Annotated in this window: 51 protein-coding genes and 2 pseudogenes (1 of these 53 cut by a window edge); 26 read left to right on the top strand and 27 right to left on the bottom strand. The window is 73.1% G+C overall.

Annotated elements, in window-relative coordinates:
- The 4 genes from ACSNOH_RS06820 to ACSNOH_RS06805 all read right to left on the bottom strand — a co-directional run.
- A protein-coding gene (locus ACSNOH_RS06820) for a TIGR03842 family LLM class F420-dependent oxidoreductase (protein WP_436720282.1) crosses the window boundary here: on the bottom strand, positions 1-607 show its 5' portion. Its footprint begins 392 nt before the window's first position; 607 of the gene's 999 nt are visible here — the first part of the coding sequence; the start codon lies at positions 605-607; its stop codon lies off the left edge, out of view.
- Positions 608-697: 90 nt separating this feature from the next.
- Complete coding sequence (gene hydA, locus ACSNOH_RS06815; RefSeq protein ID WP_436720281.1) at positions 698-2,098, bottom strand: dihydropyrimidinase; 1,401 nt, start codon at positions 2,096-2,098, stop codon at positions 698-700.
- Complete coding sequence (locus tag ACSNOH_RS06810) at positions 2,095-3,435, bottom strand: aspartate aminotransferase family protein (protein ID WP_436720280.1); 1,341 nt, start codon at positions 3,433-3,435, stop codon at positions 2,095-2,097. Before ACSNOH_RS06810 ends, hydA begins: the two co-directional genes overlap by 4 nt.
- A complete protein-coding gene (locus tag ACSNOH_RS06805; RefSeq protein WP_436720295.1) occupies positions 3,432-4,274 on the bottom strand; it encodes a nitrilase-related carbon-nitrogen hydrolase in 843 nt (280 codons plus the stop codon). The genes ACSNOH_RS06810 and ACSNOH_RS06805 overlap by 4 nt, the downstream gene beginning before the upstream one ends.
- A gap of 209 nt (positions 4,275-4,483) precedes the next feature.
- Here ACSNOH_RS06805 and ACSNOH_RS06800 point away from each other — a divergent pair, with 209 nt between their 5' ends.
- The 3 genes from ACSNOH_RS06800 to ACSNOH_RS06790 all read left to right on the top strand — a co-directional run bounded on the left by ACSNOH_RS06800 (position 4,484) and on the right by ACSNOH_RS06790 (position 6,882).
- Positions 4,484-4,939, top strand: a complete 456-nt coding sequence (locus ACSNOH_RS06800; protein ID WP_436720279.1) for a MarR family winged helix-turn-helix transcriptional regulator — start codon at positions 4,484-4,486, stop codon at positions 4,937-4,939.
- Positions 4,936-6,249, top strand: a complete 1,314-nt coding sequence (locus ACSNOH_RS06795; RefSeq protein ID WP_436720278.1) for an MFS transporter — start codon at positions 4,936-4,938, stop codon at positions 6,247-6,249. The genes ACSNOH_RS06800 and ACSNOH_RS06795 overlap by 4 nt, the downstream gene beginning before the upstream one ends.
- Before the next feature lie 81 nt (positions 6,250-6,330).
- On the top strand, positions 6,331-6,882 hold the full coding sequence (locus tag ACSNOH_RS06790) for an isochorismatase family protein (protein ID WP_436720277.1): 552 nt from the start codon (positions 6,331-6,333) through the stop codon (positions 6,880-6,882).
- Between the two features lie 67 nt (positions 6,883-6,949).
- Here the strand turns inward: ACSNOH_RS06790 and ACSNOH_RS06785 are convergent, their stop codons facing one another.
- The 3 genes from ACSNOH_RS06785 to ACSNOH_RS06775 form a co-directional block, all read right to left on the bottom strand.
- Positions 6,950-8,038, bottom strand: a complete 1,089-nt coding sequence (locus ACSNOH_RS06785) for a hypothetical protein (protein WP_436720276.1) — start codon at positions 8,036-8,038, stop codon at positions 6,950-6,952.
- A gap of 81 nt (positions 8,039-8,119) precedes the next feature.
- Positions 8,120-9,958 (bottom strand): gamma-glutamyltransferase, encoded by a 1,839-nt coding sequence (gene ggt, locus ACSNOH_RS06780; protein WP_436720275.1) that lies wholly within the window; start codon positions 9,956-9,958, stop codon positions 8,120-8,122.
- Positions 9,959-10,520: 562 nt separating this feature from the next.
- A complete protein-coding gene (locus ACSNOH_RS06775; protein ID WP_436720274.1) occupies positions 10,521-11,423 on the bottom strand; it encodes an SGNH/GDSL hydrolase family protein in 903 nt (300 codons plus the stop codon).
- 178 nt (positions 11,424-11,601) lie between these two features.
- Between ACSNOH_RS06775 and ACSNOH_RS06770 the strand changes: the two genes are divergently transcribed.
- On the top strand, positions 11,602-12,042 hold the full coding sequence (locus tag ACSNOH_RS06770) for an RrF2 family transcriptional regulator (RefSeq protein WP_436720273.1): 441 nt from the start codon (positions 11,602-11,604) through the stop codon (positions 12,040-12,042).
- 85 nt (positions 12,043-12,127) lie between these two features.
- Positions 12,128-13,336 (top strand): globin domain-containing protein, encoded by a 1,209-nt coding sequence (locus ACSNOH_RS06765; RefSeq protein ID WP_436720272.1) that lies wholly within the window; start codon positions 12,128-12,130, stop codon positions 13,334-13,336.
- A gap of 82 nt (positions 13,337-13,418) precedes the next feature.
- Here the strand turns inward: ACSNOH_RS06765 and ACSNOH_RS06760 are convergent, their stop codons facing one another.
- From ACSNOH_RS06760 to ACSNOH_RS06745, 4 genes are all read right to left on the bottom strand, one after another.
- Positions 13,419-14,285, bottom strand: a complete 867-nt coding sequence (locus ACSNOH_RS06760) for an amino acid ABC transporter permease (RefSeq protein ID WP_436720271.1) — start codon at positions 14,283-14,285, stop codon at positions 13,419-13,421.
- Positions 14,282-14,926, bottom strand: a complete 645-nt coding sequence (locus ACSNOH_RS06755) for an amino acid ABC transporter permease (protein WP_436720270.1) — start codon at positions 14,924-14,926, stop codon at positions 14,282-14,284. Before ACSNOH_RS06755 ends, ACSNOH_RS06760 begins: the two co-directional genes overlap by 4 nt.
- Positions 14,927-14,937: 11 nt before the next feature.
- Entirely contained in the window at positions 14,938-15,843 is a 906-nt protein-coding gene (locus ACSNOH_RS06750; protein ID WP_436720294.1) for a glutamate ABC transporter substrate-binding protein, read from the bottom strand.
- Positions 15,844-15,924: 81 nt separating this feature from the next.
- Entirely contained in the window at positions 15,925-16,668 is a 744-nt protein-coding gene (locus ACSNOH_RS06745) for an amino acid ABC transporter ATP-binding protein (protein WP_436720269.1), read from the bottom strand.
- 233 nt (positions 16,669-16,901) lie between these two features.
- Between ACSNOH_RS06745 and ACSNOH_RS06740 the strand changes: the two genes are divergently transcribed.
- Entirely contained in the window at positions 16,902-17,717 is an 816-nt protein-coding gene (locus ACSNOH_RS06740) for a GntR family transcriptional regulator (protein WP_436720268.1), read from the top strand.
- Positions 17,718-17,726: 9 nt separating this feature from the next.
- On the opposite strand, the gene ACSNOH_RS06735 is transcribed toward ACSNOH_RS06740, so the two are convergent.
- Positions 17,727-18,167 (bottom strand): DUF6278 family protein, encoded by a 441-nt coding sequence (locus tag ACSNOH_RS06735; protein WP_436720267.1) that lies wholly within the window; start codon positions 18,165-18,167, stop codon positions 17,727-17,729.
- Positions 18,168-18,313: 146 nt separating this feature from the next.
- On the opposite strand from ACSNOH_RS06735, the gene ACSNOH_RS06730 reads away from it, so the two are divergent.
- Positions 18,314-20,194: an SGNH/GDSL hydrolase family protein gene (locus ACSNOH_RS06730; RefSeq protein WP_436720266.1), complete on the top strand. Its 1,881-nt coding sequence runs from the start codon at positions 18,314-18,316 to the stop codon at positions 20,192-20,194.
- Between the two features lie 33 nt (positions 20,195-20,227).
- Here ACSNOH_RS06730 and ACSNOH_RS06725 read toward each other — a convergent pair whose 3' ends face one another.
- The 4 genes and pseudogenes from ACSNOH_RS06725 to ACSNOH_RS06710 all read right to left on the bottom strand — a co-directional run.
- Complete coding sequence (locus tag ACSNOH_RS06725) at positions 20,228-21,007, bottom strand: exodeoxyribonuclease III (protein WP_436720265.1); 780 nt, start codon at positions 21,005-21,007, stop codon at positions 20,228-20,230.
- A gap of 38 nt (positions 21,008-21,045) precedes the next feature.
- Positions 21,046-21,693, bottom strand: coding sequence for an MBL fold metallo-hydrolase (locus tag ACSNOH_RS06720; RefSeq protein ID WP_436720264.1), 648 nt, complete (start codon positions 21,691-21,693; stop codon positions 21,046-21,048).
- A gap of 12 nt (positions 21,694-21,705) precedes the next feature.
- Positions 21,706-21,978, bottom strand: a pseudogene (locus ACSNOH_RS06715) (carboxymuconolactone decarboxylase family protein); the annotation flags it as partial.
- Positions 21,979-22,914: 936 nt separating this feature from the next.
- Positions 22,915-23,718: pseudogene (locus ACSNOH_RS06710) on the bottom strand (alpha/beta fold hydrolase); the annotation flags it as partial.
- 183 nt (positions 23,719-23,901) lie between these two features.
- Between ACSNOH_RS06710 and ACSNOH_RS06705 the strand changes: the two are divergent.
- The 12 genes from ACSNOH_RS06705 to ispH all read left to right on the top strand — a co-directional run bounded on the left by ACSNOH_RS06705 (position 23,902) and on the right by ispH (position 38,208).
- On the top strand, positions 23,902-24,858 hold the full coding sequence (locus ACSNOH_RS06705) for a GlxA family transcriptional regulator (protein WP_436720263.1): 957 nt from the start codon (positions 23,902-23,904) through the stop codon (positions 24,856-24,858).
- A gap of 144 nt (positions 24,859-25,002) precedes the next feature.
- Positions 25,003-26,001, top strand: a complete 999-nt coding sequence (gene gap / locus ACSNOH_RS06700) for a type I glyceraldehyde-3-phosphate dehydrogenase (protein WP_436720262.1) — start codon at positions 25,003-25,005, stop codon at positions 25,999-26,001.
- A 237-nt stretch (positions 26,002-26,238) separates the two neighbouring features.
- Entirely contained in the window at positions 26,239-27,435 is a 1,197-nt protein-coding gene (gene penM, locus ACSNOH_RS06695) for a pentalenolactone synthase (RefSeq protein WP_436720261.1), read from the top strand.
- A gap of 77 nt (positions 27,436-27,512) precedes the next feature.
- A complete protein-coding gene (gene ptlH / locus ACSNOH_RS06690) occupies positions 27,513-28,370 on the top strand; it encodes a 1-deoxypentalenic acid 11-beta-hydroxylase (RefSeq protein WP_436720260.1) in 858 nt (285 codons plus the stop codon).
- A 41-nt stretch (positions 28,371-28,411) separates the two neighbouring features.
- Positions 28,412-29,866, top strand: a complete 1,455-nt coding sequence (locus ACSNOH_RS06685; RefSeq protein WP_436720259.1) for an MFS transporter — start codon at positions 28,412-28,414, stop codon at positions 29,864-29,866.
- Between the two features lie 98 nt (positions 29,867-29,964).
- The gene (ptlF, locus tag ACSNOH_RS06680) at positions 29,965-30,792 is read left to right on the top strand and encodes a 1-deoxy-11-beta-hydroxypentalenate dehydrogenase (protein ID WP_436720258.1); all 828 of its coding nucleotides are present in this window, start codon (positions 29,965-29,967) and stop codon (positions 30,790-30,792) included.
- Between the two features lie 17 nt (positions 30,793-30,809).
- Positions 30,810-32,564, top strand: a complete 1,755-nt coding sequence (ptlE, locus tag ACSNOH_RS06675; protein ID WP_436720293.1) for a neopentalenolactone/pentalenolactone D synthase — start codon at positions 30,810-30,812, stop codon at positions 32,562-32,564.
- Between the two features lie 65 nt (positions 32,565-32,629).
- Positions 32,630-33,529, top strand: coding sequence for a neopentalenolactone/pentalenolactone F synthase (ptlD, locus tag ACSNOH_RS06670; RefSeq protein WP_436720257.1), 900 nt, complete (start codon positions 32,630-32,632; stop codon positions 33,527-33,529).
- Positions 33,526-34,575, top strand: coding sequence for a polyprenyl synthetase family protein (locus ACSNOH_RS06665; RefSeq protein ID WP_436720256.1), 1,050 nt, complete (start codon positions 33,526-33,528; stop codon positions 34,573-34,575). The genes ptlD and ACSNOH_RS06665 overlap by 4 nt, the downstream gene beginning before the upstream one ends.
- Before the next feature lie 119 nt (positions 34,576-34,694).
- Entirely contained in the window at positions 34,695-35,708 is a 1,014-nt protein-coding gene (gene ptlA / locus ACSNOH_RS06660) for a pentalenene synthase (protein WP_436720255.1), read from the top strand.
- A gap of 113 nt (positions 35,709-35,821) precedes the next feature.
- Positions 35,822-37,216: a pentalenene oxygenase gene (gene ptlI, locus ACSNOH_RS06655; protein ID WP_436720254.1), complete on the top strand. Its 1,395-nt coding sequence runs from the start codon at positions 35,822-35,824 to the stop codon at positions 37,214-37,216.
- Positions 37,213-38,208: a 4-hydroxy-3-methylbut-2-enyl diphosphate reductase gene (ispH, locus tag ACSNOH_RS06650; RefSeq protein ID WP_436720253.1), complete on the top strand. Its 996-nt coding sequence runs from the start codon at positions 37,213-37,215 to the stop codon at positions 38,206-38,208. The genes ptlI and ispH overlap by 4 nt, the downstream gene beginning before the upstream one ends.
- Before the next feature lie 157 nt (positions 38,209-38,365).
- Here ispH and ACSNOH_RS06645 read toward each other — a convergent pair whose 3' ends face one another.
- From ACSNOH_RS06645 to ACSNOH_RS06620, 6 genes are all read right to left on the bottom strand, one after another.
- Positions 38,366-38,941 (bottom strand): hypothetical protein, encoded by a 576-nt coding sequence (locus ACSNOH_RS06645; RefSeq protein WP_436720252.1) that lies wholly within the window; start codon positions 38,939-38,941, stop codon positions 38,366-38,368.
- Positions 38,941-40,059, bottom strand: a complete 1,119-nt coding sequence (locus ACSNOH_RS06640; protein ID WP_436720251.1) for an ROK family glucokinase — start codon at positions 40,057-40,059, stop codon at positions 38,941-38,943. The genes ACSNOH_RS06645 and ACSNOH_RS06640 overlap by 1 nt, the downstream gene beginning before the upstream one ends.
- 202 nt (positions 40,060-40,261) lie before the next feature.
- A complete protein-coding gene (locus ACSNOH_RS06635) occupies positions 40,262-41,086 on the bottom strand; it encodes an ATP-binding cassette domain-containing protein (RefSeq protein WP_436720250.1) in 825 nt (274 codons plus the stop codon).
- Positions 41,083-42,135, bottom strand: a complete 1,053-nt coding sequence (locus ACSNOH_RS06630; RefSeq protein WP_436720249.1) for an ABC transporter permease — start codon at positions 42,133-42,135, stop codon at positions 41,083-41,085. The genes ACSNOH_RS06635 and ACSNOH_RS06630 overlap by 4 nt, the downstream gene beginning before the upstream one ends.
- On the bottom strand, positions 42,132-43,112 hold the full coding sequence (locus tag ACSNOH_RS06625) for a sugar ABC transporter substrate-binding protein (RefSeq protein WP_436720248.1): 981 nt from the start codon (positions 43,110-43,112) through the stop codon (positions 42,132-42,134). The genes ACSNOH_RS06630 and ACSNOH_RS06625 overlap by 4 nt, the downstream gene beginning before the upstream one ends.
- A 263-nt stretch (positions 43,113-43,375) precedes the next feature.
- Positions 43,376-44,125: a GntR family transcriptional regulator gene (locus tag ACSNOH_RS06620; RefSeq protein ID WP_436720247.1), complete on the bottom strand. Its 750-nt coding sequence runs from the start codon at positions 44,123-44,125 to the stop codon at positions 43,376-43,378.
- A 193-nt stretch (positions 44,126-44,318) separates the two neighbouring features.
- Here ACSNOH_RS06620 and ACSNOH_RS06615 point away from each other — a divergent pair, with 193 nt between their 5' ends.
- The gene (locus ACSNOH_RS06615) at positions 44,319-44,960 is read left to right on the top strand and encodes a LysE family translocator (RefSeq protein WP_436720246.1); all 642 of its coding nucleotides are present in this window, start codon (positions 44,319-44,321) and stop codon (positions 44,958-44,960) included.
- A gap of 126 nt (positions 44,961-45,086) precedes the next feature.
- Complete coding sequence (locus tag ACSNOH_RS06610) at positions 45,087-45,767, top strand: DUF6875 domain-containing protein (RefSeq protein ID WP_436720245.1); 681 nt, start codon at positions 45,087-45,089, stop codon at positions 45,765-45,767.
- Positions 45,768-45,903: 136 nt separating this feature from the next.
- Here ACSNOH_RS06610 and ACSNOH_RS06605 read toward each other — a convergent pair whose 3' ends face one another.
- The 3 genes from ACSNOH_RS06605 to ACSNOH_RS06595 form a co-directional block, all read right to left on the bottom strand.
- Entirely contained in the window at positions 45,904-47,109 is a 1,206-nt protein-coding gene (locus ACSNOH_RS06605; RefSeq protein ID WP_436720244.1) for a cytochrome P450 family protein, read from the bottom strand.
- A 129-nt stretch (positions 47,110-47,238) separates the two neighbouring features.
- Positions 47,239-49,035 carry a coagulation factor 5/8 type domain-containing protein gene (locus ACSNOH_RS06600; RefSeq protein WP_436720243.1) on the bottom strand — a complete coding sequence of 599 codons (1,797 nt, stop codon included), beginning with the start codon at positions 49,033-49,035 and terminating at the stop codon, positions 47,239-47,241.
- A gap of 174 nt (positions 49,036-49,209) precedes the next feature.
- Positions 49,210-49,671 carry a ribonuclease domain-containing protein gene (locus ACSNOH_RS06595; RefSeq protein ID WP_436720242.1) on the bottom strand — a complete coding sequence of 154 codons (462 nt, stop codon included), beginning with the start codon at positions 49,669-49,671 and terminating at the stop codon, positions 49,210-49,212.
- A 222-nt stretch (positions 49,672-49,893) separates the two neighbouring features.
- On the opposite strand from ACSNOH_RS06595, the gene ACSNOH_RS06590 reads away from it, so the two are divergent.
- From ACSNOH_RS06590 to ACSNOH_RS06575, 4 genes are all read left to right on the top strand, one after another.
- A complete protein-coding gene (locus ACSNOH_RS06590) occupies positions 49,894-50,520 on the top strand; it encodes a helix-turn-helix domain-containing protein (RefSeq protein WP_436720241.1) in 627 nt (208 codons plus the stop codon).
- Entirely contained in the window at positions 50,517-50,690 is a 174-nt protein-coding gene (locus ACSNOH_RS06585; RefSeq protein WP_436720240.1) for a DUF6126 family protein, read from the top strand. Before ACSNOH_RS06590 ends, ACSNOH_RS06585 begins: the two co-directional genes overlap by 4 nt.
- A gap of 153 nt (positions 50,691-50,843) precedes the next feature.
- Positions 50,844-51,506 carry a transcriptional regulator gene (locus tag ACSNOH_RS06580; RefSeq protein WP_436720239.1) on the top strand — a complete coding sequence of 221 codons (663 nt, stop codon included), beginning with the start codon at positions 50,844-50,846 and terminating at the stop codon, positions 51,504-51,506.
- A 4-nt stretch (positions 51,507-51,510) separates the two neighbouring features.
- A complete protein-coding gene (locus ACSNOH_RS06575; RefSeq protein ID WP_436720238.1) occupies positions 51,511-52,062 on the top strand; it encodes a GNAT family N-acetyltransferase in 552 nt (183 codons plus the stop codon).
- Here ACSNOH_RS06575 and alc read toward each other — a convergent pair.
- On the bottom strand, positions 52,043-53,194 hold the full coding sequence (gene alc, locus ACSNOH_RS06570) for an allantoicase (protein WP_436720237.1): 1,152 nt from the start codon (positions 53,192-53,194) through the stop codon (positions 52,043-52,045). The genes ACSNOH_RS06575 and alc overlap by 20 nt on opposite strands.
- On the bottom strand, positions 53,191-54,537 hold the full coding sequence (gene allB / locus ACSNOH_RS06565) for an allantoinase AllB (RefSeq protein WP_436720236.1): 1,347 nt from the start codon (positions 54,535-54,537) through the stop codon (positions 53,191-53,193). Before allB ends, alc begins: the two co-directional genes overlap by 4 nt.
- 154 nt (positions 54,538-54,691) lie before the next feature.
- Between allB and ACSNOH_RS06560 the strand changes: the two genes are divergently transcribed.
- On the top strand, positions 54,692-55,477 hold the full coding sequence (locus ACSNOH_RS06560) for an IclR family transcriptional regulator (protein ID WP_436720235.1): 786 nt from the start codon (positions 54,692-54,694) through the stop codon (positions 55,475-55,477).
- Positions 55,478-55,849 lie beyond the last annotated feature (372 nt).

The following is a 55,849-nucleotide window of genomic DNA, read 5'->3' as shown; positions in this document are numbered from 1 at the left end:
CGCAGATGGTGACCGCGGACGGGTCGCGGCCCGCCGCGGCGGCCGCCTCCCGCACGTGCTTGATCATCCATTCGGTGAGGAACGGGTCGGCGAGCTGGAGGATGAAGCCGTCGGCCTCCTGGCCGGCGAGGGCGAGGGCCTTGGGGCCGTAGGCGGCCATCCAGACCGGGAGCTTGCCGTCGCGGATCCAGGGGATGCGCAGGGCCGTGCCGCCGACGTCGGCCTCGCGGCCCTCGGCGAGGTCACGGATGACGCGGATGGACTCGCGCAGCAGGGCGAGGGTGTTGGGCTTGCGGCCCGCCACCCGCATCGCGGAGTCGCCGCGCCCGATGCCGCAGACCGTGCGGTTGCCGTACATGTCGTTGAGGGTGGCGAAGGTGGATGCCGTGACTTCGGGGGTGCGGGTGGAGGGGTTGGTGACCATCGGGCCCACGACGAGCCGCTCGGTGTGCTCCAGGATGCGGCTGTAGATGACGAACGGCTCCTGCCACAGCACGGCGGAGTCGAACGTCCAGCCGTAGCGGAAGCCGGAGCGCTCGGCACGGCGCATCAGGTCGACGACGGCGGAGGCGGGCGGGTCTGTCTGCAGGACTAGGCCGAAGTCCACGGTTGTGCTCCTTACGTACGTCATGCGTGGCGCGTAATTACGTCGGATGCATCGGACAGGTCGGGTCGGGTACGGCGGGCGTGCCGGCTACTACGTCACGTACTGGCAGGTCGTGCGGGGGATGTAGCGGCCGTGCCCGGCCCGGCCGGTGAACGTGCGCCGGTCGATGACCACTTCGCCGCGGGAGAGGACGGTCTCCACGCGGCCCGCGACGCGCTTGCCCTCGTAGGCGGAGTAGTCGACGTTCATGTGGTGGGTGGCGGCGGAGAGGGTCTGCTCGGCGTGCGGGTCGTAGATGACGATGTCGGCGTCGCCGCCGGGGACGATCGTGCCCTTGCGCGGGGCGAGGCCGAACATGCGGGCGGGGGCGGCGCAGGCGAGCTCGATCCAGCGGCGGCGGGTGATGTGCCCGTCGACCACGGCCTGATGGAGGAGATCCATCCGGTTCTCCACGCCGGGCAGGCCGTTGGGGATCTTCGAGAAGTCGCCGCGGCCGAGCTCCTTCTGGCCGGAGAAGCAGAAGGGGCAGTGGTCGGTGGAGACGACCTGGAGGTCGTCGGTGCGCAGGCCGCGCCAGAGGGCGGCCTGGTGCTCGCGGGGGCGCAGCGGGGTGGAGCAGACGTACTTCGCGCCCTCGAAGCCGGGCTCGGCGAGGTTGTCGGTGGACAGGAAGAGGTACTGGGGGCAGGTCTCGCCGAAGACGGGCAGGCCCTTGTCCCGGGCCTGGGCGAGCTCGGCGACGGCTTCCTCGGCGGAGACGTGCACGACGTACAGCGGGCTGCCGGCGACGCGGGCGAGCTGGATCGCCCGGTGGGTGGCCTCGGCTTCCAGCAGGACCTTGCGGACCTCGCCGTGGTACCGGGGGTCGGTGCGGCCCGCGGCGAGGGCCTGTTCGACGAGGACGTCGATGGCGATGCCGTTCTCGGCGTGCATCATGATCAGGCCGCCGTTGCCCGCGGCCCGCTGCATGGCGCGCAGGATCTGCCCGTCGTCGCTGTAGAAGACGCCGGGGTAGGCCATGAAGAGCTTGAACGAGGTCACGCCCTCCCCCACCAGCAGGTCCATCTCCTTCAGCGAGCCCTCGTTCACGTCGGAGAGGATCATGTGGAAGGCGTAGTCGATCGCGCACCGCCCGGCGGCCTTGGCGTGCCACTGGTCGAGTCCCTCGCGCAGGGCCCGGCCGCGGCTCTGGACGGCGAAGTCGACGACGGTGGTGGTGCCGCCCCAGGCGGCGGCGCGGGTGCCGGTCTCGAAGTCGTCGGAGGAGGCGGTGCCGCCGAAGGGGAGGTCGAAGTGCGTGTGGGCGTCGACGCCGCCGGGGATGACGTACTTCCCGGTGGCGTCCAGGGTGCGGTCGGCGTGCCAGCCCTCGGCGAAGGCGCTGCCGGGGGCGGCGAGGGCCGCGACCTTGCCGTCCTCGACGAGGACGTCGGCATGGGTCTCCTCGGCGGCGGTGATGACGAGGCCGCCGCGGATGGCCGTGGTGGTCATGGCCGTTCCTTTCCGGCGATGGTGTACTGCACCTGCTGCAGGGCGGTTTCGAGGGCGGACGCGCCCTCCTCCGCTTCGACGACGGTCAGGGAGAGCGGCGGGGCGATGCGCAGGACGTTGGCCTCGCGGCCGCCCTTGCCGATCAGGAGGCCTTCCTCCCTGGCCAGTTCGAGGGCGAGGGAGGCGGCTTCCGGCGAGGGCGAGCCGTCGTGCTCGACGAGCTCGATGCCGATCATGAGGCCGCGGCCGCGCACTTCGCGGACGACGGGGAAGCCCGCGGTGATGGCGCGGAGCCGCTCGATGAGCAGGCCGCCGACCCGGCGGGCGTTGCCCTGGAGGTCGTTCTCCAGGAGGTGGGTGAGGTTGGCCAGGCCGGCGGCCATGGTGACGGGGCTGCCGCCGAAGGTGGAGATGGAGTTGGCGTCGAGGCAGTTCATGATCTCGGCGCGGGCGACGACGCCGCCGGCCGACATGCCGTTGCCGATGCCCTTGGCGAAGGTGAGGATGTCGGGCGGGCCGTTCTCGGCGTGCGCCTGCCAGCCCCAGAAGTGGTCGCCGGTGCGGCCCCAGCCGGTCTGCACCTCGTCGGAGATCCAGAGGATGCCGCGCTCGGCGAGGATCCGGCGGAAGGCGGCGTAGAGGCCGTCGGGCGGTGAGGTGAACCCGCCGACGCCCTGGACCGGTTCGGCGATCAGCGCGGCCACGCGGCCGTGGGCCTGCCCGAGCATGTCCTCAAGGTCGGCGGCGCAGGCGGCGATGAACTCCCGGTCGGGCAGGTGGGCGTAGGGGCCCGATCCACGGATCCCGCCGTGCACGTAGAGCGTCTGGAGCGGCGAGAGGCTGGTGGGAGACCAGGCGGAGTTGCCGGTGATGCCCACGGCGGAGAAGGAGCGGCCGTGGTAGCCGTTGCGCATGGCCAGGATCTGGTTGGAGCGGCGGTAGGAGGTGGCCAGCAGGAGGGCGGCGTCATTGGCCTCGGTGCCGGAGGTGGTGAAGAAGACGCGGGCGTCGGGGATGCCGGAGAGGGCGGCGATGCGCTCGGCGAGCTCGACCATGTGCCGGTCGAGGTAGAGGGTGGAGGTGTGCAGGATGAGGCCGGCCTGCTCGGTGACGGCCTTGGTGACCTCGGGCAGGGCGTGGGCGGTCATGGTGGTGAGGATGCCGCCGAAGAAGTCGAGGTAGCGCCGTCCTTGGGCGTCCCAGACGTGGCGGCCCCGGCCGTGGGTGAGCTCCAGCGGCTCGCGGTAGTAGAGGCTGAGCCACTCGGGCATCACGGCGCGGTGCCGGGCGTGCAGGTGGGTGGCCGGGGCGCCGCCGGGGCCGTGGGCGGGGCTCATGGCCGGACCAGCCCGTCGTACGCGTCGGGCCGGCGGTCGCGGTAGAAGGCCCACTGCTGCCGGACCTGGTCGATGAGGCCGAAGTCCAGGTCGCGGACGAGCAGTTCCTCCTTGGTGTCGCTGGCGACGTCGCCCACGAACTGCCCGCGGGGGTCGACGAAGTAGGAGGTGCCGTAGAAGTCGTCGTCGCCGTACTCCTCCTGGCCGACGCGGTTGATGGCGGCGACGAAGTACGCGTTGGCGACGGCGGCGGCGGGCTGCTCCAGCTTCCACAGGTGGGCCGACAGGCCGCGGGAGGTGGCGGAGGGGTTGTAGACGAGCTGGGCGCCGTTGAGGCCGAGCTGCCGCCAGCCCTCGGGGAAGTGGCGGTCGTAGCAGATGTAGACGCCGACCTTGCCGACGGCCGTGTCGAAGACGGGCCAGCCGAGGTTGCCCGGCGCGAAGTAGTACTTCTCCCAGAAGCCCTTGACCTGGGGGATGTGGTGCTTGCGGTACTTGCCGAGATAGCGGCCGTCGGCGTCGACGACGGCCGCGGTGTTGTAGTAGAAGCCGGGGCCCTCGGTCTCGAAGACGGGCACGACGATCACCATGCCCGTCTCGCGGGCCAGGTCCTGCATGCGGCGGACCGTGGGCCCGTCGGGGACGGGCTCGGCCCAGCGGTAGTGCTCGCTCTCCTGGACCTGGCAGAAGTACGGGGCGTTGAAGACCTCTTGGAAGCCGATCACCTGCGCACCCCGGGCAGCGGCCGCGCGGGCGTGCTCCTCGTGCTTGGCGAGCATGGATTCGGTGTCGCCGGTCCAGGTGGCCTGGACCAGAGCGGCGCGGACGACATTGGCCATGAGCTGCTCCTTCACGGGGGCGCCGGCCAGACCGACGGGCCTGGCTGACACGCGTAGATCCACGTGTGGTTGCGACCGTAGGGCGCGGCACGCCGCGCGGCAAGACCGTCGATCGTCCTGTGGATAACTCCGCCTTCCCGGAACGGGACCGAGTAGGGGGAACAACAGGAAAACTTGCAAGTTTACCTGTCAATATCTACGGTGGAGCCATGCCCGACAACGAAGCCGGCCGGCTGCCCGGCCAGGATCAGGAACGCGCCGCCGCCGACCTGGCCGCTGCCGTCTCCCAGCTCATGCGCCGCCTGCGCGTCGCGTCGCCGCAGGGCGCCCTCACCCCCTCCCAGCGCACCGTCCTCGGCCGCCTCGCGGGCGGCGGCCCGGCCACCATCGCCGACCTGGCCCGTGCGGAGCTCGTCCGTCCGCAGTCCATGCGCGTCATCGTCGGCAAGCTGGAGGAGCTGGACCTGGTGGCCCGCTCCCCGCACCCCACGGACGGGCGGCAGGTCCTGTTCTCCCTCACGGAGCACGGCCGGGAGGCCGTCGCCTCCGTACGGCACTCCAAGCACGCCTGGCTCGCCGACGCCATCGCCCACCGGCTCTCCCCGGACGAGCAGAGAACCCTCCGCGACGCCACCCGCCTGCTCCAGCGCCTGGTAAAGGAATGAAAGCCTTAACGCGGCGTTCCGGCGCCGCCCCCGCCGAGGACACCGGCGGCGCCTTCGGCCCCCGCCTGATGACGCCGCTGCTCCTCGGCGCCGTCCTCAACCCCCTCAACAGCACCATGATCGCCACCGGCCTGGTGGCGATCGGCCACGACTTCGGCACCGGCCCCTCCGGCACCGCCTGGCTGCTGTCCTCCCTCTACCTCGCCAGCGCCGCCGGCCAGCCCGTCATGGGCCGCCTCGCCGACTCCCTCGGCCCCCGCCGCGTCTTCCTCGCGGGGCTCCTCCTCGTCTGCGCGGCCGGTCTGCTCGGCGCGCTCGCGCCCGCCTTCGGCCAGCTGATCGCCGCCCGCGTGCTGCTGGGCCTCGGCACGTCGGCCGCGTACCCGGCGGCCATGGCGATGCTGCGCGCCGAGTCCCTGCGCACCGGGCGCCCCGCGCCCCGCCCGGTGATGGGCCGCCTCTCGCTCGCCGCCCTCGGCAGCGCGGCCCTCGGCCCGACCCTGGGCGGGCTCCTCACCGCGACCACCGGATGGCGGGGCATCTTCGCGGTGAACGTCCCGCTGGCCGTCCTCGCGCTCGCGGCGGCCCTGCCGTGGCTCCCTCGCGACCGGCGGCGTCCGGGGGACGGCAGAAACGGCAGAAACGGTCCCGTCCAGCAGAGGCAGGAACAGACGCACGTACGGGAACACGTACAGGAACAGCAACAGGACCCCGCCGACCTTGCGCCGTCCCGGGCCGCCCTCCTGCGCACCTACCTGCGTCACGGGCTCGCCTACCTGTCCATCTACGCCGCCCTCTACGGATACTCCCAATGGCTGGAGGAGGCCCACGGCTACACCTCCTTCGAGACCGGTCTGGTCATGCTGCCGATGTCCCTCGCGGCCGCCGTCTGTTCGCTGCTCGGCGCCCGTACGAAGGGCCTGCGCGCCCCGCTCACCACGGCCGCCGCGCTGCTGGCCGCGGGCAGCGGCGTGCTCGTGACCGCCACCGGCGGCACCCCGCTCGCCGCGCTGCTCGTCGCCGCCGCGCTCTTCGGCATCCCGCAGGGCCTGTTCTCGACCGGCAACCAGGCCGCCGTCTACGCCCAGGCGCGGCCCGACCGCATCGGCTCCGCGGCCGGCCTGCAGCGCACCGCCCAGTACGCGAGCGCGATGGCCGCCACCGGCCTGCTCGCGCTCTGCTTCGGTCAGCGGGCGGGAGACGCCGGACTCCACCGGCTCGCGGCCGTCACCGGCCTGCTGAGCCTGCTGCTGCTCGCCCTCACCGCCACCGACCGCGCCCTGCGCGCACCCACCTCGACCACCCGCTGAACAGGCGCGACCCCTTCAACACACCCGACTCAGCACACCCGGCTCAACACACCCGACGAATCCGGAACGGAGCTGCAAGCCATGCCCGTCACCACCCTCGACCCCGCCACCGCCCTCGTCCTGATCGACCTCCAGAAGGGCATCGTCGCCCTCCCCACCGTCCACCCCTCCGGGGAGATCGTCGAACGCGGTGCCCGCCTGGCCGCCGCCTTCCGCGAGCGCGGCCTGCCGGTCGTCCTCGTCCGGGTCGCCGGCGCCGCGCCCGGCCGCTCCGAGGCGCCCCTGCGCAGCGGGCAGCCGCCGGCCGGCTTCGCCGAGCTGGTGCCCGAACTCGGCCGGGCGGAGGGCGACATCGTGGTCACCAAGCACACCTGGGGCGCCTTCCACGCCACCGATCTCGACCTCCAGCTGCGCCGCCGCGGCGTCACCCAGATCGTCCTCGCGGGCATCGCGACGGGCGCGGGCGTCGAGTCCACCGCCCGCGCCGCCCACGAGCACGGCTACCACGTCACGGTCGTGACCGACGCGGTCACCGACACCGACCCGGAAGTGCACCGCATTGTCGTCGAGAGGGTCTTCCCGCGCCTCGCGGAGACCGGCACGACGGAGGAAGTGATCAAGCTGCTGGGCTGACGCGGTGGTGCCGGTGGCGGTGGGCTGACGCGGTGGTGCCGGCGGGGCCCGCTCACCGGGAAGACCCTCACCACACCCAGCCCGCCGCCGCGAAGCACCCCACGGCCGCGGTGGCGGCCAGGGAGTACCCGAGCAGCCCGTACACGGCGCCCCTGTGGTGGTACTTCGCCACCCGCACCGGATCGTGGCCCTGCACCGTCCAGCGCCAGGAGACCACCGTGGCCATCACCGCCAGCAACACGTAGGCCAGAGTGAGCAGATGGAGCCAGTCGAGGAGCGTGAGGCCCACGCTGCTGGTCACCACCGCACTGACCTGCTGCATGTTCAGCATGACGACGAAGAGCCCGCCGCCGAGCAGCCCCAAGCGGCTCTGCAGGGAGTCCAGCCGCTCGCCCATGGCGAGTTCGTCGCTGTGCGAGGGCAGCAGGAAGGTAGCGGTGGCGATGAGCACCATCAGGTACAGCGGGCCTGTCAGCTTCAGGAAGGCCGTGGGGTCGTCACGCTCCAGGTCGATCCGGATGCGCACCTGGCTGTGCGTGACGCCCGCTCCGGGCGGGAGTGAGGGATTTCCGAAGTTCGTGGGGAAGCGGTGTTCCGTGGCGACCAGCCGGAAGCCGGTCACGCGCCAGCCGGACGGGACGACGCCCTCGCTCACCGCGGAGTTCGCGTTGTCGGACACGAACCGGAACTCCTCGACCGGCCGGCCGGCGCTGACCACCACCTCGATCCGCTGCCGGTCGAAGGGGAAGGCCCGTGCGTCCCAGTTCTGCCGGAACTTTCCCTGGAGCAGCATGACGTCCCGGAAACCGCCCGGGTGGACGGTCACCACCGGCTCTCCCCGCTCCGGGTCGCTGACATTGCTGAAGGATGCCTTGGGCAGCGGGTCCAGATCCCGCTCCGGGCACACCGACCACAGGCGGAACCGCGCGGCGAACCTGTGCTGCGCGGGCTCGATGTCGTACAGATCGCTGAGGTAGGCCCCGAGCGTGCACGTGGGCACGTCGGCGGACCGGCCGGCGGCGCGCGCTGCCGGCGCCGTGAGCAGCCACCAGACCCCACTCGCCGCCAGCACCGTCAGGAGGGCCAGGACGGCCGGGACGGCCGGCAGGGCCCTCCCGGGGCCGGGCCGCCGTCCCCTGCACTCCCCCGCAGCCATATGTCCAGAAGCGTGGCCCGGGCTCCGGCGGCCCAACCGGCAGCCCGGACCGATACACCCGTGTGGGTGAGGCGTACGCCCTCAGCGCGTGGGAGCGTGCCCGCTCGGCCGCACCACCATCGCCGAGCCCCCGCCGCGCCGTGTCCGCTCCGCGGCGGCCAGCCACCGGCCGTCCGGCAGCCGCTGCACGCCGGTTGCCGCGCCGATCTCCGGGTTGGCCTTGAAGACGTGCCCGAGACGCTCAAGCCTGCCGCGCAACGGACTGTCCCACAGGCCCGGTTCCAGCTCGGTGGCCGCCGCGTTGCGCTGGCTGGCGCGCGGCGCGGCGATCGCGTCGACGAGGGGCATCCCGCGGTCGACGTGGTTGAGGAGGGTCTGCAGCGCCGTGGTGATGATCGTCGCGCCGCCGGGGGAACCGAGGGCGAACGCGGGCCGCCCGTGGTCCAGCACGATCGTCGGCGACAGCGACGAGCGCGGACGCTTGCCCGGACCGGGCAGGTTGGGGTCGTGCACGCCCGGCGTGACGGGCGTGAAGGAGAAGTCGGTCAGCTCGTTGTTGAGCAGGAACCCGCGGCCGGGGACGGTGATGCCGCTGCCGCCGGTCTGCTCGATCGTGAGCGTGTACGCGACGACGTTGCCCCACTTGTCGGCGACCGTCAGGTGGCTGGTGTGCTCGCCCTCGTACGGGGTGGGCGCGGCCTTGCCGTGCGCGCCGCAGGGCACCGGGCGGCGCGGGTCGCCCGGCGCGAGCGGGCTGGTCAGCACGGTGTCGTCCTTGACGAGGCAGGCCCGCGCGTCGGCGAACCGCTGCGAGGTGAGCGCCTTGGCGGGCACGTCCTCGAAGGCCGGGTCGCCGACCCAGCGGTTGCGGTCGGCGAAGGCGATCCGGCTGGCCTCGATGTACCGGTGCAGGTACGTCTTCTCGTCGGCCTTCGAAAGGTCGCTGTTCTCCAGGATGTTGAGGGCCTCCGCGACGGTGGTGCCGCCGGACGAGGACGGGCCGATGCCGTACACGTCGAGCCCGCGGTACGACGTGCGCGTCGGCGCCTGGCGCTTCGCCGCGTACGCGCGCAGGTCCCGCTCGGTCAGGTCGCCGGGGCGGGCGACGCGCCCGGACGCGGGGTCGACGGGCGGCTTGCGGACGGTGCGGACGATGTCGCGGCCGAGCTCGCCGTGGTAGAGCGCGCCGACGCCGCGCTCGCCGAGCAGGGCGTACGTACGGGCCAGGTCGGGGTTCTTGAGGGTGCTGCCGACGGCGGGCGGGGCGCCGCCGGGCAGGAAGAGCTTTGCGGTGGCCGGGAAGTCCTTGAAGCGGGCCTGGTTGTCGGCCGTCTGCCGGCGGAAGGTGGCGTCGACGGTGAAGCCGGAGCGGGCGATGCGCTCGGCGGGCTTGAGCACTTGGGCGAGCGAGCGGCTGCCCCACGTGCGCAGGGCCGTGTCCCAGGTGGCGGGGGTGCCCGGCGTGCCGACGCTCAGGCCGCTGGTGACGGCGTCGGCGAAGGGAATGGGCTTGCCGTTTTCCAGGAACAGGTCCTTGTCCGCGCTCAGGGGCGCGCGTTCGCGGCCGTCCACGGTGGAGATCTGCTGACGCTTCGCGTCGTAGTACACGAGGTAGCCGCCTCCGCCGATGCCCGCGGAATACGGCTCGGTGACGCCGAGCGCGGCGGCCGTCGCCACGGCGGCGTCCACGGCGTTGCCGCCCTTGCGGAGCACTTCGATGCCGGCGGCGGACGCGTCGGGGTCGACGCTGGCCACGGCGCCGCCGTAGCCCACGGCGACGGGGGTCTTGGCGGGAGCCTTCCCGCCCGCCTCGGCGGCGGCCGGGAGGGCGCCGAGGCCTACGACCAGGGAGGCCGTCGCGGCGAGCACGGATAGCCGCCGCGGAGGCTTCGTTCGGGGTTTCGTTCTCGGACGGGCCATCACTGCCTCCAAGGGGACGAACGGGCCCCGGAGCCTACCCGCGCCGCGACGGCGCGCAACCCCACCCGCCGCAACCGGCAGCACGGGCTCCCATTGCTTCGCCGGCGCGCGGCCGTGCCCCGCCGGGCGGGCGACGGCGACGCGCCGCGCCCGAGTCGCCCGCCGCCACGGCGCTCAACCCCCACCGGGCGCGACCGGCGGTGCCGGACCGGCCTCAGGTCGTACGGCACCGCCGGACACCACCGTCGTGGTGCGGCGCCGCCGCGGCGGAAGATGGGGGCCGGCCCGAACCTGCGAGTCGACGGAACGCACCCGGCACCGCCGCGCCCACCTCAAGCCGTACGGCACCGCCGGACACCACCGTCGTGGTGCAGCGCCGCCGCGGCGGAAGGGGGCAGGGGCTGGCCCGAACCGGCGAGTCGGCCGCCTGCCGAACTACCCCCGCCGCCACGGCGATCCACCCCCACCGGGCGCGACCGGCGGTGCCGGACCCGCCTCAGGTCGTACGGCACCGCCGGACACCACCGTCGTGGTGCAGCGCCGCCGCGGCGGAAGACAGTGCCTAGCGGCGGGCCGACGACGTGACGGACGTTGCCATCGCTGCCTCGCCGCGGGCGTTGGGGTGGAACGGGGCCGCCGGGTTCTCCGGCTGGGCGCCTTCGATCCAGCGGTCCGCCGCCGGCTTGCACACGTCGTGGCCGACGGTCGTCTTGTACGTGTCGGCGAAGCGGACACCGGCCTTGCGGGCCTCGCCCTGCAGCATCGTGTTGAGCCGCTTCTCGGTGTCCCGCAGGTAGGGCACGTCGCCCGCGGCGATCGGCACGGACGGGAAGCACCCGGCGCCGTCCTCCGGCATGATCGCCGGGTAGCCGACGAGGACGACGCGGGCGAGCGGGGCCCGCTTGTGCACGTCCTGCAGCACCTTGGCGACCTTCGGCGCGGCACCGGCGATGCGGGCGGTGAGCTGATCCGTACCGCCCTCGGTGTACTTCGTGCGGCAGGGCGCACCGGCCGGGTCCGACGCGGACAGCTGCGCGCAGGTGCCGATGATGTCGCCGAAGCCGATGTCGTTGCCGCCGATGCCGAGCGTGACGAGGCGGGTGTTCCGGCCGAGCGCGTTGAGCTGCGGCGGGTTGTCGCCCTGGGCGCGCCACATGTCGTCGGTGGTGGCGCCGCTGCAGCTGACGTCCTTGAAGGACGTCTGGTGCAGGGCCTGCGCGGTGAGCGCCGGGTAGTTGACGCTGGAGCGGGCGCAGTCGCCGCCGGTCTGCTGGGGGATGCCCGGGCCGGAGGTGTAGGAGTCGCCGAGGGCGACGTAGCGCGCGCTGCCGGCGGGGGTCGCGGGCGCTCCCTCCGCGCCCTCCGCCGTCGCGGTGCCGGCCGCCCCCGCCGCCAGGGCTGCCGCCGCGCCGAGCGCAGCCAGCCCCTTGCCGTACCGTCCGCCGCGTCCGTGCGCTTGTGCCACTACTGCCTCCGTGCTGTGTGCCGTGGTTCCGGATGCGTCGTGCGGCGGGCAGGCCGGTGAGCCACCGGGCCGCCGGGCCGCCGACGCGGACGTCAGACTCGCCGGGTGGTGACCGTCTGTCAACTAATGACCGGCAGTTTAATTGGATTACCAGAATCCAATTAGATACAGTGCAGATGTGCGACTGACCAAGAGCACCGACATCGCGCTGCGCATCGCCATGCGCCTGGCCGTGACCGGCAACGACACCCCGACCACCCGCGAGGTGGCCGAGGCGATCGCCGTGCCGTACACCCACGCCGCCAAGGTGGTCAGCAGACTGCAGCACATGGGCGTCGTCGAAGCCCGCCGGGGCCGCGGCGGCGGCCTCTCCCTCACCGCCGCCGGCCGGACGGGCTCGGTCGGCCGGCTGGTGCGCGAGCTGGAGGGCGCGGGCGACGTCGTCGGCTGCGAGGACGACCCACCCTGCCCGCTGCGCGCGGCATGCCGCCTGCGCGGGGCGCTGCGGAACGCTCAGGAGGCGTTCTTCGCCGCGCTGGACCCGATCACCGTCGAGGACCTGACCGGACCCCCCACAGGTCCGGTGCTGCTGAGCCTGGGCACCCGCACGCGGGACTGACGTCCCACGCCACCAGACCTTCGCCCGTACTCACGCACGGCTAAAAATACGCATTCCAGTTACCAATTTATACTCAGGAGCGCCGATGCTGTCCCCCAAGTCGACCGATATCGTCCGCGCCACGCTCCCCGCCGTCGGCGGCGCGATCGGCGAGATCGCCCCGCTCTTCTACGACAAGCTCTTCGCCGCGCACCCCGCGCTCCTGCGCGACCTGTTCAACCGCGGCAACCAGGCGAGCGGCACCCAGCAGCAGGCCCTCGCCGGTGCGATAGCCGCCTTCGCGACGGCCCTGGTCGAGCACCCGGAGACCCGGCCCGACGCGATGCTCTCGCGCATCGCCCACAAGCACGTGTCGCTGGGCATCCGCCCCGAGCAGTACCAGGTGGTCCGCCTCCACCTCTTCGAGGCCATCGCCGAGGTGCTGGGCGACGCCGTCACCGAGGAGGTCGCGGCGGCCTGGGACGAGGTCTACTGGCTGATGGCCAACGCCCTCATCGCCCTGGAGGCCCGCCTGTACGAGCAGGCCGGCACGGACGGCGCGGACGGCACGGCGGGCGCGGGCGTCTTCCGCCCGTACGGCGTCGTCAGCCGCCTCGCGGAGACCGCGGAGGTGACCACGTTCTTCGTCCGGCCCCTGGACGGCGGCCCGCTGCCCGCCTTCCGGCCCGGCCAGTACGTCTCCGTGCAGGTCGAGCTCGCCGACGGGGCGCGGCAGATCCGCCAGTACAGCCTCTCCGGCCGGCCGGACGACGCCCTGCAGTTCTCGGTCAAGCGGGTGACCGGCGAGCCGGACGGCGAGGTCTCCCACCACCTGCACGACCGCGTGGCCGCCGGCGACACCCTGATGATCAGCGCCCCGGCCGGCGACGTCGCCCTCGACGAGGGCGACGGGCCCGTCCTGCTGGCCTCCGCCGGCATCGGCTGCACCCCGATGACCGGCATGCTCGCCCACCTGGCCGCCACCGGCTCGCAGCGCCGCGTGATCTCCGTCCACGCCGACCGCAGCCAGGCCACCCACGCCTTCCGCGCCGACCTGCTGCAGCTCACGGAGAAGCTGCCGGACGCGGTCGCGCACATCTGGTACGAGGAGCCGGAGGGCGACTGGCCCGCCGACCGCACCGGCTACGCCGACCTCTCCCGCATCGAGGTCCCCGCAGGCACCACGGCCTACCTCTGCGGCCCACTGCCGTTCCTGCGCTCGGCCCGTGCGCAGCTCCTGGCGGCGGGGGTGCGGGCGGCCGCCGTCCACTACGAGGTCTTCGGCCCGGACATGTGGCTGGGCGCGGACGCCTGACCCGTACCCACGGCGGACGCCCGGCCCGCCACCCCGTCACGGACGGATCCGCCACCCCGTCACGGATGGATCCGCCACCCCGTCACGGATGGATCTGCCCGGCACCCGGCAACAGGGTGCCGGGCTCCGCCGGCGCCACCTCCACCGCCTCCGTCTTGAGGCTGCGCCGCTGCCGCTTCGCCACCCACGTCGCCAGCCACGACAGGAGCATGCACATGCCGATGTAGATCGGCGAGATGATCATGACGACGGGGATGAACGGCAGCCCGTAGTCCAGGTTGCTCGCGATCAGCTTGCCGGCGTGCAGGAACTCCTCGTACGTGATCAGGAAGCCGAGCGAGGTGTCCTTGAGCGCCACCACGAGCTGGCTGATGATCGCCGGCAGCATGGCGCGCAGCGCCTGCGGCACCAGCACGTGGCCCATCACCTGCGTCTTGCGCATTCCGAGCGCGTACGCCGCCTCCCGCTGGCCGCGGTCGACGGAGTTCACGCCGCTGCGGAAGACCTCCGCGAGGACCGAGCCGTTGTAGAGGGTGAGCCCGGTGACGAGGGCCGGCAGCGGCTGCACCTTGAGCGCGACGAAGACGAAGAAGATCATGACCAGGACGGGCATCGCCCGGAAGAACTCCACGAAGAGCGTCGCGGCCCAGCGCACGATCCGGTGGTCGGAGAGCCGGCCCGAGGCGAGCAGCCCGCCGAGGGCGAGGGAGAGCACGGCGGCGTAGGCGAAGGCCTTGAGCGTGTTGCCGAGGCCGCGCAGCAGCATCTCCTGGATGCCCTCGTACGCGAAGGGCCGCCACTTCTCCGCCGTGAACTGGTGGGTGTCGAAGAGGAGGTAGAGCACCCAGGCGATGATCGCGAGGATCACGGCGGTGGCGGCCAGGCCGTAGGTGAGGTGGCGCCGCCGGGCCCGCGGCCCGGGGATGTCGTAGAGCGCGGTGTCGGTCATCGGGGCACTCCCCAGCGCTTCTCCAGCACGTTGAAGACCGCGCTGATGGTCAGGGTCACGATCAGGTAGCCGACGGCGATCCAGACGAAGGACCAGACGATGCTGTAGCCGAGCTCGTTGAGCGTCTTGTACGTGCCGAGGAGCTCGGTCACGCTGAAGGAGCCGGCGATCGCGGAGTTCTTGGCGAGCGCGATCAGGGTGGAGCCGACCGGCGGGATGACGGAGCGGAAGGCCTGCGGCAGCACGACGAGGCTCAGGGTCTGCCCGAAGGTCATGCCCAGGCTGCGGGCGGCCTCGCCCTGCCCCGTCGGCACGGTGTTGATGCCCGAGCGCACGGCCTCGCAGATGAAGGCCGAGGTGTAGCAGCCGAGGGCGAGGACGGCGAACAGCTGGAAGGGCAGCACGACGCCGAACCGGGGCAGGCCGAGCAGCACCGCGAAGAACAGCAGCGTGAGCGGGGTGTTGCGCAGCACCGTCACCCACACCGTGCCGAAGACCCGCAGGGAGCCGACGGGCGCCACCCGGAAGGCGGCCATCACGAAGCCCAGGGCGAGGGCGAGCAGCGAGCCGTAGACGGTGAGTTCGACCGTGCCGAGCAGCCCCTTGCCGTACAGGGAGAAGTTGTCGGTGAGCACGTTCATCGCGGCTCTCCTCAGCTCGCCGGGTAGCGGTCGACGGCGGGCGGCTTCGGGGCGGGCACTCCGGAGAGGCCGAGCGTCGCGTCGTACGCCTTCTTCCAGTCGCCGTTCTTCTCGTGCGCCTCGATGGCGTCGTCCAGGGCGAGGCGCAGGGCGTTGTCGCCGCGGGGCACCCCGATGCCGTAGGGCTCCTTGGAGAAGGGCTTGCCGGCGATCTTCAGCTCGTCCGGGGCCTTGGCGGCGAAGCCCATGAGGATGGTGTCGTCGGTGGTGACGGCGTCCACCTGGAGGCTGAGGAGGTTGTCGACGCAGACCGAGTAGGTGTCGTACGCGACGGCGACGGCCTTGGGGTAGTCGCGCTCGATGCGCTGCAGCGGGGTGGAGCCGGCGGCCGAGCAGACCCGTTTGCCGGCCAGGTCCTGGGGGCCGTTGATGTCGGTCTCGTCGGTGCGCACGAGCAGCGACTGCCCGGCGATGTAGTAGGGCCCGGCGAAGCCGACCTGCTTCTTGCGCAGGGCGTTGATGGTGTACGTGCCGACGTAGTAGTCGATCTGGCCGTTCTGGAGGGCGGTTTCGCGGTTCGCGGAGGCGATCGTGCGGAAGCGGATGCTCTTGGGGTCGAAGCCGAGGGAGGCGGACATCATGCGGGCGATCTCGATGTCGTAGCCGGAGTAGACGCCGGTGGCGGGGTCCTTCTCGCCCAGGTAGGGCTGGTCCTCCTTGGCGCCGACGACGAGGTGGCCGCGGGCCTTCGCGGCCCGCCAGGTGGGTGAGTCCGTCAGCTGGAAGCCCTTGTCGACCCGGTAGACGGGCAGCGCGTCGGGCCTCGGGCCCTTGACGGGCGGGCTGCCGGACTTGCCGCAGGCGGCGGCCGGCAGCGCGAGGGCGGCCAGGGCCAGGGCGGCGGCCGCACGGCGCAGGGCGCCCGGGAGGCGCGGTCGGCGCGCGGGGCGCGGGCGGTGGGTGCGGCGCGGCGGCGGGTGCGGGGTCACCGGTCCCCCTCAGTGCTTGAGGATCTTGGAGAGGAAGTCCTTGGCGCGCTCGCTGCGCGGCGCGGTGAAGAACTCCTCGGGGGCGCGGTCCTCGACGATGCGGCCGTCGGCCATGAAGACGACGCGGTTCGCGGCGGAGCGGGCGAAGCCCATCTCGTGGGTGACGACGACCATCGTCATGCCGTCCCGCGCGAGCTGCTGCATGACCTCCAGCACCTCGTTGATCATCTCCGGGTCGAGCGCGGACGTCGGCTCGTCGAAGAGCATCACCTTGGGGTCCATGGCCAGGGCGCGGGCGATGGCCACGCGCTGCTGCTGGCCGCCGGAGAGCTGGGCCGGGTACTTGTCCGCGTGCGCGAGCAGGCCGACGCGCTCCAGCAGCTCGCGCGAGCGCCGGTCCGCCTCCTCCCTGGGCCGCTTGCGGACCTTGACCGGCGCCAGGGAGACGTTGGCGAGCACGGTCTTGTGGGCGAAGAGGTTGAAGGACTGGAAGACCATCCCGACCTCGGCCCGCAGCCTGGCGAGCTCGCGCCCCTCCTCAGGCAGCGGGTGCCCGTCGAGGAGGATCGTGCCGGACCCGACGGGCTCCAGGCGGTTGATGGCGCGGCACAGGGTGGACTTCCCGGAGCCGGAGGGGCCGATGACGACGACCACCTCGCCGCGGCCGACGGTGAGGTTGATGTCCTTCAGGACGTGCAGATCGCCGTAGTGCTTGTTGACGTCCCGCATTTCGATCAGGGGATCGACGGCCATACCCAGTCCCGCCCACTCTCCGCGCTCTTCCGGCCCGTCCCGTACTCGGCTGCTTCCGCTGCTCCACTACTCCGCGCAAACTATTCCCCTCCAAAGGGGACTTCAGCCATGACACGCATTCATATGGGCATTCGTTGCACATTGCCCGCCATTTGCCCTAGGTACACAGACCGGGCCTGGGTACCTAGCCTGAGGGGGACGGACCAGGGGAACTCGGGGGAAAGGAGCCGGGGGTGGGCGACAGCAGGCCCGTCTACCAGCGCATCGCGGACGATCTGCGCCGGCGCATCGACGAGGGCGGGCTCGCCGTGGGCGAGCGGATCCCCTCCCGCTCCGAGCTCAAGCGCACCTACGCCGCCAGCGACCAGACCGTGGACCGGGCGGTGCGCGTGCTGAAGGCCGCGGGCTACGCGGAGGGCCAGTTCGGCCGCGGCGTGTTCGTCACCGACCGGGCGCCGCTCGGCAGCCTCCTCCGGTCCACCGGGGCCGTCGACACCCCCTTCGCCGCCCAGATCCGGGGCTACGGCCCGCCCCGCGCCCGCCAGGGCGGGCACTCCGGCCGGCAGCCCCCGCCCGACGGCGGCACGGGCCGCAACACCACTCTTACGTGGGAAGCCTCGTCCACCGAAACGGCTGCCCCGGAGCGCATCGCCCAGCGCCTGCACATCGGCGTGGGCACGCGCGTGCTCTGCACCCAGTACGAGTACCTGGCCAACCGCCACCCCGTGCAGCTCGCCACGAGCTGGGAGCCGCTCGCCATCACCGAGGGCACCGACGTCGTCCTGCCCGAGCGCGGGCCCTACGCCCGGCGCGGGGTGCGCGGGCGGCTCGCGGCCATCGGCATCCGCGTTGTGCGCGCGCAGGAGCTTGTCGGCTCCCGGCCCGCGAGCACGCCGGAGGCCGAGGCGCTCGGCTGCGCGGCGGGCAGCTGCGTCACGGTCATCGAGCGCACGCACTTCGACGGCGACGGCCGCGCCGTGGAGACCTCCGACATCGTCGTGCGCGCGGACCGCTGGCGGGTGGAGTACGACATCGCGTTCACCAGCTGAGCCGGCGCCTCAGTTCTCGGCGAGCTCCGCGTACAGCTGCGACAGCTCCGGCGCGCCGTCGGCCGCCCACGCCTGCCCCGCCTCGACCACGTCCACCTCGCGGCCGCTGGCCAGCCGCACCACCGGCTGGCCGTCGGAGCGGATCCACCACCCCGCGTCCCGGACCGTACGGATGACGACCGTGCCCAGGTAGAGGCCCGCGTCGTTGCCGAGCCAGGGCACCAGCTCCGGGTCGTCGCGCCAGCGCGGCTGCAGCTGGTCCAGGGCCTCCAGGGAGGCGGGTGAATCGTCGAGCGCCACTCCCGCGGACTGTGCGTGCGTGCGCAGCAGTTCGCACTCGGACAGCAGCTCCGCGAGCCCTTCCGGCTCCCGGTCGGCCGCGCCCGCGGGCGCCGCCCCGCGCTCCGGGCCGTGTCGCTTTCGCCAACTGTCCAAGAAGGGAATGTTCATACCAACAGGATCGCACTCGCACGGATGGCCCCACCACAGGCGCGCGGCTCCCGCGTGACCGGATGGCCTCCTTGACGTTGCCCATGCGTCTTCTTAGCTTCATGCAGCCACGTACCGAGCGGGGAACCCAGGGAGGCATGAGACGCATGCTCCGAAACGAGAAGCCTGGCGGTAGACGGCACAGACGGTGGACGGCGGCGCGGGCGGCGGCCCGGGCCGTCGCGGTGGGGATCACCGGCGCCGCGTGCGCCGTCGCTGCCGCAAACGCCCCGGCGCTCGCCGCCGGCGAACCGTCCGACGCGCTGCCCGGCAGAGAGCCGCTCCCTTTGGAGCGGCTCTTCGACAGCCGGGGGATCAGTGACGACGCCCTCCCCGGCGCGGCCGACTTCGACGGGGCGGGCAACTCCCTTTCCGCCCAGGACCTCGCGGCCGCCGGCTGGACGCCCGGCCGCCCACTCGCCTTCGACGGCGCCCGCCTGCACTGGCCCCGCCCGGCCGCCGGCCGGCCCGACAACGTCCGCGCGGCCGGCCAGGCCGTCCGGCTCGGCGGCCGGGGCGAGGCCCTCACGTTCCTCGTCGCCGCGAGCAGGAAGGGCGCGCCCGGCGGCGACGCCGGCGGCACGGGCACGGTGCGCTACCGCGACGGCTCGCGCAGCACCTACCGGCTGACGGCGCCGGACTGGCGCCGCGGGCCCCTCACGACGAAGGCCGTCGGGCTGCCCCACCTCAACACGGCGGGCGGGCGGCGCACCGAGACCACCAGGCTGTACGCGGTGTCGGTGCCGGTCGCGCCCGGCCGCGAGGTCGCCTCCGTGGTGCTGCCGCAGGACCCGGGGCCGGACAGCGACCTGCACGTGTTCTCCCTCGCGCTGCGCGGCGGCTCCCGCGGCTGGACCGGCACCTGGGCCGCCTCCACCTCCGGTTACGCGGCCGTCGGGCCGTGGAAGGACCGCACGCTGCGGCTGGTCGTGCACAGCAGCACGGGCGGGCCCGCGACGCGGATCCGGCTGGAGAACACCTTCGCGCCCCGCCCGGTGCGGATCGGCCGCGCCACGATCGCGCTGCGGGACAAGGGCGCGGCCGCGGCCGGCACGCCGAGGGCCCTGTCCTTCGGCGGGCGGCCGGACACGGTGATCCCCGCCGGTGCGCAGGCCTTCAGCGACCCGCTGGGCTTCCGGGTGCCCGCCGGGGCCGACCTGCTCGTGAGCCTCCACCTGCCCGGCACCGTGCCGGCCGTTCCCGTGCACAGCTACACCAGCGGCCAGGCGTCCTACCTGACCGCCGACGGCAGCGGCGACCGGACGGGCGAGCGCGGCGCCGGCGCGTACACCGGCACGCTCTCCACGTGGCCGCTGCTGACGGGCGTGGACGTGGAGGGCGGCCCCGGGTCCGTCGTGGCGCTGGGCGACTCCATCACCGACGGCGAGCGGTCGACGCCCGGCGCCAACGGCCGCTGGCCCGACCTGCTGGCGCGGCGGCTGCAGGCGCAGCACTCCCTGCCGCGGCTCGGGGTCCTCAACCACGGCATCTCCGGCAACCGCGTGGTGACCGACCGCTATCCGGGCGACGGGACCAGCACCATCATGAGCGGCGTCAGCGCGCAGCACCGCCTGGAGCGGGACGTGCTGGCGCAGACCTCGGCCCGTACGGTCATCGTCTTCGAGGGCGTCAACGACATCCGGGCCGGGACTTCGACCGCGCAGGTCATCGCGGGCCTGCAGGCCATCGCCGAGCGCGCCCACGAGCGCGGGATGCGGGTCATCGCCGCGACGATCGCGCCCTGCGGCGGCTTCTACGACTGCACGGCGGACGCCGAGGCCCAGCGCATGGCCATCAACCGGCACATCCGCGCCTCCGGCGGCGCGGGAGGCACCTACGACGCCGTGTACGACTTCGACGCGGCGATCCGGGATCCGCAGCAGCCCGCCCGGATGCTGCCGGCCTACGACGGCGGCGACCACCTCCACCCCAACGACGCGGGCATGAGGGCTTTCAGCGACGCGATCGACCTGCGCGAGCTGATCTGAGCGCGCCGCCCGCCGCTCCGGGGGCGCCCGGGCTCACACCTCCAGGTCGACGACGACCGGGGCGTGGTCCGAGGCGCCCTTGCCCTTGCGCTCCTCGCGGTCGACGTAGGCGTCCTGCTTCGCCTTGACGAAGGGGGCGTTGCCGTAGACGAGGTCGATGCGCATGCCCCGGTTCTTGGGGAAGCACAGCTGGCGGTAGTCCCAGTACGTGTACGGGTGGTCGTACTTCAGCGGGCGCGGCACGACGTCGGACAGGCCGAGGTCGCGCAGGGCGCCGAGCGCCGCCCGCTCGGCCGGGGTGACGTGCGTCGCGCCCTCGAAGACGGCCGGGTCGTAGACGTCGTCGTCGGTGGGGGCGATGTTGTAGTCGCCGAGGACCGCGAAGGGGCGCTCGCCTTCCGCGTCCGCCGCGACGGCGTCCCGCAGGGCCTCCAGCCAGCGGAGCTTGTACGCGTAGTGGTCGTGGCCGACCTCGCGGCCGTTGGGCACGTAGACCGACCAGACGCGGACGCCCCCGCACGTCGCCGAGATCGCGCGCGGCTCCTGCCCGCCGTCGTAGTCCGGCCCGCCGGGCAGGCCGCTCACCACGTCCGCGAGGCCCACGCGGGAGATCACCGCCACGCCGTTCCACCGGCCGGTGGCGTTCACCGCGGCCTCGTAGCCCAGCGCGCGCAGCTCTTCGTACGGGAAGGCCTCGTCGGCGCACTTCGTCTCCTGTATGCAGAGCACGTCCGTGCCGCTGCTCTCCAGCCAGGCCAGCAGCCTCGGGAGACGGGCGGTGATCGAGTTCACGTTCCAGGTGGCGATGCGCATGCGGCCACCCTAATGGCCGGGTCCGACAATCCCGGCCTTCACAGGGTGACCGCCTCGCCGGACGCCAGCCGCTGGTGCTCCGCGCCGGCCCGGGCCGGGGTCAGCATCCGGTCGTAGACCGGCCGCGCGAGGTCGCTGAGCAGCGCGTCGTGGACGTCGATCGCCAGGCGCGGCGCGAGCTCCCGCACGTAGTCGATGACCTCCGAGACCTTGCTCCACGGCGCCATGACCGGCAGCAGCAGCGTGTCCACCGGCACGCCCGGCAGCGTCAGCGCGTCGCCCGGGTGGAAGACCGAACCGTCCACGAGGTAGCCCACGTTGGTGATCCGCGGGATGTCCGGGTGGATCACCGCGTGCAGCTGCCCGTGCACCTGCACGTCGAAGCCCGCGGCCGTGAAGGCGTCGCCCTCCCCCACGGTGTGCACCCGGCCCGGGAAGGCCGGGGCGATCTGCTCGGCGACGCTGCGCAGCGTCCACAGCTCCGCCGCCGGGTTCGCGTCGAGGGCCGCCCGCAGGCGGTCCTCCGCGAAGTGGTCCGGGTGCTCGTGGGTCACGAGGATCGCGTCGGCGCCGACGGCCGCGTCCTCCTCGCTGAAGGCGCCGGGGTCGATGGCGAGCGTGCGGCCGTCCTTCTCCAGGAGGACGCACGCGTGGCTCTTCTTCGTCAGCTTCAGCTTCTGCTCCATGGCCCCATACTGCTACGGCCGCGGGCCCGCCTCCTCGGCGATGACACGCTGCGCCGCGGCGAAGGCGGCGCCCGCGGCGGGCAGGCCGCAGTACACGGCCGCGTGCAGCAGCGTCTCCTTGATCTCCTCCGGGCCCGCGCCGCTGCGGAGGGCCGCGCGGGTGTACGGGGCGATGTCGTCGTAGTGGCCGCGGGCCGTGAGGGCGGTGAGCGTGAGCAGGGCCCGGGTGCGGTGGTCGAGCCCCGGGCGGGCCCAGGCGCCGCCCCAGGCGGAACGGGTCACGAGGTCGTGGAAGTCGGCGGTGAACGCGTCCCGGTCCGCTTCGGCCCGCGCCGCGTGCTCGTCGCCGAGGACGTCGCGACGTGTGCGCTTGCCGCGCTCCAGGGCGTCGGGGCCGGCCTCACCGCCCGCCGCGTCCGCGGGGGGCGGCCCGAAGCCGCGGAACGACTCGGCCGCGGCGGGCCCTGCGACGGCGGGTTCCGCGGCGGGCGGTTCCGCGGCGGGCAGGCCGGAACCTGCGGAGGCGGGCTGCGGCGGCCGGGGGTTGATCCGCACCGTGTCCGGGGTGACGGGAGAGGGTGTGATCCGCACCGTGTCCGAGCCCCCTGCGCCGGGGCCGGCCCCGAAGGCGGCGGCACCACCCGCACTGCCCGGCCCGGGTATGCCGGAACCAGGCGTGGCGGAGGCGGGGGGCTCCGAGACCGGGCTCGCGGGACCGGACGCATTGGATGCACCGGGGGCACCGGGACCGTAGCCCGGGCCGCCGAACGCCTGCGGCGCCGCGCCGGGAGCGGAGGGACCTGCGGGGCCGGGCACACCGGCCGCGCCGGTCACGCCGGGCACACCGGTCGCGCCGGAGGCCGGGGTGAAAGCACCGAAGCCGTCACCGGGGCGGGCGCCGCCCGGCACGGCAGGGCCGGAGCCCGGAGCCCCGAAACCGCCGGCGGGCGCCGCAGCGCCCGGGGCCGGAGCGGGAGCCGGCACACCGGTGCCACCGGGCGGGGTGCCGAAGGCCGCCCCCGGCATCCCGGAGCCCGGAGCCCCGAATCCCGCGCCGGTCGCGCCGGTCGCGCCGAAGCCCGCCCCGGCCGGATCGGCTGCCGCCGGCTGCGCGCGGTCGCCCGCGCCGGCGGCGGCCCCGGAGGACGCCGCGCCGGAGTCGGGCGCACCGGAGGCGCCGGCCCCGGAGGCCGGGGGCAGCACCGACAGCCCCTGCTGCGTCGACAGCTGCCAGGCCGTCGTGAAGTGGCGGACCAGCAGATCCGTCACCGCCGCGGGCTGCTCGACCGGGGTGAGGTGGGACGCGCCCGGGACGACGGCGAGCTTCGCGTCGTGGATGCCCGCGACGAGGACCCGCGCGTCCGCGGGCGGTGTCGTCGTGTCCTCGGCGCCGACGATGACGAGCGCCGGGACGCTGATCCGGCCCAGCTCGGCGCGGACGTCGAAGGCGGCGAGGGCGTCGCAGGCGGCGACGTACGCGTAGGTGTCGGTGGTGCCGACCATCTGGACGGCCCAGTCCACGATGGCCGGCTGAGCACCGGAGAAGCTCGCGGTGAACCAGCGCTCGGGCGCGGAACGGGCGACGGGGTCGAGGCCCTCGCGGCGGACGGCGGCGCCGCGCTGCCGCCAGGAGTCGGGCGTGCCGTACCGGGGGGAGGCGGCGACGAGGGCGAGGGAGGCGAGCCGGTGCGGGTGGCGGAGGGCGATGTCGATGCCGACGGCGGCGCTGAGGGAGCAGCCGGCGTACCCGAAGCGGTCGACGCCGAGCGAGTCGAGAGTGGCGACGAGCCGGTCACCGAGGTCGTCGACGGAGGCGGCGGGCGCGGCGGGGGCGCCGCCGTGTCCGGGCAGGTCGAAGCGGACCACGCGCCAGTGCCGGGTCAGCTCGGGAATCTGGCGGTCCCACATGTGCCAGGTGGTACCGAGGGCCGGTCCCAGGACCAGGACCGGGGCGTCTTCCGACCCGTCGGAGCGGTATTGGAGGGTGTTCGGCTTAGGCTCACTCACCCGCCCACGCTCCCACATCTCACGCCGCCCTTATGACGGGGCCCTGACAGTGAGGCCCCGAACAGGCCGAAAACCTCCCGGGCGGCACAGCATCCGATGCGTCGGCCGCCGCCACGACCGGGGTGACGGTGCTGTCGGCGCCCCGGGGCGCAGTCCTCCCCCACCACACCAGCCACTCACCCACCACGTAGGCTCGTTCCCGTGTCAGCCTCCCCCTTACATCGCGTTGCCGTCCTCGTGCTGGAGGGTGCGAAACCGCTCGATGTCGGCATTCCCGCGCAGGTCTTCACGACCCGCGCGAGCATGCCGTACGAGGTGCGGGTGTGCGGGGCGGCGCCCGGGCTGGTGACCGGCGGGGACGGGCTGTCGTACTACGTCGCCCACAGCCTGGAGGCGCTGGCGTGGGCGGACATCGTCTTCGTGCCCGGCTACCGGAGCCCGGACCGCGACGATCCGCCGCAGGCGGTCGTCGACGCGCTGGGCGCCGCCCACGACCGGGGCGCACGGCTCGCCGCCATCTCCACGGGCGCCTTCGCGCTCGCCGCCACGGGGCTGCTCGACGGCAGGCGGGCCACGACGCACTGGCACTACACGCGGGCACTCGCGGCCAGGCATCCGCGCATACGCGTCGATGAGAACGTCCTGTTCGTCGACGAGGGCAGCGTGCTCACCTCGGCCGGTGCCGCCTCCGGCATCGACCTGTGCCTGCACATCCTGCGCGGGGACCTCGGCGTGGCCGCGTCCAACCACGCGGCCCGCCGCCTGGTCGCCGCCCCCTACCGCAGCGGAGGCCAGGCGCAGTACGTGCCGCGCAGCGTGCCCGAGCCGCACGGCGAGCGCTTCGGCAGCACGCGCGAGTGGGCGCTGCGCCGGCTCGCCGAGCCCCTCACCCTCGACGTTCTGGCGCAGCAGGCCGGGGTCTCGCCGCGCACGTTCTCCCGGCGCTTCGTCGAGGAGACCGGCTACACGCCGATGCAGTGGGTGATGCGTGCCCGCATCGACCTGGCCCGCGAACTGCTCGAACGCTCGCAGCGCAGCGTCGAGCAGATCGCGTCGGACGTCGGGCTCGGCACCGGCGCGAACCTGCGCCTGCACTTCCAGCGCATCCTCGGCGCCACGCCGAGCGAGTACCGGCGCACCTTCACCCGGGGGGAATAGCCCCCGCGGCCAACCGGGGTGAACGGCGCCGCGACATGACACTCTTTCACCCGGTGGCGAGATCCTTTTGAACCATGGCGATCGCGCCACTGTCCGCCGCGCCGACCGCGGGTGAGCCTGGTGGCGAAGGGAAGGATGTCACTCATGACTCGCATCGCCATTAACGGATTCGGCCGCATCGGACGCAATGTGCTGCGCGCACTGCTGGAGCGCGAGAGCGCCCTGGAGATCGTCGCCGTCAACGACCTCACCGAGCCCGCCACGCTCGCCCGGCTGCTGGCCTTCGACAGCACGGCCGGACGGCTCGGGCGTCCGGTGACCGTCGACGGGAACGCCCTCGTCGTCGACGGCCGCCGGATCACGGTGCTGGCCGAGCGCGAACCGGCGCAGCTGCCGTGGGCCGAACTCGGCGTCGACATCGTCCTGGAAGCCACCGGCCGCTTCACCTCGGCCAAGGCCGCCCGCGCCCACCTCGACGCCGGCGCGAAGAAGGTGCTCGTCAGCGCGCCGTCGGACGGCGCGGACGTCACGCTCGCCTTCGGCGTCAACACCGGCTCCTACGACCCGGCCGTGCACACGATCGTCTCGAACGCGTCCTGCACCACCAACGCGCTCGCCCCGCTGGCCGCGGTCCTCGACGAGGTCGCCGGCATCGAGCACGGCTTCATGACGACGGTGCACGCCTACACGCAGGAGCAGAACCTGCAGGACGGTCCGCACCGCGACGCCCGTCGGGCCCGGGCCGCCGGCGTCAACATCGTGCCGACCACGACCGGCGCCGCCAAGGCGATCGGCCTGGTGCTGCCGAACCTGGACGGCAAGCTGTCGGGCGACTCGATCCGCGTGCCGGTGCCGGTGGGCTCGATCGTCGAGCTCAACACGACCGTCGCCCGCGACGTGACGCGCGAGGACGTGCTCGCGGCCTACCGCGCGGCGGCCGAGGGCCCGCTCGCCGGCATCCTCGAGTACTCCGAGGACCCGCTCGTGTCGTCCGACATCACGGGCAACCCCGCCTCGTCGATCTTCGACTCGGCCCTCACGCGCGTCGAAGGCCGCCACGTCAAGGTGGTCGCCTGGTACGACAACGAGTGGGGCTTCTCGAACCGCGTGATCGACACGCTGGAACTTCTCGCCGGCCGCTGAACCGGCGCCGCGCGAATACCGCGGCAGCCGCGCCGGACTTCGCCCTCGGGCCACCGCGTTACGGTGGACCGAGGGCGTTTCGCATAATTGACCGCGCGCACGGCGCGATAACGCGGGCCGGGATTCTGCCGATTGCCCGATTGCCCCTTTTCGATTATGAAACCCCTGACCCAAACTTATAAATTCTCTGACTCAACTTGTTTGACATAAAAACCGGAAACCCATGATCATTGCTATATGAAGGAACTTCCGAGGTTGCCGTTCGACAACCCCGCCGCGCTCGGCGTCGCGCCCAAAATGCGCGCACTGCAGCAGGAGGGGCCGATCGCCAGAGTGGGGACCCCCGGTGGAGATGCCTGGCTGGTCACCCGCTATGACGAGGTGAAGGCGCTGCTCGCCGACCCGCGGCTCGGGCTCAGCAATCCCGAGCCGGTACAGACGGCCAGGAGCGCGGCCCGGAGCTTCATGATGGCGCTGATGGCCGGGGACGACTACGACACCGAGGCCACCCGGCATCCGCAGATGCGCGAGCTGCTCGTGCCGCGCTTCTCCACGCGCCGGATGCGCCTGATGAAGACCCGCATCGAGCGGCATGTGGACGAGCTGCTCGACGAGTTGGCCGCCGGCCCGGCGCCGGCCGACCTGCACCGGGCGCTGTCGTTCCCGCTGCCGACCATGGTGGTCTGCGACCTGCTCGGCGTGCCGCTTGCCGACCGGGAGCGGTTCGGGCAGTGGGCGAGAGGCACGTTCGACCAGAGCGACGACCAGCGCGCGGCGAACACCTTCAAGCAGGTCGCCGACTACATGACGGAACTGGTGGCGCGCAAGCGGGTCGAGCCGGGCGACGACATTCTCTCGGAGCTGATCGCCGAGAAGAACGGCACGCTGTCCGATGCGTACATTGCCCAATTGGGCAATGCCGTGCTGCTTTTCGGCTACGAAACCACCATTGTGCGCATCGACCTGGGCACTCTGCTCCTCCTGCGCAATCCGGCCCAGCGTGCCATGCTGGCCGAAAATCCCGCACTCGCACCGGCCGCGGTCGAGGAGATCCTGCGCCTGGGCGTCGGCGGCAAGGGATCCAACGCGCTGATACCCCGTTACGCACACAGCGACATCACCGTCGGCGAGACGGTGATCCGTACCGGAGACGCGGTAATGCTGGCCATCGGCGCGGCCAATATCGACGCCCGGGCGTTCCCCGACCCCGACGTGTTCGACCTGACCCGGGACAGGCGCACGTCGCACATGGCGTTCGGGCACGGCACCCGGCACTGCGTCGGCCGCGTGCTGGCCCGGATCGAGCTGACCGCGGTGTTCGAGCGGCTGTTCCGGAAACTGCCCGGACTGCAGCTTGCGGTCCCCGAGGAGTCGCTGCGCTGGCAGGAGCACCGGATCACCGGCGGGTTCGACGAAATCCCCGTCACCTTCTGACCGCACGCCAGCACAACCGGACGTCAGCGCACCGGCCGTCCTTCACCCACCCCCAGACGTCACGAGAACAAGGACCCATGACGGAAACCTTCAGCGACTACGTCGACTGCACGCCTCTTCTCGACGACCGTGAAGCCCTCCACCGGTTCTACGACGAGCACGGCTACCTCTATCTGCGCGGCGCCCTGGACCGTGACCTCGTGCGGACCGCCGCGGAGCAGATGCTCGAAGGCCTGATCGCACTGGGCCACGCCGCCCCCGGCACCACGCTCGACACCCTCGCCATCGAGTCCTTCGAGGCGGTCGACGAGGTGGCGATGCACGACTACGTCAAGTACGACGACCTGTGGAACCATCCCTCGGCCGTCGCGCTGTGGGAGAAGGTCTTCGGCGAGCCCGTCTTCGTCTTCAAGTCGACGACGATCCGCTACTACCCCTCCGCGGCGGGCTCCGCCGAGCCGGACTTCTCGCACCTGACGCCGGTGCACCAGGACGGCTTCTACATCGGCCCGAACAAGGACTTCCGCACCGCCTGGGTGCCGCTGCTTCCGACGACCCTGGGCATAGGCGGTGTCGCCCTCGCCGACGGCAGCCACAAGCAGGGCCCGCGCGAGCACGTCATCACCGAGGACTTCCGCCGCTTCGGCCACCCCGTGCGCGGCATCCCGGCGGAGGAGTTCAGCCCGGACGAGCCGCTGCTGTTCTCGCCCATGGAACCGGGCGACGTGCTGCTCTTCCACGCCTTCCTGTGCCACAAGTCCCTGCCGAACGTCTCGGCGAACCCGGCCGGCATGCGGATGTCGATGGACACCCGCATCCAGCCCGCCTCCTCGCACCGCGGGTTCAACGCCCTGACCCCCTGGCCGGAGTCCGCGAAGGACGCCACCAAGGGGATCATGTCGAAGATCACCGGCACCCCCACCACCGTCGAGTGACGGTGCGACCCTCCTCCCGCCCCGGCCCGGACAGCGAGCCCATGACGAACAACCAGGGGACGGCCCCCGCCCAAGAACCGAACGCCGCACAGCCGCCCGCGGACCGGGCGGCACCCACCGCCCCGGGGCTCACCGGCCTCGCCCTCGTGGTGGTGCTCACCGGATACGCCCTGTCCATCGTGGACTCCTCCATCGTCAACGTGGCGCTGACCTCGATCAGCGACGACCTCCACGGCGGCCCCGCCGCACTGGAGCTCGTGGTGTCCGGCTACGGCCTCACGTACGCCCTCGGCCTGGTGCTGGGCGGGCGGCTGGGCGACGCCTTCGGCAGACGGCGCCTGTACGCCTACGGGCTCGCGGCGTTCACCGTCACCTCGGCGCTGTGCGGACTCGCCCCGGCCATCGAGTTCCTCGTCGCGGCCCGGCTGCTGCAAGGCGCCGCCGCCGCCATGCTCGTGCCGCAGGTGCTGGCGACGATCCAGGCGGCCACCGAGGGACAGGCGCGCGCCCGTGCGATCGGCATGTACGGTGCCACCGCGGCCCTCGGCATGGTCACCGGGCAGATCCTGGGCGGGCTGCTGGTCTCGCTGGACATCGCCGGGATGGGCTGGCGGTCGGTCTTCGCGATCAATGTGCCGATCGGCGTGGCCGCACTGCTGGCCGTCCGGCGCGTCCCGGCGACCAGGGCCGGCGCGAAGCCGGGCTTCGACCCGCTGGGGACCGTGCTGTTCGGCGTCACCATGGTCTGCCTCCTGGCCCTGGTCGTGGCGGGCCCCGAACTGGGCTGGCCGCTGTGGCTGTGGTCGCTGCTCGCGGTCGCCGCGGTGGGGGCGCTGGCCCTGGTGCGGACCGAGCGCCGGCTGGAGGCGCGGGGCGGTTCACCGCTGCTGTCCCCGTCGGTGCTCTCCCATCCGGGGATGCGCAGGGGGCTGGCGGCGATGGTGCCGTTCTCGGCCGGCTTCGGCGCCTTCCTGTTCGTCTACGCGCTGATCGCGCAGGGTCACTTCGGCTTCGGCGGGCTCGCCTCCGGCGGGGTGCTGGCACCGTTCGCCGTGGCGTTCTTCGCGGTGACGCTGTTCACTCCGCGGATCGCGGCGGCCCTGGGCCGCAGGATCGTCACCCTCGGTGCCGTCGTCCAGGGCACGGGCCTGCTGTTGCTGGCGCTGGTCATCGGAGCGGGCTGGCCGCATCCCTCCCTGGTGCTCGTGCTCGTGGGGATCGCCTTGTTCGGCGCGGGCGCGGCGCTGACCGGCCCGACGCTGTTCCGTACGATCCTCGCCGACGTGCCTGCCGCGCAGGCCGGCATGGGCAGCGGCGTGCTGGTGACCAGCCAGCAGATGGCGACCGCGCTGGGCGCGACCGTCGGCGGCACGCTCTATCTCTCCCTGGCCGGTTCGCTGTCGACGGCGTCGGCGGCCGTGCTCGTCCTCGCCCTGCTGGCGTGCTTCTCGCTGACCGTGCTCGTGATCAGCCTGAAGCTCCCCGACCCCCGCTGACACCCGCGCCCCGGACGGCGCGACCTGACCGAGACCTTCTCGTCGGCAACGGCGCGCCGTCCTGCGGCGTACCCGCGTACAGAAGCGGAGACAGCCAAGTGCAGTTACAGACAAAGACGGCCGTGGTGACCGGCGCGGCCAGCGGCATCGGCCTCGCCCTCAGCGCCCGCTTCGCGCGGGCCGGCGCCGGCGTGGTCATGGCGGACGCCGACGGCGACGCGCTGCACCGCCGGGCCGCCGAACTCACCGCGCAGGGCGCCCGGGTCACCGCGGTGACCGCCGACCTCACCGACCCGGACGCCGTCGGACGGCTCGCGGACACGGCGTTCGGCCGGCTCGGCGACATCGACGTGGTGTGCAACAACGCCGGGGTCCTCGGGCCCGTGGGGCAGCCCTTGTGGGAGGTGCCGCTGGAGGAGATGCGGCAGGTCTTCGAGGCGAACCACTGGGCGCACGTCCTGGTGGCCCGCGCCTTCGTCCCCCGCCTGCTGGAGCGCGGCAGGCCAGCCCACCTCATCCACACCGCCTCGATGTCCGCCTTCGTCGTCGGCGCCGGAAGCGCCGCCTACGCCGCCTCCAAGCACGCCGACCTCGCGATCGCCCGCAGCCTGCGCGCGGACCTGCAGGGCACCGGGATCCGGGTGTCGGTGCTGTGCCCCGGCCGGGTCGACACCCCCATGGTCCAGGGCCTGACGGCGCCGCGCGGGGCGGGCGGCGACACCTCGGTGAGCGCCGAGCACGTCGCCGGGCTCGTGTGGGAGGCCCTCGGTACCGACCGCTTCTACCTCTTCAGCAACTCCGACGCCCCGCTGCGGCTGCGCGATCAGTTCGACGACGTATGGCGTCATGTTTCCCTTCCGCCCCCTTCCCCCGAGGAGGAGCTGTGGCCCGCGCCGAAGGCGACGACCGTAGCGAAGACGCACTGACCATCGACCTGGAAGCGGTGAGGGAGAAGTACCGGCAGGAACGCGACAAGCGCACCGCCGGCCGCACCTACCAGTTCGCGCGCGGCGACTTCAGCCGCTACGCGCGGGACCCGTACACCGAGCGGCAGGAGCGCGAGCCGCTCACCGACGAGGTGGACGTCGCCGTCATCGGCGCGGGCATCGGCGGCCTGCTGACCGGCGCCCAGTTGCGCAAGCAGACCGGCCTCAAGCGCATCCGGCTGATCGACGAGGCGGGCGACGTCGGCGGCACCTGGTACTGGAACCGCTTCCCCGGCGTCCGGTGCGACGTCGAAAGCTACATCTACATGCCGCTGCTCGAAGAGACCGGCACCGTACCCACCGAGAAGTACGCCACCGGGCCCGAGATCTTCGCCCACCTCCAGAAGATCGCCCGCAGGTACGACCTCTACCGCGACGCCCTCTTCCAGACCACCGTCACCGGGCTGCGCTGGGACGAGGCCGCCGCCAGGTGGCTGGTGAGCACCGACCGCGGGGACCTGATCCGGGCCCGGTACGTGGCCATGTCGATCGGTCTGATGCACCGCCCCAAACTCCCGGCGCTGCCGGGCCTGGAGACGTTCGCCGGGCACTCCTTCCACACCAGCCGCTGGGACTTCGGCTACACGGGCGGCGACAGCACGGGCGGGCTGACCAGGCTGAGGGACAAGAAGGTCGGCGTCATCGGCACCGGCTCGACGACCATCCAGCTCGCCCCGCACCTCGCCGAGTGGGCCGAGGAGCTCGTCGTCTTCCAGCGCACCCCGGCCGCGGTCGACGTCCGCGGCAACCGGCCCACCCCGCCCGGCTGGGCCGACAGCCTCGAACCGGGCTGGCAGCAGCGGCGCATGGAGAACTTCCACGCGCTGACCTCCGGCATCCCGCAGGACGAGGACCTGGTGCAGGACCGCTGGACGCAGACCACGGCGAAGCTGGCCGCCGCGATCCTGCCCACCGGCGACACCGGGGGCGACCCGAAGGAGCGGGCGCTCGCGGCCGAGCGGGCGGACTTCCTCAAGATGGAGGAGCTGCGCGCCCGTATCGACAGCGTCGTCACCGACCCCGCGACCGCCGCCGCCCTCAAGCCGTACTACCGCGTCTACTGCAAGCGGCCCTGCTTCCACGACGAGTACCTGCAGACCTTCAACCGGCCCAACGTGACGCTGGTCGACACCCAGGGGCAGGGCGTGGAGCGGCTCACCCCGGCCGGGGTGGTCGCGAACGGACGGGAGTACCCGGTCGACTGCCTGATCTTCGCCACCGGCTACGAGCACGAGTTCGCCGTCCCGTACACCGACCGCGCCGGCTACGACATCACCGGCCGCGACGGCGTGAAGCTGTCGCAGAAGTGGGCGGACGGGGCGCACACCCTGCACGGGCTCCAGGTCAACGGCTTCCCCAACTGCTTCATCCTGTCCAAGGTCCAGGCCGGCCGGCACGTCAACATCGCCTACATGCTGGGCGAGCAGACCCGGCACCTCGCGCACATCGTCAAGTGCGTGGAGGAGCGCGGCCACCGGGTCGTGGAGGCCTCCGAGACCGGCGAGAAGGAATGGGTCGACGAGATCCTGCGGCTCGCCTCCCACGACATCAGCTTCCTCGAGAACTGCACGCCCGGCCTCTACAACAACGAGGGCAACCCGGGCGGTCTGCCGCTGCTCAACTCCAGCTACGGCGGCGGCTCGGTGGAGTTCGTGAACATCCTCAGGCGCTGGCGCGAGGCGGGCGACCTCGCCGGCCTCGATCTGCGCTGACCAGCCCCCTGACCAGCCCATCCCCACTGACCAGCCCTTCCCTTCCGCGAAAGGCGGCAACGCCCATGGACGTAACGCCGATACCCGGCGCCGCTCTCGGCGCCGTCGTGCACGGCGCCCGTGTCACCGGTGACATGGACCAGGCCCGGTGCGAGGAGATCCGGGCGGCGCTCGACGCGCATCTCGTGCTCGTCTTCCGCGGCCACGAGAGGCCCTCCTACGAGGAGTTCCTGGCCTTCGGCCGCCGCTTCGGGCACATCCCGAAGACCGGTCTGACCAGCGGCGCCCACCCCGGTCACAACGAGATCCTGATCGTCTCCAACCTGGTGGAGGACGGCCGCAGGATCGGCGTCGGCGACGCCGGGTGGATGGGCTGGCACACCGACTACTCCTTCCGCCCCCGCGTCTCCCAGCTCGGCTTCCTGGAGGCCCTGGAAGTGCCCGCCTCCGGCGGCGGGGAGACCCTCTTCACCGACATGTACGCCCTGTACGAGTCGCTGCCGCCCGAAGAGCGCCGGCGCCTGCACTCCTACCGGGTCCGCCACGCCCTGCGCACCGGCTACGAGGAGACCATCGAGGAGGAGCTCCAGGGCGAGGTGTCCCTCGGCGAGAGCACCGGACGGATCCGGCCCGAGGACGGCACCTCGACCGTCCACCCGCTGATCGCCCGCAATCCGCGCACCGGCCGCCGGTCGGTCTACATCAGCACCCTGAACACCAAGCAGATCGTGGACCTCGCCCCCGGTGACAGCCGCAGACTGCTCGACGACCTGCTGGCCCACGCGGGCGATCCCCGCTACACGTACGCCCACACCTGGCAGCCCGGGGACATCGTCATGTGGGACCAGCTCGGCACCATCCACGCCAAGCGGCCCTTCGACCCGGCCGAGCGGCGCATCATGCGCCAGGTCGTCAGCATCTTCGACGACCCGGCCGCCCCCTGGCGCGCGGAGGAGGCCGCATGAGCACCGCTCCCGCCTGCCTCGGCCACAGCCGGGTCACGATCACCCCGGCGCTGCGCGCCGCCGTCGGCCGGCTCGACCACCGCTCCCGCCACCAGGCGGCCTACCACTTCGGCTGGATCACCGCCGGGGGCGCGCCCACCAGCGCCGACGCCGGCAAGGCCGTACGGCCGGCGCTCGCGCTGCTGTCGGCCGAGGCGGTCGGCGCGCCGCCCGAGGTCGCCGTGCCCGGCGCCGTCGCCGTGGAGCTCGTGCACAACTTCTCCCTGGTGCACGACGATCTGATGGACGGCGACGAGGAGCGCCGCCACCGGCGCACGGTGTGGAAGCTGTGGGGTCCCTCCAGCGCCGTCCTGACCGGTGACGCGATGCTGGCGCTCGCCCAGGAGGTGCTGCTGGACAGCGGGCTGCCGACGGCCGCGCCCGCCGCCCGGCTGCTGGCGCGCGCCACCCGGCACCTGATCCGCGGCCAGGTCCAGGACCTGTCCTTCGAGCGGCGCTCGCACGTGACGGTCGAGGAGTGCGTCGACATGGCCGCCGGCAAGACCGGCGCGCTGCTGTCGGCGAGCGCCGCGATCGGCGCCGTCCTGGCCGGGGCGCCGGACGCGGCGGTGGACGCGCTCGCGCTCTACGGCGACCACGTCGGCATCGCCTTCCAGCTCGTCGACGACGTCCTCGGCATCTGGGGCGACCCGGCCGTCACCGGCAAGCCGGTCCACTCCGACCTGCGCTCCCGCAAGAAGTCCCTGCCGGTCAGCCACGTGCTCGGCCAGGACGGCCCGCTCAGCGACGAGCTGGCCGCCTGGCTCGCCGGCCCCGGCGATCCCGGTGCTTCCGGTGATCCCGGTGCTTCCGGAGATCCCGGCGAGGGGGAGCTGCGGCGCGTGGCCGGCCTGATCGAGGACGCGGGCGGCCGGGACTGGGCGCTGGCCGAGGCCGCCCGGCGGATGTCGCTGGCCGAGGACGCGCTGCGCGGCGCCGAACTGGACGCCGGCGCGCGGGACGAACTCCTCGCGCTCGGACGGTTCGTCATCGACCGCGAGGTCTGAGCCCAGGACCGGCCCCCCTACCCGTACCGCCTTTCCCCGACTCTCCGCTCGGCGCCGTGCCCCCGCCAGGGCACCGCCATGCCCGCTCCCCCACCGCAACCCACCCCAAGGATGCCCTCATGCCCCAGGACGTCGACTTCCACATACCCCTGCCGGGCCGGCAGAGCCCGGACTTCGCACGGGCCGACGCCGGTCAGCTCACCTGGCCGCGGTCGCTCGGGCTGATCAACTCCGAGGCGGCGGCGACGCGCCACCTGCGCGGCGGCTACGCCGACCTGGCCTCCCGCTTCTACCCGCACGCCACCGGCGCCGACCTGGACCTGGGCGTCGACCTGATGTCGTGGTTCTTCCTCTTCGACGACCTCTTCGACGGGCCGCGCGGCGAGAACCCGGAGGAGACCAGGCAGCTCACCGACGCGGTCGCGGCGGCGCTGGACGGCCCCCTTCCCGAGACCGCTCCGCCCATCGCCCACGGTTTCGCCGACATCTGGCGGCGTACCAGCGAGGGCATGTCGCCCGCGTGGTGCGCGCGCAGCGCCCGGCACTGGCGCAGCTACTTCGACGGCTACGTCGTCGAGGCGGAGAGCCGCTTCTGGGACGCGCCGTACAACTCCGCGGCCCAGTACCTGGCCGTGCGGCGGCAGACCATCGGGGTGCAGCCGACGGTCGACCTCGCCGAGCGCGTGGGCCGCTTCGAGGTGCCGCACCGGGTCTTCGACAGCGCCGTGCTCTCCGCGATGCTGCAGATCGCAGCCGACGTCAACCTGCTGCTCAACGACATCGCCTCGCTGGAGAAGGAGGAGGCCCGCGGCGAGCAGAACAACATGGTCATGATCCTGCGCCGGGAGCACGGCTGGTCGAAGGACCGCAGCGTCGCCCACATCCAGAGCGAGGTGCACGCCCGGCTGGAGCAGTACCTCCTGCTGGAGTCCTGCCTTCCGCAGGTCTGCGACATCTACCGGCTCGGCGAGGCCGAGCGCGAGGCCGTGGAGCGCTACCGCAACGACGCCGTGCGCACCGTGATCCGCGGTTCCTACGACTGGCACCGCTCCTCGGGCCGCTACGACGCCGAGTTCGCGCTCGCCGCCGGCGCCCAGGGCTATCTGGAGGAGCTCGGCAGCACCGCCCACTAGCGACACCCCGAGCACCCGGCGCCCGCGCCCGGACATCGCGGCGGCTGTCACAGGACCGGAACGGACCGGGACGGCTGTCAACAGATCAGCAAAGACGGGAAGTTGAGATTCGAATGACCGAGCAGACCACCTTCTCGGCGGGAACGGCGCCCGGGGCGCTCCCCGTCGTGGGCCACGCCCTGCAGATGATGCGTCACCCCGTGGACTTCATGACCTCGCTGTCGGCCCACGGCGACCTGGTCGAGATCAAGATCGGTCCCACCACGGCCTACGTCCCGACCCACCCCGAAGTGCTGCGGCAGGTCCTGACCAACGACCGCGTCTTCGACAAGGGCGGCGTCTTCTACGACCGCGCCCGCGACATCGCCGGCAACGGCCTGGTCACCTGCCCGTTCTCCGACCACCGGCGCCAGCGCCGGCTGATGCAGTCGGCGTTCACCCGCGGCCAGCTGAAGCGGTACGCAGAGGCCATGCAGGCCGAGATCGAGGACACGGCGTCGCGCTGGCGGGACGGCATGGTCGTCGACGCGTTCCAGGAGATGTACGGCATGGCCCTGCGCACGGTCGGCCGCACCCTGTACTCCACGCCCGTCAGCCCCGAGCTGGCCGCGAAGGTGGAGCGGTCCTTCGACGTCGTCCTCAACGGCCTGTTCCGGCAGATGTTCCTGCCCGCCTCGGTCCGCCGGCTGCCCCTGCCGTCCCAGCGCCGCTACAAGAGCAACCTGGACTTCCTGCACGCGACCACCCAGCGGCTCATCGACGACTACCGCAGCTCGGACACCGAGCGCGACGACCTGCTCGCGGCCCTGATCGCCTCCCGCGACGAGGACGGCGGCCGGCTCGGCGACAAGGAGATCCACGACCAGGTCATCACCGTCATGGCGGCCGGCACCGAGACCGTCGCCGGCACCCTCACCTGGGTCTTCTACCTCCTCTCCCAGCACCCGGAGATCGAGGCCGCGCTCTACGACGAGATCGACACCGTCCTCGGCGGCCGCGCCCCGCAGTGGGACGACCTGCCGAAGCTCTCCCTGGCCGACCGGATCATCTCCGAGACGCTGCGCCTGCACCCGCCGGCCTGGCTGTTCACCCGGCTGACCACCTCGCCGACCGAGCTCGCGGGCCGCCGGCTGCCCGCCGGCTCCACCGTCGTCTTCAGCCCGGCCGCGGTCGCCCAGTACGAGGGCGCCTTCGACAACCCCGCGAAGTTCGACCCCGACCGCTGGCTCCCGGAGCGCGTCTCGCCGGCTGCCCGCCACGCCTTCGTGCCGTTCGGCACCGGCGCCCGCAAGTGCATCGGCGACCTCTACGCACGCACCGAGGCCACCCTGGGGCTCGCCACGATCCTCGGCCGCTGGCGGGTCGGCTGCGAGCCCGGCATGGACGTCCGCCCCGTCCCGCTGGCCACCGTCTACCACCCGCGCCGGCTGCGCCTGAGGCTCGACGCCCGCACCCCGCGCCGGACGGCCTCCGCCGTCCCGGCCCCGGCCGGGGACGACGCGCCGTGAGCGGAGGGAACCTCGTCCTGGCGCAGCCGCGCGGCTTCTGCGCGGGCGTACGGCGCGCCATCGGCATCGTCGAGCGGGCGCTGGACGTGCACGGGGCGCCGGTGTACGTGCGCAAGGAGATCGTGCACAACCATCACATCGTCGCGGAGCTGGAGAAGCGCGGCGCGGTCTTCGTCGACAGCGAGGAGGAGGTCCCGCACGGCGCGGTCTGCGTCTTCTCCGCGCACGGCGTCTCACCCGCCGTGCGCTCCGCCGCCGCCGGCCGGCGGCTCGACGTCATCGACGCCACCTGCCCGCTGGTCTCCAAGGTCCACCAGGAGGCGGTGCGCTTCGCCCGCGACGGCCGCACCGTCCTCCTCGTCGGGCACGAGGGCCACGAGGAGGTCGAGGGCGTCCTCGGCGAGGCCCCCGGCCGGATCGTCGTCGTCGGGACCGAGGACGACGTACGGCGCCTGCGGCTGCCCGGCGACACCCCGGTCGCCGTCCTCACCCAGACCACCCTCTCGGCCGACGAGACCGCGCGCGTCGTGGCGGCCCTGCGCGCCCGCTTCACCGACCTGGTCACCCCCGGCGACGACATCTGCTACGCCAGCCAGAACCGGCAGAACGCCGTCAAGGACCTCGCCCGCGACCACGACCTCGTCCTGATCGTCGGCTCGCGCAACTCCAGCAACTCGCTGCGCATGGTCGAGGTGGCCCGCGAGCACGGCGCCGCGGCCCATCTCGTGCCCGACGAACGGCATCTCGACGCGGCCTGGCTGAAGGGCGTGTCGTCGGTCGGCATCAGCGCCGGGGCCAGTGCCCCGGAGGTCCTCGTGGACGGGCTCGTCGCCCGGCTGGCCGGGCTCGGCTTCGACCGGGTCGCACTCCAGCGGGGCATCGCCGAGGACGTCGTCTTCTCCATGCCCGGCCGGCTGGCCGACCCGGTCACCGGCCGCGTCCCGCGCACACCGCTGGCCGGCGAGGCCTCGCCGGAGCCCCCGCCTCCCTGACCGCCGGCTGACACGGGCACCGGGCACCGGCACGACGACGTGCCCGGGGGCGCCGGACAGCCGGTCCGCACGGCATGAGCCAGGCCGGAGGCGACCGTGCCGCGCTGTCCGGCTACGGGCACACGCCTCAGGGCGTGGACGCTGCGGGGCACACGCCTCAGGGCGTGGTCGTGGACACGACGAAGACCCGGGGGTACTTCGGGTCGTCGAGGTTGGCGGTGATCTCCAGGGAGGGCTTGGGCTTGTCCTGCTCGACGGTGGCGCCCGCCCACCGGTGGCCCGCGCCGAGGTCCCAGCCGACCTCGGCGGCCTCGTCCTCGTCGATGGTGACCTCGCCGGCCTCCAGGTCGGCGGCGCTGGAGCCGACGTCGGAGAGCCACTTGTCGAACTTCTCGCGCGTGGTGGTGAACTGCAGGAAGAGCGAGCTCGACTTCCACGCGTTGGTCTCGTAGGAGGCGACGTCCTCCGCGTAGGGCGGCACGGTCACCTCGTACAGGCGGCGCTGGAGCCGGGTCGGCCAGCCCTCCTCCAGGCCGGACGCGGCGGCCTGCTCCTTCTTGGACTCGCTGCCGCCGCGGCTCTGCATCGCGGAGATGTAGAGGTAGCCGGCGGGGATGGCGACGAGCAGGAAGACGATCACGGCCTTGAGGCAGCGGCGGCCGAAGCCGCCGCCCGTCCGCGGGGAGCCGGGCGGCAGCGCGGTGAGCTCCGCGGAGTGCTCCGTGGTGGTCATCAGGCCCGGCCCGCCCTGGCGTAGCGCTCGTAGCGCTCCACGCGGCGCCGGTTGGCGCGGCGGAAGCGGCGGGCGACGAGCCGGGCGAGGTCCGCGGCGCCGACCATGCCGGCCTCGGGGCCCAGCTGGGCCTTGACGATGCGGGCCTCGGGGCGGTAGCCGCGGCCGGTGAGGTGGCGGCGGAAGGCGTCCCGGGCGGGGGCGATCAGCAGGTCGTCGGCGGCGCTGACGCCGCCGCCGATGACGAAGCAGGAGGGGTCGAGGGCGGCGGCGAGGTTGGCGATGCCGACGCCGAGCCACTGGCCGATGTCCTGCAGCAGCTCGACGCACATGGCGTCGCCGGAGCGGGCCAGCTCGGTGATGAGGGGGCCGGTGATCTCGGGGATGTTGCCGCCGACGCGGTCGATGATCCCGTAGGCGACGGGGGACTCGGCGGCGGCCAGCTCGCGGGCCTCGCGCACGAGGGCGTTGCCGGAGCTGTACTGCTCCCAGCAGCCGCGGTTGCCGCACGGGCAGCGGTGCCCGCCGGGCACGACCTGCATATGGCCGAATTCGCCGGCGACGCCGAACTTGCCGCGCTTGACCTGGCCGTCCTCCAGGATCGCGCCGCCGATGCCCGTACCGAGCGTGATCATCACGAGGTGGTCCTCGCCGCGGCCGGCGCCGAAGCGCCACTCCGCCCAGGCGGCGGTGTTGGCGTCGTTGTCGACCATGACGGGGACGGCGAGGCGGCCCGCGAGGCGGTCGCGCAGCGGCTCGTTGCGCCAGGACAGGTGCGGGGCGAACAGGACGCGGTTGCGGTCGGCGTCGACCCAGCCGGCCGCGCCGATGCCCACGGCGTGCACGTCGTGCCGGTCGGAGAGGTCGAGCACCAGCTCGACGATGGTGTCCTCGACGACCTTGGGGCTCTTGGACTTGTCCGGCGTCTCGGTGCGGACCTTCTCCAGGATGTTGCCGTCGGCGTCCACGACGCCCGCCATCACCTTGGTGCCGCCGATGTCGATGCCGACGGTGGGGACGCGCGGGGCGGTCAGGTGCGAGCGGCGCTCGCGCGTGCCGACGGTGCGCAGCACGGTGGCCCGTGCCGCGCCGCGGTGGAGCTCGCGGTACATGCTCATGCCACCACCGCCAGGGCGTGGACCTGGGCGGATCTACGGTCGCTCCGGCTGCGTGCTCGCAAGAGTCGTCGTCCCTGCGGTGGTCTCGGGAGGCCGCTGCCTCGTGGATACGGTCCTGGCCGATTGTGCCTCAAGGAAGCGCTGCGTACCGCATCGCCGGGGGCGGGCCCGCTGTCCGCGGGCCCGCCCGGTGAGAGCCTCGTCACTCGCCGCCGGAGCCCGTGGGCTTGCCGCCGATCACGTCCGGGGCGGGGGCCCGCTCCAGCTCGTGGCTGAGCTCGTCGAGCTCGCTGCCGCCCGCCATCTGGCGGGTGAGCTCGTCCAGGGCGATCTCGGACCTGGCGTGGCTGCCGGCCATCGCGCCGCGCTTGAGCAGCACGAAGCGGTCACCGACCAGATACGCGTGGTGCGGATTGTGGGTGATCAACACCACGCCCAGGCCGGCGTCGCGCGCGGCGGCCACGTACTTCAGGACGACGCCGGACTGCTTGACGCCGAGCGCGGCGGTCGGCTCGTCGAGGACGAGCACCTTCGCGCCGAAGTGGACGGCCCGCGCGATGGCCACGCACTGCCGTTCGCCGCCGGAGAGCGTGCCGATGGGCTGGTCGACGTCGCGCAGGTCGATGCCCATGCGCAGCAGCTCCGCGCGGGTGGTCTCGCGCATGTGCTCCACGTCGAGCCGCTTGAAGGGGCCCTTGCCCTTCGTCGGCTCGGAGCCCAGGAAGAAGTTCCGCCAGACCGGCATCAGGGGGACGACGGCGAGGTCCTGGTAGACCGTGGCGATGCCGCGGTCGAGGGCCTCGCGCGGCGAGCCCAGCTTCGTCTCCTCGCCCTCGATCTCGAAGGTGCCGGCGTCGTGCTGGTGCAGACCCGCGATGATCTTGATGAGGGTGGATTTGCCCGCGCCGTTGTCGCCGAGGACGCAGGTGATCTCGCCCGCGTGGACCTCCAGGGAGACCCCTTCGAGGGCGCGGACGTTCCCGTAGAACTTGCTGACGTCCGTCAGCCTGACCAGGGCAGCACTCACTTGCGGGCCTCCGCCCTCTTGCGCACCCAGGCGTTCAGCAGCGTCGCCAGCAGCAGCATCGCGCCCAGGAAGAACTTGAACCAGTCCGGGTTCCACTGCGCGTAGACGATGCCCTTGCTGGCCATGCCGAAGATGAACGCGCCGACCGCGGAGCCGATGGCCGAGCCGTAGCCGCCGGTCATCAGGCAGCCGCCGATGACGGCCGCGATGATGTAAAGGAGCTCGTTGCCGACGCCCTCGCCGGACTGCACCACGTCGTACGACATGAGCAGGTGCTGGCCGGAGATCCAGGCGCAGAAGGCGACCGCCATATAGAGGGCGATCTTGGTGCCCTTGACGGGGACGCCGACCGCGCGGGCCGCCTCCGCTCCGCCGCCGACCGCGAAGATCCAGTTGCCCACGCGGGTGCGGAGCAGGACCCAGGTCGCCAGGGCCACGAGGCCGAGCCACCAGAGGATGGTGACCTGGACGTCCACGCCGCCGATGGTGAAGTGGGAGGCGAAGACCGCCCGGGCCGACTCGAAGCCCTCCATGTCACCGATCGTCTTGGTGGAGACGGTGCCGCCGATCAGTTTGGTGAAGCCCAGGTTCAGCCCGGTCAGCATCAGGAAGGTTGCCAGCGTGATGATGAAGCTGGGCAGCTTGGTGCGGGTGAGCACGAAGCCGTTGAAGAAGCCGACGGCGAGCATGGCGAGCAGCGAGACGCCGGCGCCGACCCAGACGTTGGCCGTCATCTGGTAGCTGAACATCGAGGAGACCAGCGCGGCGCTGGTCACCATCACACCGGCCGACAGGTCGAACTCGCCGCCGATCATCAGCAGCGCCACCGGCACCGCCATGATGCCGATCGTGGAGGACGCGTAGAGCACCGTCGACAGGCTGGACGCCTGCAGGAAGCTGTCGGCGACGAGCGAGAAGAAGACGAAGACGGCGGCGGCGCCGACGACCGATCCCAGCTCGGGGCGGCCGAGGAGGCGGCGCAGGTAGGAGCGGTGCAGCAGCCGCTCGTCGGGGGCGTCCTGGAGGGGGGCCGTGGCGGGGGCGCTCATCGCGTGCCCCGCTTGGCGTACTCGGCGAGCTTCTTGGCGTCGTCCTTGGTGACGATCTGCGGGCCGGTCAGGACCGGGCGCCCGCCGCCGAGCATGTCGCGGTTGTAGCGGTAGAGCCACAGCAGGTCGACGGCCTCGTAGCCCTGCAGGTACGGGTCCTGGTCGACGGCGAAGGCGAGCTTGCCGGACTGCAGGTCCTCGGCGACCTTGCCGTTGAGGTCGAAGGTCGCGACCTCGGCCTTGCTGCCGGCCTGCTCCGCGGCCTTGACGGCGGTGGGGGCGAAGGGCGCACCGAGTGTGACGACGGCGTCGATGTCCTTGTCGGACTGCAGCTTCGCCTCGACCGACGACTGCACGCTCGGCATGTTCGTGCCTTCGACGTAGAGGTTCTGCACCTCGCCCTTGAAGGACTTCTTCACGCCGTCGCAGCGCTGTTCGTGGCCCACGTTGCCCTGCTCGTGCAGGACGCAGACGGCCTTCTTCTTCCCGCGCTCGTTGAGCTGCTCGCCGACGGCCTCGCCGGCGATGATCTCGTCCTGGCCGATGTGGGTGAGCGCGCCGAACTCCCTGGACTTGTCGGAGCCCGAATTCACGGTGATCACCGGGATGCCGGCCTTCTTGGCCTTGGCCACGACGTCCTTCATGGCGTCGGGCTTGGCGAGCGTGACGATCAGGCCGTCGACCTTTTTGTCGATCATGGCCTGGACGCTCTGCGCCTGCTTGTTGCCCTCGGCGTCGTGCGCGTAGAGGAAGTCGATGTTGTCCTTCGCGGCCGCCTGCTTGGCACCGCTCTGGACGATGTCCCAGAAGTTGTCGCCATCGCCCGAGTGGGTGACCATCGCGAAGGTCCAGCGGGGCGTGTCGACCGCGGCGCGCCCCTGGGCGGCCTTGGCGGCCCGCTCCTCCGCGCGCTTGCCGCCCGTAGCGCTGCATCCCGCCAAGGTGGCGCCGAGCACCGCTGCCAGCACGGCGCTCACCGCACGTACGCCTGTCCGAACCCTTGCCACGAGGAGTTGCCCTTCTCACTGTCTGTCACGGTGCGGCCGGGCCGTTTCACGGGCCCAACCGCCCAAGTATCCGTCACCATCCGTCACCGCCGACCGCGGGGGCTTCCGGGGTCCTGCCGGGGGCTGCTGCATGTGGGTGGAGTTCTAGTGGCGGACTCCCGACGGCGTCAAGGTTTTGTCCGGACATTCTGACGGCCTGACGTACGGGCTCGCACGGCGCGGATTCCCCGGCCTCAGGGCCGCACCAGCAGCTGGAACTCGAAGGAGTAGCGCGAGGCCCGGTAGACGTGCGAGCCGAACTCGACCGCGCGCCCCGTGTCGTCGTACGTCGTCCGCTCCATCGTCAGCAGCGGCGCGCCCTCGGGCTCGGCCAGCCGTCCGGCCTCCTCGGCGGTCGCGGCGCGGGCGCCGACCGTCTGGCGGGCGCTGTGCAGCGTGATGCCCGCGGCGCGGACGAGGCGGTAGAGGCCCGTCTCCTCGAACCGCTCGGGGCCGGCGTCGAGGAGCCCCACGGGGAGGTGGTTGCGCAGGTGGGCCATGGGCTCGCCGTGGGCGAGGCGCAGCCGCTCGACGAAGAGCACCTCGCTGCCCTCCGGCACGCCCAGGGCGGCGGCGACGCGGGCCGTGGCAGGCTCGGTCTCGTGGCGCAGCACCCGGGTGGCGGGCCGCTGACCGGCCGCTTCGAGGTCGTCGTAGAGGCTGCTGAGCTCCAGGGGGCGGCGGACCTGGCTGTGCAGCACCTGGGTACCGACGCCGCGGCGGCGGATCAGCAGGCCCTTGTCCACCAGCGACTGGATGGCCTGCCGCACGGTGGGCCGGGAGAGGCCGAGCCGCGCGGCGAGGTCGATCTCGTTGCCGAGCAGGCTGCCGGGGGCGAGTCTGCCCTGTTCGATCGCCGACTCCAGCTGCTGGGACAGCTGGTAGTAAAGGGGGACGGGGCTGCTGCGGTCCAGGCTGAACTGGAGGGGTGGATGGTTCGCCACGCAGGGAGCCTAGCCCTGCGACCGGATGACGGGAAGTTCGCAGGTTAGGTTGTCCTGACATGCAACGGTGCGTATGCGGCATTACCGATACGAGTGACCGCGCCGTCAACCGCGCGCCCCGCACGTGCGTCTAGCGTCATACAAATGTCCATACTGATATCGCTGCATATCCACTGATTTCACCCTAGGGGAGATGGGCAACGCCGTGGAAGAGCTGGCTCTGGGGGTGGCGCTCGGCTTCAGCGCGGGGATCAGCCCGGGCCCGCTGCTCGCGCTGGTGCTGTCCGGCACGCTGCGCGGGGGGCTCGGCGTGGGGCTGCGGGTGGCGGCCGTGCCGCTGCTCACCGACCTGCCCGTGATCGTGCTGTCGGTGACCGTGCTCGCCGTGCTGCCCGAGCGGGCGATCGCGGCGGGCGGTGTGCTGGGCGGAGTCTTCCTCGCCTGGCTGGCCGTCACGACGCTGCGCGAGGCCCGGACCGCCGAGGTGCCCGAGGCGCACGACGACGAGCAGGCCCGGCTGCGGGGCCGGCGGACGCTGTGGCAGGGGGCACTGGTCAACCTGCTCAGCCCGCACCCGTGGATGTTCTGGCTGACGACGGGGGCACCCCTGCTCGTGGCCGCCTGGCGCGACGGCCCGCCCGGCGCGGGCGGCTTCCTCTTCGGCTTCTACGGGCTGCTGGTCGGCAGCAAGGCCGCGCTCGCGGTCGTGGTCTCGCGGGCCCGGAACCGGATCGGCACCCGCGGCTACCGGCTGCTGCTCGGCGGCGCCGGCGTACTGCTGCTGGCGGCCTCGGCCGTACTGCTGGTGGAGTTCGGCTCGGCGCTGGCGGCGTAGCCGTTCCGGTCACGTTGAGCCGTCCGGCAGCGGCGCAATCAAGGTATTCCGCCCATATCTCTCAACCTCTCCCGCCGTCCGAACGGTCCCCCCGGTCACAGACACCGTGACCACGGGGGGACACCCATGAACCACGGAAACGCACCGGCCGACCTCCTCGCCCGCATCCGGCTGTACGACGAGCGGGAGGCCGCGGCCCACGAGCTGCTCGGGCCCGTCGCCGGCTGGATCAGCGGGCACGTCGCCCGGCCCCACCCCGACCTCGGCCGCCGCGGCGCGGTCTGCCCGTTCGTCCCGCTCGCGCAGCGGCTCGGGCTGATCCGCTTCGCCCTCGCCGACCCGCCCGTGCGCGACGAGGACGGGCTCCTGGCCGCCGTCGCCGCGCTCAAGGCGCACTGGCTGGCCATGGAGCCGCGCAGGGGCCAGCACACGATCGACAAGACCGTCGTCCTCGTCCTGCCCGGGGTGGCCGCGGAGACCGTCGTCCGCGTCCACGAGCGGCTCAAACCGCAGTTCGTGGCCGACGGGCTGATGCTCGGGGAGTTCTACCCCGGGCACCCCGGGCCGGGGCTGCACAACCCCGGCTTCCGCCCGCTGCACAGCGACGTCCCGCTGCTCGTCGCCCGCAGCATGGTCGGCAACGACCTGCCGTTCCTCACCGAGCGGCGTTACCCGCCCGCCCGGCGCGCCGGCTTCATAGAGGCCTTCCTGCGGCACCAGACGAGCGCGAGCGCCGGCACGAGGGAGCGGGCGCGGGCCGAACTCGAAGAGGCCCGCGACGAGCTGGGACACCTGCCGCCGGCCTGATCCCGGAAGGACCGGGCCCCGGTCCCGGCCCGGCCGGGGCCCGGTTCCTGCACGACCGGGGCCAGTCCCGCACTACCGGGGCCCAGTCCTTGCATGACCGGGGCCCGGTACGCCTCTCGGAGGAGCTCCGTACGCCTCAGAAGCGGACCGGCAGCCGGTGCGGGCCGCGGATGAGGAGGCCGTCGCGCCAGGTGAGGGAGTCCGGATGGGCGTCGAGGGCGAGCTCCGGGCAGCGCTCCAGCAGCGAGCTGATGGCGATCCGGGCCTCCAGACGGGCCAGCGGCGCCCCGAGGCAGTAGTGGATGCCGTGCCCGAAGGCCACGTGCCCGCGGGCGTCGCGCCGGATGTCGAACCGCCCGGCGTCCGGGAAGCGGGCCGGATCGCGGTCGGCGTCGGCGAGCACGGGGAGCACGAGCTCGCCCCCGCCGGGTATGAGCGTGCCGCCGATCTCGATCGGCTCGGTGGTGAAGCGGTACGTGGGCGTCTCCAGCGGCCCGTCGTAGCGCAGCATCTCCTCGACGGCGTTCTCCAGCAGGCCGGGGTCGGCGCGCAGGTCTGCCAGCTGGGCGGGGTGCTGCAGGAGGGCGAGGACACCGTTCGAGATCAGGTTCACCGTGGTCTCGTGGCCGGCGACCAGGAGCAGCCACGCCGTGCCGATGAGCTCCTCGGGCGAGAGCCGGTCGCCGTCCTCGTCCGCGGTGCTGATCAGGGCGCTCAGCAGGTCGTCACCGGGCTCCTGCCGCTTGGCGGCGACGAGCCCGGTCAGGTAGGCGGTGACCTCGCGGGCGACGACCGCCTTCTCCTCGGCCGGCGCGGCGCCCAGGCTGGTGTTCGACCAGTGGCGGAAGGCCGCGCGGTCGAGGGAGGGCACGCCGAGCAGCTCGCAGATGACGCCCATGGGCAGCGGGAAGGACAGGGCCTCCACCAGGTCGGCGCGGCGGCCGGGCGCGGCCAGCATCGCGTCGAGCAGCTCGTCCGTCATCTGCTGCACGCGCGGTGCCATCTCCTCCACGCGCCGCGGCGTGAACTCCTTGGCGACGAGCTTGCGCAGCCGGGTGTGGTCCGGTGCGTCCAGGACCAGCATGTTCGGCCCGGCGGAGGCGCGGATGAGGCTGATGTCCGAGGAGGCCCGCGACCAGTCCTTCGTCAGCCGGGGGTCGTTGAGCGCGGCGCGCACCTCGTCGTAGCCGACGACGAGCCAGGCGTCGGCGCCTTCGGGCATGCGCACCCGGTGCACCGGCCCTCTCGCGCGCAGCCCGGCGTAGACGCGGTGCGGGTCCCGGGCGAACTCCTCGCCCATGGCCGCGAGATCGACGATCGCTTCCGCTTCTGCCGCTGTCATGCCGTTCCCCCCTCGCCTTCCCCCTCGCTCCGGAGTGATCCTCCGGAATGATCAGCATGGTTGACGGAGAGTGATCGACTCAAGGGCGATTTTCAGACAGCAGTTCGGACAAGGCGCCCCGGGCGTCGCTCACGGCCAGGAACGGAGGGTCGCGGTCTTCGTCCCGGCGCCGACCGGGCCCCCGCTGTCGCCGGCGACGTGCCGGTACGCGCAGTCACCGCCGAGCGAGACGGCGATCAGGCTGTGGAGCCGGACGCCGGGCCGGCGCGGCGCCTCGAAGGCGCGGCGGGTCGTAAGGCCGCTCGCGGACATGAAGTGGCAGTAGCTGCCCAGGCCCCACGCCTCGTGGCGGGTCACGGACGGGGCGACCCGGTAGGCGGGCGGGCCCTCGCCGCCGCGCTCGCTCCAGGCGGCGCGGCCGGGAGGATCGTAGGGCAGCTCGTTCTGGAAGAAGTACGTGCGGCCGCCGTCGCCGTTCCAGAGCACCTGGTGCCGCTGGTAGTGCTCCGCGAAGAGCCCGTACATGATGACGTTCCGGCCGTCGACGACGAGTCCTTCGGCGGCGGGGTTGACGGTCCATCCGACGCCGGTGCCGTGGTCGGCCCGCCACAGCCACAGGTCGTCGCCGATGAGGTCCGAGCTGTGCACCACCAGGCTCCTGACGGCACGTGCGGGACCGGCGCCGCCCACCCGGAAGAACACGTCGTGCAGCGAGACGGGGTCGGCGGCATGGCGCCGCCGGGCGCCGGGCGGGCCGATCTCCATGAGCGCGGGCGAGGCCGCGGGGCCGGCGTCCACCAGCAGGCCCGCGATGCGCACGCCGTCGACGTCGGCGACGGTCAGGGCGGCGGTGCCGCGGTCGGGAACGAGCGTCGCGAGTCCCAGGCCGAGCACGACGGTGCCGGGACGGGTGACGCGCAGGGGCCGGTCCAGGTGGTGCACCCCGGGCGTGATCAGCAGGTCCTTGCCCGCCGCGAGCGCCTCGTTGACACGGGCGGCGCGCGTGCCCGGCCGGACGACGAAGAAGCGCCCGAGGGGACGGGAGCTGCCGGGCGGCACGGCGCCCCCGGACCAGGTGGTGCCGCGGGCGGCCCTGCGCAGGGCGGGGACGAAGACGCGGTAGGCGCCGGCCCGGTCGACGTACAGGAAGGGCTTCTCGCGGACGACGGGGGTGCGGTCCACGCTCGTGCGGGGCGGGTCGGGGAAGGTCGTCGGCGGGGCGTTTCGGACCCCGGCGAACACCATGTTCCAGATGGCGCCCGACCAGCCGCCACGGAGCTCGCTGTCGCGCGTGAGCCACTGCTGCTGGGTGCCGGAGAGCACCTTCCCGTCGATCAGCGAGTCGGCGATGAAGCCGCCGCTGGACCAGCCGCCGTCGTCGAGGAGGAGGTCGCCGCGCAGGTGCACGCGGCGGTACGGGGCGGCCTGCGCGACGGCCCAGCGGTCGGCGCCGGAGGCGGGGACCACGGAGAGGTTCTCGGCCGCGCGCCAGAAGTTCTGCGTCGCGTTGCCCTGCAGCCAGTCGGCCTCGGCGTGCACCGCACCCTTGACGGTGACGTCGCCGGGGCGCAGGCCGAGGCCCGCGACCTGGGTGTAGAAGCCGACGTTGACGTCCACGTCGTAGGTGCCCGGCTTGAAGAGCAGCGCCTCGCGGCCGGGGCCGAACTGGGCGCGCTCCTGGCGCCGGAAGACCTCGTCGAGCGTGCGCTGGATGCGCTCCCTGGGCATCGAGGGGTCGAAGACGTGGACGCCCGGCCCCAGATCCGGCGTGCCGGGGGCGTCCGGCGCGGCGGGAGCAGCGGGAGCGGGGAGCGGCTCGGACGGCCGCTGCGGGGCGCAGCCGAGGGCGAGGCAGACGGTGGCCGCGGCGGCGAGGGCGGCGGTGCCGAGGCGGGCTCGGCACCGCGCGGGCCGGGTTCTGGACAAGGGCCGGTGTCTCCTCACGCGTCGGTCGGCTGCCCGGTGACCGGACCAACTCGTTTCCGGGCGTGAGGAGACGCTTCACGGGCGGATTCCGCCCGGATGGCGCTGGGATGACGACCGCCGGCGGACCAGTGCCGGAGGACTACGTCCGGAGGACGGCCGTCGGTTGACGACCGGTCAGCAGGTGAAGTCGATCAGGTTGAACGTCGCGTAGTGGTCCCCGGTGTAGTAGTCCTCGTGGTCGCCCTGGCCGGTGACGATGCGGCGCGCACCGCGGTCCGGCGAGCCCGGGGTCTTGACCGTGTACTCGTGGTAGTAGCCCGCGTCGTGCTTGGGCAGGACGCCTTCGCGGTTGGAGAAGACCGTGCCGTCCTTGGGGTACGGGAACGGGCCGCCCGCGTCGATAAGACGCAGGGTGTCGCCGGCCTGTGCGGGCAGCGCGGACTTGCAGACGTTGCCGACGGCCTTCACGGAGACGACGGAGACGGGCGCCTGGGCGGTGACGGCGGGGGCCGCGTGGCCGGCGAGGGGCGCGGCGACGGCCGTTCCGCCGGTGAACAGGGCCGAGGCCAGCGCGGCGAGGACGGCCGTGCGGGCGAAGCGCGAGGAACGCGCCGTGCGATGGGGGGTTGACTTCATGACGCCAGCATGACGCGCGTAGCGCATGTCATGTCAATGACAATCCACTACTGTTTTCCTGCTGTTAACCGGAGGCGCCGTCCGACCGGGCGGAACCTTTGCCTCCGCTTCCGCCCCTGATCCGCCCCACCGCTTCCGCCCCCGCTTCCGCCCTGGCGCGGCGTCTTTGCCCCTGAGGCAAAAGTTTTGCCTCAGGGGCAGGGCGGGTCCTATACCGGAAGCATGACACCGCTGCCCGACGAGCCCGCGGCCGACCTGCCCGCGGTCGCCCCGCGCCTGCGTGACCTGCGCACGCGCAGCGGGCTGACCCTGGAGGCCGCCGCCGCCCGCGCCGGCCTGTCCCCCGCCCACCTGTCCCGGCTGGAGACCGGCCGGCGGACGCCGTCCCTGCCGATGCTGCTCGCCCTGGCCCGCACGTACGGAACGACGGTATCCGACCTGCTGGGCGAGGCGGCGCCGGAGCGCGATCCCATCGTGCGCGCGAGCCGCATGGAGCCGCAGCTCGCGGGCGGCTGGACGTACTGGCGGGCCGGCGGCTCGGGCCGCGCCATGCAGGCCCTGCGGCTGCACGTGCCGCCGGAGGCGGGCGGCCAGGCCGAGCTGGTCCGCGTCCACCCGGGCGAGGAGTGGCTGTACGTCACGGGCGGGCGGCTGCGCCTCACGCTGGGCGGGAGCACCCACCTCCTGGACCCCGGCGACGCCGCCCACTTCGACTCGCTCACCCCGCACCGCATCGCCGCCGCGTCGCGCGGCGGGGCCGACCTGCTGTTCATGCACACGCTGCTGCAGAGCGGCGCGACCGAGCTGTGCCTCGGGGGCGCCGCGCCCACCCGGAGGGGAATGCCGTGAACGACGCCCTGCACCACCCCGCGAACGACGCGTCCGCACAGGCCGGAAAGCGCATGGACGAAGAGGACCGGGCCCCCATGGGGATGACCGTCCGCGTCATCATCTACCTCGTCGCCGTCCACTTCTTCGCGGCCTTCCTGTTCCTCCTCTTCTTCCTCGCGGGGGGCTGATTCCTCGCGGGGGGGGGGCTGCCCCCTCTCCCGCTGTTTTCTCCCTGCCCGGCACGGATTCCTGCCGGGTCCGGGCGCTCCCCTGGCGCTACGATCGCGGAGGCGGCGCAGCGTGGCACAGGGGTGGCCCGTCCGGGCCGGGAAGGCGGAGCGATGACCCGTACGGCCCAGGAGGTACTGGCGGACGCGGTGCGCGGTCTCGCGCCCGCCGAGGGCGCCAACCGGCTCGTCCCGCGGATCGCCGCCGGCGAGGCCCCGCGCGAGGTGTTCGCCGCGTTCGCCCTGGAGCAGCACCACGTCATCACGAGCGACCGCCGCAGCTTCGCCCACCTCGCCGGTCGCGCGGCCGCCGCGCAGCCGGCCGTGGCGGGCTTCTTCGAGGCCCTCGTCCAGGGCGAGGACCTGGCCCTCGGCCTGCTCGGGCCGCTGGTGGCGGCGTGCGGGCTGAGCGAGGAGGCCGTCCGCGCGCACGAGCCCCGCCCCGGCTGCCAGGCCTACCCCTCGTACGCGGCGTGGCTCGCGCTCGGCGCGGAGCCCGCCGACGTCGTGGTCGCCCTGAGCGCCAACTTCGCGGCGTGGGGCGGCTACTGCGCCGCGGTCGGCGCGGCCCTGCGCGAGCACTACGGCTTCGACAACCCCGCCTGCGGATTCTTCGACTTCTTCGCCGGGCCCGCGCCCGAGCTGCAGGAGCGGGCCGCCGAGGCCGTTGACGCCGGCCTGGCGAGCGGCCGGCTGTCCGAGCCGCTCGCCCACCGTTACGGACGGCTGCTGCAGGCCTACGAGTTGATGTTCTGGGACGCGCTCGATGTAGATTGAACGCATGCCGGGACCCGACCTTGCCGCAGCCGTCGTCTACCGCCCCGCGCTCCCCGGTGAGCACGCCGCGGCCGAGGCGATCGACAACTCCTTCACGACGGGCACCGTCCTGGAAGTCACCGCTTCGGACGAGGCGTTCCGGCTCCGGGAGACGCCCGTCGACCCGCCCCTGCGCAAGGTGTATCCGGACGAAGACGAGGAGGCCGGGGGTGACGAGGAGGACGCCCAAGTCATCGTGGCACTCTCCGGGGACGAACTGTGCGGCGCCATCACCCTCACGCACGAGGAGTGGAACCACCGGCTGGTGATTGCCGACATCCGGGTGGCACCCGCGCACCGCGGCCGCGGCATCGGCCCCGCCCTCATGGAGCACGGCCTGGCCCACGGCCGGCAGCTCGGCGCCCGCACGGCCTGGCTGGAGGTGACGAACGTCAACGCTCCGGCCGTACGGGCCTACCGCCGCATGGGGTTCGCGCTGTGCGGCCTGGACACCTCCCTCTACCGGGGGACGGCGTCGGAGGGCGAGACCGCCTTGTTCATGAGCCGGCCGCTCTGAGGCTCCGCTCCCCCGCCTCCGTCAGCGAGCCGTGCACCCGCAGCCGGGCCACGCCGCCGTCCGGGTGGATGTCGACGCGCACGTGCGTCGCCACAGGCGCGCCCTCCAGGGGGATCCGGTGCACGGTGTCGGGCTGCAGGCGGGTCCGCGGCAGGACCACCGTCCAGCCTGCGGAGGCGTCGGCCGGGTCAGCGCCGGCGGCGGCGTCCAGGGCGGACACCTCGGCCCAGCCCGGGGCGTTGCCCTTGTAGCAGCCCGTGTCGATCTCCAGGGCGCGCAGGACGGCCTGCCCGGTGAGGCGGTAGCGGACCCAGTCGTGTCCGTCGTCACGGCGGCGGCGCGTCTCCCAGCCGTCGTCCATCTTCTGCGACCGCCCGGGCAGGACGCTGTTGAGCGGGGAGGAGTAGAAGCGGTCCGAGGCGTCCTCGGGCAGGCCGCCGTTCTCCAGCGCGGCGAGGTCGAAGGTGCCGAGGGCGGCGAGCCAGTCCGCGTCGGGGCGCACCTCGCCGTGCGCGCGGAGCCGGGCGATCCCCCCGTCGGGGTACTGACACAGCTTCAGGTGGGTGAAGCGCTCCCCGGCGTGCACGGCGAAGCCGTTGGCCGCGTGACCGCCGACGGGGGTGCGCGGCACGAGGACCGTCCACGTCACGCCGTCGGCGAGCAGTTCCTCCGGTGAGGGCGTGCCCGGCAGGCAGGTGGCTTCCACGGACACGGACTGCGGGTGGTTGCCGCGGAAATGGGCGGTGTCGACGACGACGCCGCGGATGACGCCGGGGGCGCCGAGGCGGATCAGGGCCCAGTCGTGGTCGTCCTCGGCGGGATACGGGCGGGCGGCGTCGGCACCGCGCCTGCGGCGCGTCTCCCAGCCGTCCATGACCTTGCCCTTGTGACCGAAGAGGCGGGCGTCGAAGTGCGCGGGGGCGGGAGTGAGGAGATTCTCGCGATCGGCGAAGAACTCGTCGTTGGCGGCGACGACGCTGCCGCCGAGGCGGCGGTCGGCGAGGTCGGGGAGGGCGGCGAAGGGGAGGGGGGCGGAGCGGTAGTCGGCGTACGGGTCGCCGCCCGCGTACGGTGCGGCGCCGCCCGTGAAGGAGGGTATGCCGCCGGGGCTGTGGTCCGGGGTGCCGGTCATGCGCTGCGCTGCCTTTCGAGGAGGAGGCCGGCGGGCGGCTCGGCGAGGGCGCCGTCGCGGGCGATCCTGCGGCCGCGCAGCCAGGTGGACCGCACGACGCCGTGGAGGGTGCGGCCGGCGTAGGCGGTGACGTGGTTGCGGTGGTGGAGGGCGGCCGGATCGACGGTGAAGGCCGCCTCGGGGTCGAGGACGGTGAAGTCGGCGTCGCGGCCGGGCGCGACGGCGCCCTTGCGGTGCAGGCCCGCGAGGGCGGCGGGGCCGGCGGACATCCAGCGGGCGACGTCGGCGAGGGTGTGCCCGCGGCGGCGGGCCGCGGTCCAGACGGCGGGCAGGCCGAGCTGGAGGGAGGAGATGCCGCCCCAGGCGGCGCCGAAGTCGGGGACCTTCAGGTCGGTGGTGCAGGGCGAGTGGTCCGAGACGACGCAGTCGAGGGTCCCGTCCGCGAGGGCCGCCCACAGGGCGTCCTGGTTGGCGGCCTCCCGGATGGGCGGGCAGCACTTGAACTCGGTGGCGCCGTCCGGGACTTCCTCGGCGGTCAGGGTCAGGAAGTGCGGGCAGGTCTCCGCGGTGACGGGCACGCCGTCCGCCTTCGCCGCGGCGATCGCGGGGAGGGCGTCCGAGGACGACAGGTGCAGGATGTGCACGCGCGTGCCCAGGCGCCGCGAGACGGCGATGAGCCGGTCCACGGCCTCGTTCTCGGCGGCGCGGGGGCGGGAGGCGAGGAAGTCGGCGTAGCGGGGCCCGCCGCGCTGCGGGGCGCGCTCCAGGCGGGCGGGATCCTCGGCGTGCACGATCAGCAGGCCGCCCAGGCCGGCGATGCGGGCCGCGGCGGTCTCCAGGTCGCCCGGGGCGAGGGAGGGGAACTCCTCGACGCCCGACGGCGACAGGAACGCCTTGAAGCCGAAGACGCCCGCCTCGTGCAGGGGGCCGAGGTCCGCCGTGTTCCCCGGCAGGGCGCCGCCCCAGAAGCCGACGTCGACGTGGGCGGCGGGGCGGGCCACGGCCTGCTTCGCCCGCAGGTGGGCGACGGTGGTGGTGGGCGGGATGCTGTTGAGCGGCATGTCGAGGAGCGTGGTGACGCCGCCGGCCGCGGCGGCGCGCGTGGCCGTGCGGAAGCCCTCCCAGGCGGTGCGGCCGGGGTCGTTGACGTGCACGTGGGTGTCGACGAGTCCGGGCAGCAGGGCGTCGTCGCCCAGGTCCGTCACGGCCGCGCCGGGCGGCGGGGCGGCCCCGTACGGGCCGACCGCGGTGATCGTGCCGTCCGTGACGGTGACGGCGGCCGGGCGGACGCCCTCCGGGGTGACGACGCGCGTCGAGCGCAGGACCAGCGTTTCCGTGGACATGCCGGACACGCCCCCTCCCGGAAATTCAACAATCTGTTGAACGGCGTGGGGGCAGTCTTCTGCCGCTCCCCTCACCCGTCAAGACCTCCGGCGGCGGAGCGGCGCGGTGGGAGCCCGGTAGGCTGCTCCCACCCCGTACCCGAAAGGACCTGCCGTGCCCCCGTCCGCCGAGCCCCGCACCCCCACTCCCAGTGGAGGCGTCCAGTCCCTGGAGCGCGCCTTCGACCTGCTGGAGCGGATGGCCGACGCGGGCGGCGAGGTCGGGCTGAGCGAGCTGGCCACGAGCAGCGGGCTGCCGCTGCCGACGATCCACCGGCTCATGCGCACGCTCGTCGCCTGCGGGTACGTCCGCCAGCAGCCCAACCGGCGGTACGCGCTCGGGCCGCGGCTGATCCGGCTCGGCGAGAGCGCCTCCCGGCTGCTGGGCACGTGGGCCCGGCCGCACCTGGCGCGGCTGGTCGAGGAGACCGGCGAGACGGCGAACATGGCGCTGCTCGACGGCGACGAGGTCGTCTACGTCGCCCAGGTGCCCTCGCGGCACTCCGTGCGGATGTTCACCGAGGTGGGGCGGCGGGTGCTGCCGCACACCACGGGCGTGGGCAAGGCGCTGCTCGCGCAGAGCCCCGACGACGAGGTGCGCTCGATCCTCGCCCGGACGGGCATGCCGGCCGCGACCGAGAAGACCATCACCACGCCCGAGGACTTCCTGGAGGCGCTGGGGCGCGTGCGCGAGCACGGCTACGCGGTGGACGACAACGAGCAGGAGATCGGCGTGCGGTGCCTGGCCGTGCCGGTGCCGGACTCGCCCACCGTGGCGGCCATCTCCATCTCCGGCCCCGCGGGGCGGGTGACGGACGCGGCGACGGAACGCATCGTCCCCCTTCTGAAGGAAGTCGCCGCGGCCCTCTCGACGGACCTCGCGGGCGCGGCGACCGCCTGAGGCTTCTCCGGCCGCGGGTCCTGAGCGGTTCCGGCACCGCCGGCCGGGTTGACAGTGGCTGATCACCGCCGCGGCGGAGGGAATGTGCCGTGCCGGCACGGCCCGCGCGCCCCGCACACCCCCTCCGCCGCCGCGGCGTGCAACCAGCATGGTGGAGCCCGGCGGTACCGGACCGACGGCAGTACGGCACCGCCGGTCGGGTTGACGGGTGGCTGATCGCCGTCGCGGCGGAGGAAATGTGCCGAGTCGGCACGACCCACGCGCCCCGCACACCCCCCTCCGCCGCCGCGGCGCGCAACCACCGCCGTGGAGCCCGGCGGTGCCGAGGCAGCGGCAAGTACGGCACCGCCGGAACGGCCGGCGGTGCCGTAC

This window comes from Streptomyces sp. URMC 127 (assembly GCF_051386535.1).
In the GTDB taxonomy this organism is placed as follows: domain Bacteria; phylum Actinomycetota; class Actinomycetes; order Streptomycetales; family Streptomycetaceae; genus Streptomyces.
This window is presented reverse-complemented; position numbering and strand designations above follow the sequence as displayed.

What these genes read in the sequence shown, in the direction of transcription:
- hydA (WP_436720281.1), bottom strand. Translation starts at nt 2,098, where the DNA reads ATGACCACCACGGCCATCCGCGGCGGCCTCGTCATCACCGCCGCCGAG.
- ACSNOH_RS06665 (WP_436720256.1), top strand. Translation starts at nt 33,526, where the DNA reads ATGAGCACCGCTCCCGCCTGCCTCGGCCACAGCCGGGTCACGATCACC.
- ACSNOH_RS06810 (WP_436720280.1), bottom strand. Translation starts at nt 3,435, where the DNA reads ATGAGCCCCGCCCACGGCCCCGGCGGCGCCCCGGCCACCCACCTGCAC.
- ptlI (WP_436720254.1), top strand. Translation starts at nt 35,822, where the DNA reads ATGACCGAGCAGACCACCTTCTCGGCGGGAACGGCGCCCGGGGCGCTC.
- ptlH (WP_436720260.1), top strand. Translation starts at nt 27,513, where the DNA reads ATGACGGAAACCTTCAGCGACTACGTCGACTGCACGCCTCTTCTCGAC.
- ACSNOH_RS06760 (WP_436720271.1), bottom strand. Translation starts at nt 14,285, where the DNA reads ATGACCGACACCGCGCTCTACGACATCCCCGGGCCGCGGGCCCGGCGG.
- ACSNOH_RS06610 (WP_436720245.1), top strand. Translation starts at nt 45,087, where the DNA reads ATGAACCACGGAAACGCACCGGCCGACCTCCTCGCCCGCATCCGGCTG.
- ACSNOH_RS06580 (WP_436720239.1), top strand. Translation starts at nt 50,844, where the DNA reads ATGACCCGTACGGCCCAGGAGGTACTGGCGGACGCGGTGCGCGGTCTC.
- ACSNOH_RS06575 (WP_436720238.1), top strand. Translation starts at nt 51,511, where the DNA reads ATGCCGGGACCCGACCTTGCCGCAGCCGTCGTCTACCGCCCCGCGCTC.
- ACSNOH_RS06790 (WP_436720277.1), top strand. Translation starts at nt 6,331, where the DNA reads ATGCCCGTCACCACCCTCGACCCCGCCACCGCCCTCGTCCTGATCGAC.
- alc (WP_436720237.1), bottom strand. Translation starts at nt 53,194, where the DNA reads ATGACCGGCACCCCGGACCACAGCCCCGGCGGCATACCCTCCTTCACG.
- ACSNOH_RS06735 (WP_436720267.1), bottom strand. Translation starts at nt 18,167, where the DNA reads ATGAACATTCCCTTCTTGGACAGTTGGCGAAAGCGACACGGCCCGGAG.
- ggt (WP_436720275.1), bottom strand. Translation starts at nt 9,958, where the DNA reads ATGGCCCGTCCGAGAACGAAACCCCGAACGAAGCCTCCGCGGCGGCTA.
- ptlA (WP_436720255.1), top strand. Translation starts at nt 34,695, where the DNA reads ATGCCCCAGGACGTCGACTTCCACATACCCCTGCCGGGCCGGCAGAGC.
- ACSNOH_RS06605 (WP_436720244.1), bottom strand. Translation starts at nt 47,109, where the DNA reads ATGACAGCGGCAGAAGCGGAAGCGATCGTCGATCTCGCGGCCATGGGC.
- ACSNOH_RS06800 (WP_436720279.1), top strand. Translation starts at nt 4,484, where the DNA reads ATGCCCGACAACGAAGCCGGCCGGCTGCCCGGCCAGGATCAGGAACGC.
- ACSNOH_RS06765 (WP_436720272.1), top strand. Translation starts at nt 12,128, where the DNA reads ATGCTGTCCCCCAAGTCGACCGATATCGTCCGCGCCACGCTCCCCGCC.
- ACSNOH_RS06595 (WP_436720242.1), bottom strand. Translation starts at nt 49,671, where the DNA reads ATGAAGTCAACCCCCCATCGCACGGCGCGTTCCTCGCGCTTCGCCCGC.
- gap (WP_436720262.1), top strand. Translation starts at nt 25,003, where the DNA reads ATGACTCGCATCGCCATTAACGGATTCGGCCGCATCGGACGCAATGTG.
- ACSNOH_RS06640 (WP_436720251.1), bottom strand. Translation starts at nt 40,059, where the DNA reads ATGAGCATGTACCGCGAGCTCCACCGCGGCGCGGCACGGGCCACCGTG.
- ACSNOH_RS06630 (WP_436720249.1), bottom strand. Translation starts at nt 42,135, where the DNA reads ATGAGCGCCCCCGCCACGGCCCCCCTCCAGGACGCCCCCGACGAGCGG.
- ACSNOH_RS06685 (WP_436720259.1), top strand. Translation starts at nt 28,412, where the DNA reads ATGACGAACAACCAGGGGACGGCCCCCGCCCAAGAACCGAACGCCGCA.
- ACSNOH_RS06805 (WP_436720295.1), bottom strand. Translation starts at nt 4,274, where the DNA reads ATGGCCAATGTCGTCCGCGCCGCTCTGGTCCAGGCCACCTGGACCGGC.
- ACSNOH_RS06725 (WP_436720265.1), bottom strand. Translation starts at nt 21,007, where the DNA reads ATGCGCATCGCCACCTGGAACGTGAACTCGATCACCGCCCGTCTCCCG.
- ACSNOH_RS06785 (WP_436720276.1), bottom strand. Translation starts at nt 8,038, where the DNA reads ATGGCTGCGGGGGAGTGCAGGGGACGGCGGCCCGGCCCCGGGAGGGCC.
- ACSNOH_RS06755 (WP_436720270.1), bottom strand. Translation starts at nt 14,926, where the DNA reads ATGAACGTGCTCACCGACAACTTCTCCCTGTACGGCAAGGGGCTGCTC.
- ACSNOH_RS06745 (WP_436720269.1), bottom strand. Translation starts at nt 16,668, where the DNA reads ATGGCCGTCGATCCCCTGATCGAAATGCGGGACGTCAACAAGCACTAC.
- allB (WP_436720236.1), bottom strand. Translation starts at nt 54,537, where the DNA reads ATGTCCACGGAAACGCTGGTCCTGCGCTCGACGCGCGTCGTCACCCCG.
- ACSNOH_RS06590 (WP_436720241.1), top strand. Translation starts at nt 49,894, where the DNA reads ATGACACCGCTGCCCGACGAGCCCGCGGCCGACCTGCCCGCGGTCGCC.
- ACSNOH_RS06795 (WP_436720278.1), top strand. Translation starts at nt 4,936, where the DNA reads ATGAAAGCCTTAACGCGGCGTTCCGGCGCCGCCCCCGCCGAGGACACC.
- ACSNOH_RS06730 (WP_436720266.1), top strand. Translation starts at nt 18,314, where the DNA reads ATGCTCCGAAACGAGAAGCCTGGCGGTAGACGGCACAGACGGTGGACG.
- ACSNOH_RS06645 (WP_436720252.1), bottom strand. Translation starts at nt 38,941, where the DNA reads ATGACCACCACGGAGCACTCCGCGGAGCTCACCGCGCTGCCGCCCGGC.
- ACSNOH_RS06720 (WP_436720264.1), bottom strand. Translation starts at nt 21,693, where the DNA reads ATGGAGCAGAAGCTGAAGCTGACGAAGAAGAGCCACGCGTGCGTCCTC.
- penM (WP_436720261.1), top strand. Translation starts at nt 26,239, where the DNA reads ATGAAGGAACTTCCGAGGTTGCCGTTCGACAACCCCGCCGCGCTCGGC.
- ACSNOH_RS06615 (WP_436720246.1), top strand. Translation starts at nt 44,319, where the DNA reads ATGGGCAACGCCGTGGAAGAGCTGGCTCTGGGGGTGGCGCTCGGCTTC.
- ptlD (WP_436720257.1), top strand. Translation starts at nt 32,630, where the DNA reads ATGGACGTAACGCCGATACCCGGCGCCGCTCTCGGCGCCGTCGTGCAC.